Genomic DNA, 57,671 nt, shown 5'->3' on the forward strand with positions numbered 1-57,671 from the left:
ACAAACTCTGGGTTATATTTATAAAATGTATTGTATAATTCTTCTCCAGATAGGTTGAACATATATTGTATTCTTTTTTGATCAGCTATTCTAACTCGTTCTTGAACAATTCTGAAATATTTATTGATCTCCAAGGAGTTTTGTAATATGCTATTTAGGTTAGACCTGCTGATTTTTAGGATTGTAGCATCTTCGGTAGCTTGGATATTAAGTTGTGTTTGAGTTTTATTGATGAAACTATCAAAATCCGTTAGCCACCAATCTTCTATACCAAAATTTACTGTTTTTTCTACTCCTTTTTTGTTGATGAAAAATGATCTAAAGCAGCCTTTTGCAATAAAATGGTTGTAATTACAGTGATGTCCCTCTTTTAAAATAAACTGCTTAGGAGCAATATTTTCAATTTCGATAAGGTTTAAGAAATTAGTTATTTCTTTTTCTGACGGATGTACGAATCTCAGGATATGATTTTTTAAAGATGCTGTCATTGTAATGAATAAAGAAATAAACCTATTGTTTAATGGGGGATCTATTTTTTTGCTTTTAAAATTAGAAAATGGTCGTCCATAACATTTCCGGTAATGATTAGATTTTTATAAGGTGCAGCTACGGTGGATCCAGACATTCCCGTTCCGTCATCTGTATATTGTTGTTCAATAGTATAGTCATTCTTTCCGTTGTAAGTGATTTTTATAATTTCTGAAGGAGAGGTTTCTTTTTCACCTTTAGCATAAGATCCAAAACGTAGTAGATTAGGATGCGCTCCTATCCACAGATTTCCTTCAGAATCAATCTCAATATTATCCACTCCTGTATTACAGGGAATATCTTCTATGAATTCTAGCGAACCATCATCATTTTTAGTATAAACTTTAACCAAAAAGGCTCTTGGAGATGCTACATACAATAAGTTACGTTTACGGTCAAAATTAATTCCGTTGGCATAGGCAATTCCGTTTGCAACTTCTATATAATTTTCTCCATCATAGTACAAAACATTAGAAATAGAAAGCCCAAGATACTCCTCTAATACTTTGCCAAATCCATCCGTATATTTATGATCATTTGTAACATAGAACCGGTTTTCATCAATAAGAACTAGATCGTTTGGACTAACTAGAGAAGAATGTTTAAGAGTTTTTTTGTGAATCAGAGTTTTATCCTGCATCGAAAAAACTTCTATAGCATGGCCTTTTGGAGTATGATTAATAGCCATAATTGTATAGGTGCTATCTTTTTTAATCATCGATATACCGTGCGGAGCAAAAGATTTATCAAAAGAAGAGGTGAGATTAGTTACATCAAAATCATTGTCTTTGAGATTCATAAAATATAAAGCTCCCTTTTCTTCCTTAATAGGAGGATAGATTTCTCTATTGGTAGAGGAAATTAGTGCAAAGCCTTCTAATGCATGTACCGTAATATCCTCGGCACCTTTGATAGAAACTTCTTTTAAAACCGTTCCATTAAAATTGTTTTCTATAGTCCTAAAAAAGCCAGTTGATATTAATATATGCGCTACAAAGATTATTAATATTAGTAAAAGAGATAGTGCGATTCTTTTTATCAAAAGTTTCATAGGCTACTAGTCATATTATTTTTTACTGTTACTTGGTACTGGAGGAGGGCCTTCGGGAATAATAGCTTCATAGACTTCATCTCCTTTACGTTCTTTGTATTCTGCTTTTACCTTTTCTAATACTTCTGGGTTTTCATAAAGATCTGTCATGGTCATTGCCATGGCCTTGGATGCATAAAGCATTCCTTTATGACCAATACTCATTCCGCCACAAGCTACTACAGCCCATGAATGCCAAGGAGTGTCTTTTGGGGCGGTTGTAACTCCTAGATTGATATTAGGAACATTCCAGCTTACATCTCCTACATCAGTAGAACCTCCTCCTGGATGTTCTTTAGTCTCTTCAAGAGGGTTAATGGCACTATCCATTCCTACTTGTTCTTTTTTAGTAACCTCTTGAATCTTTTTTCCAAAAGCAATTTCATCACCAGTATAAGTAATAGGCCCAAGAAGTTCTAAATTATTTTGCATTAATTTCCCGCCTTCACGATTTACTAATACTTCATAAATACCTGATATTAAAGAAATTTTGTAGTCTACATTTGCCATAATTGCTGCACCTTCTGCCATTTTTTTTACACGTTCATATACAGGCATCATTCCAGAACGCTTCGTATCACGAACTCGCATCCATAACCTAGAATAATCAGGAACGACATTAACTACTTGTCCTCCATCCTGGATATGATAGTGCATACGAACTGTAGGTTTTACGTGCTCTCTATAATAGTTAATTCCAGTAGTATAAATTTCTAAGGCATCAGAAGCACTTCTACCATTCCATGGATCTGCAGATGCGTGGGCAGCTTGCCCAAAAAATTCAATTTTAAAATCTACTAGCGCTAATGAACTTTGTACATCTGCTTTAGTAGATGCAGAGGGGTGCCAGCTAATATTGGCATCTACATCATTCCATAATCCTTCTCTCACCATCCATATCTTTCCAAAGTATTTTTCTTCACTTGGCGTACCAAAAAATTTCACAGTTCCTTTAATTTTTCCACTTTCTATTAATTCCTTTACAGCAATAGCTGCACCAAGACTTCCTGCTCCAAAAAGGTTATGCCCGCAACCATGTCCTCCAGCTCCTTCTTTAAGTGGAGATTTGGTGGGTTGCGCTTTTTGTGAGATACCTGGTAATGCATCAAATTCTCCTAATACACTTATTACAGGTTTTCCTGATCCATAAGTGGCAACAAAAGCCGTAGGCATTCCAGCTACTCCACGTTCTACGGTAAATCCTTGCTTTTCGGCATAATCGGATAGTAGCTTGGAAGATTGATTTTCTTCGAAAGCGGTTTCTGCTAATGCCCAGATCTCATCACTTATTTTAATAAGCTCTTCTTGATGTTTTTCTATAGATTTTATAATAGCCTTTTTGTTGTCAGGTAGTTTTTTCTGACTATAAATCGGAATGAATAATATGGAGCACAAGAGAAGACTTAAAAAGTTGTTTGGTTTCATAATAGCCTGAATTAAATGAGTTTGCTTAAGATGATTATGCTAAAAATAACATTTTTTAAGTTGATAGTACATTTTAGCATATAGTTATTGGTATTCATTTTAATTAGAAAATATGGTTTTTATGCTAATTACGGTACAACCACATAGAGATGAAAACGCATACTAATTAGCTTCTTACGAATACTCATTTGTTAACATTTGTTAACGTTAATTACAATAGTTTTAACCCGTTATCAAGTAATACTTTGATTATAAAATTGTTATCAATAACTAATAATTACTCCATTAAAATCAATTTAGAACATGAAGATTAAAAGTCTATTTAACGTTTTTTCACTTATCTTAATTATCACATTTGTATCCTGTGAAGGACTTGTAGTTAAGAAAGAATCTAAATCCTTAGATGATGATAAGTTAATTGCGCAGGCAGATATTCCTACTGTAGAAACGAATACTTCAACAATTAAGGAATTAATATCTTATGATATTGCATTTGAAGAATTGAATAAAATAGTACAGTCTTCTGAATATGCCACGAAATTTAACGGAACTAAATCATATACTGTTTTTGCTCCATTAAATGGTGCTTTTAAAAAATTGCCTGAAGGAATAATAGAAAAACTTATCGAAGAAAAAAATGAAGAAAAGCTTTCTGCGATTATGAATTGTCACATCATTTCTGGAACAATAAATGAACAAGATATCATTAAAGCTATTAATGATGGTGGTGGAAGCGTAAAATTAAGAACTCTTGGAGGGACTAGGTTGATAGCGAGTAGAAAAAGAGGGAAGATTTATTTAATAGATAAAAATGGTAATGCTGGTAGGTTAATGAAAACTGATATAGAGGCTTCTAACGGTATGATTCATACATTAGAAACCGTAATGTTACCAAAAAAATAGGAAGAGCATAATTTCAATGTGTTTGTTTAAAACCGGAAAACCTCACAAGAGATAGAGTTGTGAGGTTTTTTTTATATGTCAATTTTAGCTTTTTCTGCCCATTCTATATCTTTTGCTAACTGTTTATTGCTAAATTCTAAATGAATAACTCTTCTTCTTTGATTGTTTGTTGTACGATTAGAACTATGTAACAATAGCGGTTGCATAAGCATAACTCCTCCTCTTGGAACATCACAGATTATTGCTTTTTCAATTTTCCAGTCAATTGTTTCTGGCCTATAAATTCCTTTAGTGTGAGATTTAGGAATCACTTTTAATGCACCGTTGCTTTTGTTCGTATCATCTAAGTGTATTCGGATTGTATATATGTTTTCCAATATCTCTAAAGGTGGCTGTACTCCATATTGTTCTTTCTTTACTGTCCAATTGGTGTATCCATCAACTATAGTTTTCTTATTTACAGAAACTGATAGATCTTGATGATATGAGACAAACCAATTAGAAGAAGGTGGTTTATCGAAATATATAGATTTTACAAGGAAATAATTCTTGCCAAAATAGTCTTCAATTAATTGTTTAAGATTATTGTTAAGTACACTGTTTTTAATTTCTGGAACTTCTTTTAGGAATTTCCGAATTGCAAATAGGTCTTTCGTTTTTCTAAAATTTGTATTGTAAGATTGTAAAGTATCTAGTACTTTGATTAGCTGATTGATTTCCTGATTTGAATATATATCTGGAATGGTTGTAAAACCTTGTTTTCGTAGTTTCGTTTTGTGCATTACTATATATGTGTCATATCAACTACCAATTTATTCTAAATTGTTTTAGTAGTTGTTTTTTTATGAAGCATCACTAAATGGTACTTCGGATAATGAATTTTTAATAAGATAGATAGTATTGTTTCTGAAATCAAAAACCGTATTAAACCTTTTTAGTAATTCATTTCCTAAAATGTGAGTTTTGATTCCTGCTGGATTTTCTCTGTTTAAAAGTTGTGTCGGTAATTTATGTATGTGTTGTCCAGCAATCTTTAGAGTAGGAATCTCAACCACTTTGGTTATGAATATATCTCCAGCACCATTTCTTAACTTATTGGTTTTAATAAGATTTAAATCCTTAGGAAATGATTGTTCACTTAATATAATACTATCTAAGAGTAAGGCTTTTTGATATCCTGTATCGAATAAAAAACGACTGTTATACTTTTTGTTTCTGACGTTAATTTCACCGTTAAGACATAATATAGTTTTTACAACTTCGAGTTTCGTTTTTGTGTATCCTTTTAAATCTGGTAATTCATTATGTACGGTTAAAAGATTTTTATCGTAATCTAAGGATATTATTTTGCCTTTAAACAGATCCCAACCAAAACGGCCATCGGTTCCTTGACCAGAGTGTTTTACAGGATATACTTCTAGATTATCCCATACTAATTCTCCTATTTGCAACGAAGCTGGAGTTCTGAGCTTTACATAGTTTTGTGTTGGAGTTATTTCTTTTTTGTGATCCAATAAATTTGTTTTTTCTTTTATGGCTTCGTGAGTAAGTAAAAGACCTGTCGTCCCCGAATCAAATTTTAGAAATAATGTATCTCTATCGTTTAGGACCGTTTTTATTTTGATATTATTGTATGGAGTTAATTCAAATGAGATTTGTATATTTTTAGTATCTACAGTTTCCGAAGTCTCCTTTTCCGGGTTTTTACAACCATAGAGTATCATGATCAGACTAGTGAATAATAGCAATGATATGGGGGTAGTCTTTTTAGGTTTCATAGAATTGTGTAATGATATTCTTCTTTTTATTTCTCTAAAAAATAAGACAGGATATCTTGGTTTAAGATCTAGCAACTGTTAGTTCCAAATTTATCAATACAAATATGATTAATATTTCTGTGATAAAATAAAGTAACCCTATCATAGTTAAATGTTCGTAGAAGTAACATATATATCCAATAGTAATAAAACAATATACAAGATTAGCAAAAGCTATTATTCTTAGTAAAATATTCCAATTAACAGGTCTTAATAAATAACAAGTTATAGAATATATCGAAAAAATAACAGCAAAGATGGATAAAAAATAGAGTCCTTTTTTAGGCATTCCAATATACTCCTGAAACCTTGTTAATACCACAGCTAAAAAAAATAGAGTAACCAGCGCTCCCAATCCATCAATTAGAAAAAGTCGTTTAGGTTTTTTTCTTAAGTATTCGATGAATGAAGAGGTTTTAAGGGTCACGTTTTTTTATTCTTTTTATTAAGATTTAAGGATTTTTTCAGTAATAAAAGATACTAAATTTTGAGAGAACTTAACCTGTAGATTAGATACCTAACTTTTAGTAACATTAATAGTATATGTTGCTACAATATCACCATTGATTTTTAAATGTGTATCATAAACCCCTTTGTTTTTAAATGTATGTTTAAACGACTGAATATCATCATTTTTTTCTTTGTTGTGGATTTCTAATGTTCTTTCTTCAATACCTACATAGTAGATTAATTCAATGTTTTTATCTAAAACAATTTTATTTGATTTAAAACTAAATGTAATCTCTTGATCTTTAGTTATAGATAAATCCATATTTTGTGGATAGATAGGAGTGATCTTATTTTCAAATGTTTCTCCATAAACTAATGGCGCATTTACAAAACTAACCGCTGTTATGTTTTCATTCAATAACCATTTTTGTTTTATAGGGAAATGATTTTTTCCAAATAGTAGAGGATCTGTTAAAAAATAACCATCATTATATGCTCTTACAAAAGCGTTATATTCATTTAAATAACCACTAGACCAAGTAGCATCGCATAAATACCATTTGTTATTTAGTAGAACAGCATTCCAAGAATGGTTTGCCATTTCTAATGTTTTGATGTTAGATTCCACAGATCTACCATATCCATCCACAATTTCTGCAGTTATATTGGATAAATGACATAATTCTTTAATTAAATACGCATATCCTGTGCACATCGTTTTTTTGCGTTTTAGTAATTTTTTAAAAGCAGTTTTTTTATATTCATGGTTCCACCTCATAAATGAAATAGAATCTTGTTTTAGTTTCTTTCTTTTTTTATTCACTTTAGTAAACTGCGCATTATCACCTTTTATATTTTGACAAATCCACATATAGATAGCTCTAAATTTTTCAACGTCTGTAGGCAGTGAACTAGTAAGCTCATGTGCCAATAGTGGCAGATTCTCTAGAGAAGCTCCTTTGTTTAGTTTAGCAATATTATCTGCTCTAGTGAAATCAATATGTTTAAAGTCCGAGATTTGAGCATTCAAGTAATTACCCAAAAAAATGAATAAAAAAAGATAGAGACTAGTTTTCATAACAATGTAATTTTATTAATTTCTTTTTGAGCTATATACTTTTTTTACTGCTACTTTACCCATTAATACACAACCATCCATTTTTAAATTTACTTTTAGGGCAACATCATTTGCAGATTTTTGATCTCTTATCATTACCTTTTTAGAGGTAAATCCTATATAGCTAAATACTAAGACATCTCCTTTTTTAAGTGCTATTGGAAATTCGAAATTCCCATCAAAGTCAGTAGATGTACCTATGTTTGTTCCTTGTAAAACAATATTGGCGCCGGGTAAAGGAACTCCATTTTCGGAAACGATACCTTTTACAGTAATGTTGTTTTGAGTACTAGCAGCCTGAAGTTCTGAAGGATTATTATCAGAGATTCTTGTTTCATTTTTTAGATCTTGTCCTTGTGTTTTAGTAAATGAAAACAAGGTTAAGAAAGCAAATGCGATACCACTTATGTAACTAATACTTTTTCTCTTTGTGTTATAGTTGTATGTTTTTAGTTGACTACTATTAAATCTACCACAAGTATTTTTTGTAGCATTATTTTTAAAATAATTTATGATTTCTTTAGAAGTCATCTTAGAGAAATCGATGACTTCTCTGGTGCAAGAATTACAGAATCCACCTCTTTTTGTCGAGGAAAAGTCGTTGAAATTTTCAGTACATGGAGTTTTGATGTTTAAGCTAAATTGATTCTTCATAGTATTGTTCTTTATAGTTAATACTTCAAACCTAGGGTATCAATAACTTTTATGAAACGTAGAATTAGTGAAAGTATCTTTATAGTAGCTAAAGTGCTTGTTTTGGTTAGGGAGTATTGTATTGACGATATATGTGATAGGACAAAAGAATAGATATAGACTTCTTTTATAATCTAGATCAATTGCTAATGTAGATCACTATTATCTAGGTAGTTTTTTGTTTTTGATTGATATACTAAAGTTGATAAAGAATATTATTAAGGTGAAAATGCAGAATGCTATTATTAAGAAATAATTAGTGTGTAAAAAAGTATGTAAAGTATAAAGTAATAATATTCCGATCAATTGAAGGGAAGAGAATAGATAATGTGTTTTAGCTTTAATTAATGCAAGTATTCCGTAACCAAGTAATAATAATAACCAGATAACGGGATAGGTTATAAATAACCAATAATTGGGATCCCAACCCCAACCAAGAGTTCTATTATATCCTATTGGGATTCCTTCAAAATAAATTATCGTTATTAAAATAATAACGATAATTAAAAACATTCTTTTTTGGACTAAATCCTTCAATCTTGTTTTATTTTGCTTGCTTTTATTACAATAAATTGTAGGCAGATAATAAACGATACGTTTCGGATAGGGACTTAGCCAAATATAAATATTTTATACTTATGATTTTCGTAAATGCCTACAACAGGACTGCAGTTTTAAAAATATAAGATAAGACATCGTTATACATAGTCTTTATCAGTATTTAATTATTAAAGCCACCCATAATACATATAGACTAATGCAACGGTATCTATAAATCCGTGAACAGCAATATTGAACCATAAATCGCTTTTACGGATATGAAAAATAACAGCCAAAAGCATGCCTGTAATACCTGATAAAATCTGTCCGCTTATTCCTTGATATGCATGTATCCACCCAAAGACAAATCCAAATAGTAGGATGTTAATGACAAGACTAATCTTACTTGATCCAAAAAACTTAGTAAATTGTCTCATTAGGTACCCTCTAAATACAATTTCTTCACCGAACGCTGCCGAAGCCCAAATAAGAGCAAGTAAACTTAGTGAAGCAGGTAAGTTTCCTTTATAGGGTTCGAATACAGAAAAATCTATAGGTTGCCCTGTTAGATAGGTAACGATTGGCATCATTACATAACCATAAAATAGGAAGATGCCTATACCCAAAAGCGGTGCTACGATTAACAGACTCTTTATATTTAAATTTTTACGTTGAAAACCTAAAGAGCTAAAAAGTTCTTTCTTGTATTCTATAGCACTAGCTATTATTAATAACAAAGCGGCTATAATTATGTAAAAATATCCTGATAGATATAAAATATAACAAAGAACTATTGCGATTACTGGTGTTAATTTTGTTGTGAAAAAGCTTTTATTCATTTTTTTATCGTTTTTAATTTTAAACGAAGTAATAACGATAAAGCAATATAAACAGTGATTTACAGCTCGTTTTTACTGAATGGTATCAAAATAATAGCTGAATAATCATTACATTTTATACCTTATTCTTAAACCAGTTCATAAATTCTTGTTTTTTATATCTACTGATATTTATTTGAAAAGCTTTTTCATCAGAAATTGTGGGTTTGAGTAAGACCGATAACTTACCGTTTTCTATAGATTTTATTTGTTCAACAGAACGAGTATGAAGTATGGTTTGTCTATTGGCTCTATAAAAACTTTGTTTGTTAACTTCATTTTCAACTTCGTTAAGGGTAAAATCCGTAATAACAGAGGTGCCATCAGTTTTTGTTACATACACTATTTTGTTTTCACTATATATAAATGCAATTTCAGAATACTTAACCAAGGTGGTTTTACCTCCTTGTTGTACTTTAAGAACACCTTTTATGGTGGTAAGCTTGTGAAGGTTGTAAATATCGGTGGAAAATAAAAGGGCAATTCCTAGAGTGCATATTAGTAGAGAGAGTGAAAGTCCTGTTAGTAAATGATAAATACTGTATGATTCAATTCCATTAATCAAACCGTTTAAACCAAAATAAAAGAAGAAGTATAGTATAGTAATATACCCTAAAGTTGAAAATAAGAATCGTAAAAGTAGTTGTATACTAATGTTTTTAGTGAAGTATTTCTTTTTAAAATATATAAAATTAAAGCGAGCGATAAGAATCATTAGACCTCCACCAATAATAGAAACCACTATTGGAAATAAAGGAAATTCATAATCTTTATTAAATGGAAAATGTTTTGGTTCAAAAAGATGGTTTAATACAATAGAAATTACAGAAAGTATAACACCATTTCTAACCCAGAAATTTGAAAAATTAATGTTTTTTGTAAAAAAAACAACTATTGTTTTTATGAAAGATTTCAATCTGTCGTTCTGATTTTTAAAGCTTATGTATAACGTGTCGACTATGGTTGATACGGAGGTTAAAATTACTGAATTTCCTATTAAGCATTTAGACAAAACTTTTTATTTTGTTTTGTTAGTCCATTCAATGAATTTAGTAAACTGTTTACTCCAATGTGATGTTTGTTCTTTTTCTATTTTCTCTTTATAAGAATGGTCGCAACCAATACAAACTTCAAAAGTTAAATTCTCTTTCCTATTTTCTATGAATTTAATAGGAAGCAAATAAGCAGTTTCAATAGGTGTACTTTCATCTTCAGTTCCAAAAAGGGCATATATTGGAATGTTTAATTGAGTTAAATAATCAATAGGGGCTTTTTCATAAGTGGACCAACGTTTGTTTGTGAATCCAAAATGATCAATTTTGGTAGAGGTTGGATTTTTTACAACTGATTTATACCATTCTAAAATATTTATTATGTTTTGATGAGCTTCCTCATCAGAGAGTTTATCTTTTAATGATTCAATTCTATTGAAAAGAGAAAACTCATAAAAGTTATTTAAAACGTTTCCTGACCAAAAACCTAAATGAGTTATTTTTTCATTTATTGTAGCTAAAGCAGCACCAATTGCTGCACCTTCTGAATGACCGTAAACAATAATTTTATTTGGTTTAGTAAGATGATTTTCAAAAATATGGTTAATTGATAGATCGATCTGTTTTATTCTATAATCAAGATAGTTTTTTTCGTAATAGCTTTCTGGAATAATAATCTCACCGTCTTTATAAAGTCCGTCCATTCCTGGCTTTGGAATAATAGCATATGTATAAGTAGAATCTAAACTTTTATAGTCATCTCCAAACCAACGGGAATATGTAGTTTTATTTGAAGTTATAGAATACGAGAAAATAGGATTTGCATCTGTACCTTGGATAAAGACCACTAAATTGCTTGGTTTTGTTGTAGGATTTTTTAGATAATACGTTATGGTGTCTTTATCATAAATTAATTGCTCTTCAATGAAGTCATATTTTTTTAGTGCCTCGGAGATAGTTGGAGGATTATTTTTTTGAGCTAAACAAATAGAGAAAATGAAAGTAAATGAAGCTGCGAAGAATATTTTCATTGATTCTAGTTTTCTATATGACGTTTTTAAAGTTAAAATGTTACCCAATTTGTTTCATAATAACTGTCAACGGTTTTGTTTAAGAATAGTAGGGCGGAAACAGATGTTATCAATTCGGCGAGATATAAATCGTTTTTTGTTTTACAATTTATAGCTTTTAAAAGCTAAAGCAAAAAATAGCGACATAGCAAAAGAGCGATTCATTTTGTACAAGGAATTAATCGCCCTATTATTTTTATACATTGTTATCTATAGCTCCTTTCTTGCGGTTCAATTATACAACCTATTTCTTTTGCACGGCCATATTAGCTATAATCTGCCATCTGTTTTCCATATTTTGAACAAGTAAGAATGTTACAAGTTGACCACCTTTTTCTGCTTTAAGTTCTGCTCTAACTGTTGCTGAATGTTGGGTAATATTGATGCTATTATAAATTACTTCATATTTCGTCCCGCCGATAACTTTTTTTGTAATTAATGCGATATAACCAGCTGACGGAATTATGGAAGTTTTGTCTGGTGTTGGATACTTGTTAGCAATAACTCTAAACTCTTGGTGTAGGACGTCATTATACATTTCTATATTTCGTTCTTCGCCAGCTTTTATAAAAGCTTTTATCACTTGTTTGATTTCTTTTTCCATTTTCATTGAGTTGTTTGATGTTTGAGATTTACAGATGGTAGAACATAGCGATATGATAGTCAATAGTAATACAGATAATTTTTTCATAATATTCAGTTTTCTAATTATGAAGCAAAATTATTTACTGAATGTTTACTACTGCGTGACTAAAATCACAAAATGAAAATTCTATTTTCTTGCCCGAATTCTGCTTAAGGTTTCTCGCGCTAAACCCAAGTAAGAGGCTAAATAGGTAAGAGGTACCTCTCTTAGAAGTTTGGGTCTTTTGTTTTCTACATACTCGTACCGTTCTTCTGGTTTTAGAGATTGAAGAACGTATGATATTTCATTTTGACCATTTAAAATATGTTCTAAAAGTCTGCGACCCAATCGCTCAAAAGAAATAGATTTTTCATAAAGTTCGAGTAGTTTTATTCTACTTAAATGATATGATTTTGTTTCTGTTAGTGCAATTAAATTCTTTGTCGATGGGGATTGTGTGGTAAGGCTTTTTAGTTCATTAGCAAATTCATTCTCCAAAAAGAAGTTTTGATACATATCTTTTCCGTCAATAAGCTCATAAAGTCCAACTGCTCCGGAAATGATAAAATAAATTCCATGATTATAATTTCCAGATTTAAGTAGAAAATCTTTTTTTGTGAACTCATTGTATTCACAAACTTTAAGAAACTCCGAAAATTCCGCATCGCTCAACTCATTAAATTTATTCAATGTTTGTCGAAGAGAGATTTTATTTTCGGTGTGCATAAAAATTGTTTAGTGCTCAATCAACAATAATAGCTATACTAAGAATACTTATTTGTGATTTTGATCACAATCTATAATGTAACGCCAGAAATTAGACTTAACGTTATAAGTATTTGTCGTAGTCTTTTATTTTTTCTTATTTAATACTTCGTTATATTTTTTTGTGTCAGAAGAATATGAAATCAGATCACCATATATACCGTCAATATATAGCTTTCCACAATTTGTGCATTCCCATAAGGTTTTGAATATGTTTTGTCTTCTTAACTGCATACAAGCTTCTTCTTTTTCTTTTTTAGATTCTCCAGATTTTTCAATTGCAGCATCAATATTATCCCAAAAATCAAACCATTGAGTATCAGAAATCAAATAACCTTTATTTTTAAGATAATCTGTTTGATCAATAATTATATTTTCACAAGAGCACTTTATCTTCATTTTGTTTATTTCGGTTCTCTGATTGGCTAAACGGTTTGTGTATGTTTAGTTCATTTGGTTTAGCTACTAATTTAATAAATAAAACTGGCGATAATTGTTTTGCAAGTGATTTTAGCAGTGGAAACCCGGAGCAATGAACAACTTGCTCATTATTAGCAACTGGATTCGATTCATTTATTTTTCCATAACGGGATAGATATTAGGTTTAGTAATGACAATAAATAGATATCCAATTAATAGACCAATAACAGAAAAAATAATATCATTTATATCATAAACATTATTGCCTCCAAGATTATGTATCTTCATTTCCTGAGTTATAACATAAACTCCTCCAATTATTGGAACAATAGCATATAAAAGATTTCTTTTGATTCGCCTTTTTTCATTCAATACTCGTAGATTTAGGTAAAGGCCTATTCCAGTTAAAATAAGAACTCCGATTACTGCCTCGAAAAAGTTTGGCAATGAAAGCAATGTATTTTTTACCCATTCTGGTGAATTATTCTTTAATATAGAGGGTCTTATTAGTTTGAAAAACACAAACAAAGCGATCAGCGCAAACTGAATTCTTGCTAATTTTAATATATCTCTCATTTTAGCTTGTTGCTAACGTTAAATATATGTGTCTTAACATGACAAAATGTTACCTAACCATTGATAAATCTATACTGATTTTATAACCTTTTTATCTTCTGAACACAATCAAAATATTCCAATTTTGTAATTGGTTAAATCAAATTATATACGATTATAGGAGCAGAAAATACTAATAATCCAATTATTCCATTCATATATGAATCATCTTTTAAAAATTCTTTGAATGTTTTTTTAGATTTCCAGAATCTCGAAATAAACCATCTAAAACTTGCTCCGGGATAGGAGAATATCAAGATAATTATCATTTCAAAAATGGCTTCCATAATGTGCTGTAACGGACTTGTGTATGGAACGTAGTGTGCAAAAAGACACTAACTTTTCGGATTAACACAGAGCCGAATTTTTATATTTTGTTTTTAATTTTTCTCTTTTTAAAAGCCAAATTAAAAATTTGGCGTACTTTCTAAATATAAACTAACCTTTCGGTTTAGCACTTATTAGCTATGTTTTATACACGTTGTTGGCAGTAGTTTTTACGAGAAAGGTTTGTAAACATTTAATATTAAAATTTCAATATGTGCAGCCACTTTATTTTCTCCAATTTTCAATGTAGATGGGTGTCCACAAGAATTTCTTAATTTTAAACAACTTTCTAGTTCGTTTTTAGTGTTTTTTCCAATTATTCCAATTCCCTCAACTACCTGAAGAAAGTCATATTCTTTCATTCTTGTAAGACCATCTATATTACTTGCCGTTTTCCATTTTGGCAACCTTCTTTTTGCTTCAGTATTAAAATCTGAAAGCTCGTTTTTTACTATGAATTCGTAAATTGTAGAAATTGCTCCAATCCAAGAAAACACAACTGCCGATTTTAAAAGTTTATACTCTAACGAAATAATTGCTTCGTTAATGAAATCTTGAACATATTGTGATTTAATTTTTTTGGCTTGTTCAGATAAATTTTTATGATGGATTATTATAGGCGATTTACCAATGATTTTTAGTTCTTCGAGATGTTTTTTTCCTTTTGATGTTAAAGTCCATCCATCTTTCAGTTTTGATGCATAACCTTTAAGTGAAGAAAGAACCATTGAGATATTCCATTTTTCTATTTCTCGTAATCCATTAGCTTTTCCTAGTTCTTTAATTTCTTTGACTGCTTTTGGTGAAGCATCATTAAAATTAAGTAAAATTAGGGTTTTGGTTTTTCTATCAAATTCACCACTTAATAAGTCATTTAAATCAACCAGCATTTAATGTCGCATTAAGTGATTTTTTCAGAGACGCAGAAAGAGCATAAGTGTCTTTTTTTCTTTCGATTATTTTGTGACTACCTGTCAAAGTTTTTAGAGAAACAGATAAATTTTTTCCGTGAGAACTTTTGTAATAATTTGACGCCTTTTTCATTTCAGTTAATATTTCTTTGCGATGGAAAGTATCTTTTCCTTGGACAAAAACTAAATGAGCACTTGCAGCTATTGTTACATCTGTTCCAGTTTTTGCATTTAATTTTGCTGCAATTGAATTAGTTGACATTTGAATAGTTGAACCATTATTTGTTGTTTCAACTTCTGTTACTGAATTACTTTCTTGTTCTGGAATTTGAGGCTCAATATCATCTGGAATTGAACTTTTAAGACTTATGATTTTATCTATTAAATCAGGTAAATCTTTTTTTAAGTAATTTTCGTTCCCTTCATATTCAATTTCAATAGTTCCAATCTTAATCTTAATTTTATGTTCCATATTGTTATTTTTTAAATTACTGCCAACATGCGTGTATAGGTATTGCATATAGTATCGTTTGTAATTACTTGTAAGCGTTTACAAACGTATTATATCTCGTTAACTTTACAGGCATTTTTGTTTTATGGATCTAAAAATAATGTAAAATTCCCCACAAAACAAAACCACATATGAATTCATATGTGGTCTAGGTGCATTGTTATGTAGTATTTCTTACTCCTCATAAATATCAAATTCTGCGGATATGGCTTTCATAAGTTCAGCATCTTCAAAATCACTATCAGACATCTTAGATAGCTTTTCTAAGTATAAATCAAATTGACCATTTTTAAATATTGTAAGCATTTTTCCTCCTTCTTGACAACTTGCAGCGTGCCATATATAAGGAGGTACAGTGATCGTATCTCCTGGTTTTGCAATGATTGTTTCATCATCAAAAATTAATTCTACTTCTCCCTCTAGTATATAAAATACTTCGGTCATAATTTTATGATGATGTCTGGCCAGATAGAATCCTGGTTTTAAGGTATCTTCTACAAAACATAACTCTCCCTGTGTTTTATCAGAAGAAAGCTTAATAAAGCAATGATCCTGAGAGTAATTATAATTATCGCCTTTTCCGTTTCTTATAATTTCTTTTTCTTTCATTTTTATTGTTTTAATATGATTGCATTTGTTATGGGTATTTAAGTTTTAAGAATTTTGATCTAGAATTTTCCATTCTCATTCTTCCATTCTGATTTAGGCGGAATTGTTGTAATTACATCCCAATGTTCTACGATCAACCTATTTTCTAATCTAAATAAATCATAAAATGCAGTAGGATCACCTTTACCAAATTTTCCTTCGCTTACAGCTAGTACAAAGTTTCCTTCACCCACTACCATATGTAATTTTTGATATTCCATAACCAATCCATTCTTAGCAAAATACTTCATAGCTTCTCCAAAACCTTCTAGTCCATCTGCAACAGCAGGATTATGTTGTATATATTCTTTGGGATTAATATAATTAGTGATCTTATCCATTTCACCATTTAGCAGTACTTTTTCAATAAAATCTTTTACTTTGGTTTTGTTCGCTTCGGTTTTATCTAAGTCTTTAATTTTAGTAGCGCCGTCAAATTGTGTATGTCCGCTTGGGTTAGGTTTTTGTACCGCTAATAGGTTATCCCAATGTTCTACAATGAGACCATCTTCAAACTTAAAAACATCAAATCCTGCCTTTGGACCAAAGAAGTCATATTCTGTATGCGTAAATACGTAGTCTCCGTCTTCAAAAGCTCGTATAATATTTGCTTTAAATCCACTTTCTGGCGCGTTTTTCATGACTTCGCCAAAACCTGCCAACCCGTTTCCAACATCTAAGTTGTGTTGAATGTACTTTTGTGGATTTATATATGAAATAGGAGTTTGATCACCGGTATTAAAACTATTTAATAATGCTATTACTTTTTCTTTTTTGGTTACATACGCTGATAAGAACTCATAACGTCCCATAAACATACTAGATTGGTCCATTTTGGACATAAAATCCTTTGCTGTTGAATTAGCCATAAAACCATCTAAAGATGCATCTGATGCTTCTTTTGTTGTCCAATAAATAGCAACTGCTTGCTTACCTTTTTCATTGATGCCTGTAAGTCGTTGTAAAAATCCATCTCTTTTTCCTGTAAAATCGGTTTCTACTTTCTGATTAAGTTGATTAAATTTTTCTACATCTGTATCATGCTTTAGGTCAAATGTCATAACCTCTACGAACTTACTTTTATCTGCATTGAAGGTTTTATCCATTGCATAACGTTCCATTTTCATAGTAGAGCCGTTTATCATTTGTGCATAATCTGCAACAGATGTATCACTCATAAACTTGCTCATTGATGCTGTGGCATTTGCTGTGTTTGTCCAATAAACGATTACTACGTATGTTCCGTTTTTATCAATGGCACTTTGTCTTTTGATAAAACCAGGTTGCTTACTGGTGAAATCTTTTTCTACCTGTGCATCTCTCTTTTTAAAATCTAATGGATCGACATCTCCTTTAATTTCGAAGGTGGTTACTTCCATAATAGTTTTTGCTTCTGTAGCTGCTTTTTTAGTTTCGGCACAATGACTTAGAAATAGAGTCATTAAAACTAGGGTAAGTTTAATTGTGTGTTTCATTTTACAGTGTTTGATAATAATATGAATTGTATTATCAAAATTACTTCAGTATAGAAAAAATAGAGTGGTAGATATTATCCTAAATAGTGTCAAAATAGGAAAATGTTATTGATGTGATTTTCTAAAGACCTCTGGAGAGCTTTTTACGTATTTTTTGAAATATTTAAAAAAATTAGCTGGATCATCAAAACCTGCGGTGTAGGCTATTTCTTTAATTGATGCATTGGTGCCAATAAGTAATCTTTTTATTTGCGTAATGGCGATTTCATCAATGAAGTTTTTGGCCGGTTTATTAACTATTGCTTGTACAATATTGTTCAGTGTTTTAGTAGAACAGCCCATGTTTTGAGCATAAAACATTACTTTTTTATTGGTAAAACAATTCTTTTCTACCATTTCTTGAAGTGATAAGAATTCGGTTAAATATTTTTTCTTGTTTGGTAATTGTCCATGGTTAAACTTGATACGGAATAATTTGGTTATTAGTATATGTAAAGTACTACGAGTAATACTAATAGAGTACTCATCTTTTAATTTATACTCTGATACTATTTGCCCGATTAAAGAGTAGAAATTAGAAAAAACATTTTCTTCGATATCTAATTCAATTTTAGGAAAGCTTATTAATTCATTAAACAATTGAAACGATTTTAAAGCTTCTAATTTGTTGATATGACTCACTATAAATTCTTCTGTAAAGATCAGTAGATATCCTTTTACGTTAGGGCTTTTTGAGAATTTTTGAATTTGATCTTTTCGAACTAATAAAACAGAACCTTTTTGGTATTTGTAATCTACAAAATCAATAGTATGATACCCATTTCCTTCAATAATAAAAATTATGATGTAGAATTTGACAATGTGATTTTTGCAAATATCATGATCTAACTTTCTATTCAGTAGTTCTTCAAGCTGGACTACTTCAAAGTAAGATTTAGGATTTGTCTTATTGTCGAATTTTACATGTTTAATTTTTTCTTTCACTTAATTACAATGCTTATTTATTAGTATTCTTTTTCAAAATAATCCCAAAGTTCATTTCCCAATTTTTCTCCAAACATAGAATTAGTAAATATTACATATCCCCATTTTTTTTCGACATCCATCAAATACCAACAAGTAAATCCGTCATTGGATCCGCCATGAAAGTAAGTGTTGTTATAAGGTGAATCTACTGTAATAAACCCTAGACTATAATATACATTTAATCCAGAGGATAAGGTTGTTACTTTTGAATGATGTTTAAATAATTCTTTATAACTAGTTTCGGATAAGATTTTCTTATTCATAACACCAATCATCCATTTAGAAAAATCAACAGCTTCGGAACGAATAGATGAAGAAGAAACGAATATGCCTTTATCTTTTTTATACCAATACTCACTTTTCCAATCGATCCAATTCTCATCTTTATCATAGGGTTCTGCTTTGTGTTGCAATGCATACTCATCTTCAATGAAAGTAGTATGTTCTAATCCTAGAGGTTTTGCTATTTCTTTCTGGAAATAAGTTTCTAAACCATTCCAATCAGTTCCTAAGATATGTTTTAACACCATTGCTAAATATTGATACCCTTCTCCAGAATATTCGTAATCTGTATCAGGATCAAATTTGATTGTAAGTTTTTTGCCATCTTCATTCTCTCTCCAATTAGGAAATCCAGATCTATGACTCAAGATCATTCTAGCGGTTATTTTTTTATAACGTTCATCATATGCAATATCTTCGTAAGGTAGATATTTATACAGGGGTTTATCCAGATCTAGTTTTCCTTCTTCGACAAACTTCATTACAAATGTTGAAAAAACGGATTTAGACATAGAGGCTCCTTCAAAAATTGTTTTGGTTGTAACTGGTAGTTTTTTTTCGAGATTGGCGTACCCTAGTGTTTTATGATAAACAACGTTACTATTATTTATTACCGCTATGGAAAGTCCAGGAATATGTAAAGAATCCATACGTGTCTTAAGGAACGTATTAATGGAATCAGACGAAATGTCAAAACCTTTTAGGTTTTTGATGTTGTCTTGTGAGTAACAGTTAATTAATGAGGTGATTAATAGTAGTAAGATGGATTGTTTTAGAGAATCTTTTTTCATTGGTTTTAAGTTTCGCGAACTATACTGGATAAGATTTTTTTAGATGTAAGTGTTACAAATTGTCTTTTAGATGATCTTTAATGTAAAGATACGCCTTTTGCGATCTAAAATGTATGTGTAATTATAACGGCTTAGGAATTATGAAAACGCAAGAATATTTTATCAAAAAGATTGATCAACTTAGAGATGAACTTTATTCAGAAATAAATGAGTTCGCTTCTTTGTATCGAAAATACGATGATAAACGTTTAATTTATCCCAAAACAGATTCTGAAATAATGTTTTGTAATGCTACTTCCGAAAAATTCGAAAGCCATAAAATACAAGATGTTTTAATTGATAAAAAAAAGATTTGTATATATCCAAAGTCAGATACCTTTTTACCATATGATTTAATGGATATCATCAATATTTATGATTTAGTAATTTTGAGATCAGTTCTTGAAAAAGATAGACCTAGACAAAGTGTATATTTAGAAATACGACAATTGATATGTAATCAAAAGTTTTCTTTTTATGTCAATAACGAAGAGATTCAGTTTTTTCTTAAATCTTCTGAGGCCTGTGCATTTGATAAAATAAAAAATATAATTATTAATGAGTTTGAAGTTTTTATCTACCCGCAATCAAGTGAATTTGATCCCTTTTCTTTATCTAATGTGATTAGTGAAAATGATCTAAAAGTTTTGAAAACTATTATTGAGAAAGAGCTAAAACAAAACACTTAAAAAACAACTAGTTTTATAAAGATTTTGTTTTAGCTACTTAGTTTAAATTATTTATTAGAGAGGATTGTACTCTTTAGGTTTCCAATTTTTATTTTCCAAATCCAGATACTGATAATGTATGATATCTGTTTTGTCAAATTCTCCATCCTTATTAATATCTTCAATAGTTTTGAAATACAATCTATTTTTGGATACTAATATTTTCCAGTTAACTAATTCTTGATATTCTGGGGTTACCTTAGTGAAGTTTGATCCGTCGATATTGCTGATGTATAAAGATTTCAGATCTTGATAATCTAGAATTTGATCTTGATTAGTGTCTTTATCTATCACCTTGTATAACAAATACTTTAATTTAGTTCGATCGAATATTTCTTTTAGAAAAGTCACTGATTGAATAGTAATAGTCTCTTCTGTTAGTGGAACTAGTTTTTCAGAATCGATATGTTGAAACTTTAAATTTGTTAAGTTTCCAGTAATCTGATATTTAGATTGATTGGATACAGAAAAATTGGTATTCTTATAATCCGAAGATCTGTAAGATGTTTTAGACCAAGATTTGCTAATTTTTAAAAAACCAATCGGGTGTATTAAATAATCTGTACTATCCATCCGAATCGGCAGATCTGCCGCCTCGATTAAGGTAGTATCTTTTTTTAATTCTGTTGTTTCTTTGTTTTTACCGCTGTTATCATATACTATTTTAGGCTTTTTACCATCAGTACAACTTGCTAGTACACAAATTAAAAGTATAAGTATTAAACTATTTTTTATCATTATATTCTAGTAATCAAATTAATTAGATTCGAGCTTAAAGTCTATTTTACTTTTACTCTTATTCCTTCAGAATGGCTGCTAAACTCCGGTGCATACATACTTTGTATTGTAGTGATGCCATTAGAGAAATCTCCTTTGTTATTCACACGTAAATCATATTCAAAGACATAAACTCCTTTTGGTAAATAATCAAAGAAAAAGTTAGTAGAAGCATCTTTAGTGCTTTCATAATAACCTAATCCGTCTTGATAGTTGTATCGGGAAATTACATTAATAGGTTCCAATCCAGAAGCACGCATATCTTTCATGTGTACAAATTCCATAGCGCGATCAGATCGTAACTCGATACGAACTCTAACTAAATCCCCTAATTCTAATTGTGTCTTATCTGTGATTTCTGTAATCTCTTCACCAGTATCCGTATTCTTTTTTAAGAATAATTTTTTCTTCAACTTTAAAGGGGTTTCTGCTGAGGTAATTTTATCCAGATTTTCAAAATATTGCCAGTACAATGCTCCCCAAGCGATCCCTTTTCCTTTTTTAGTGATTTGGGCAGTTGCCATATCTTTCTGTATCTCATTCCCATTCCAGGATGTTTTGAAATATCCTGTTCCTGCTTCTACTTTTACATCTTCCATGGTACTAGGATCAATTTTTTGATTTCCTAATACGATTTCCACCATATCAGTTACAGATAACCAGTCGCTACCTTGTAATAATAATGCATACACTGCCTCTGTAGTAGCTTTGGTAGTTTTCCATTGATTAGTTTGCTTGTTTTTTAGTAACCAAACTTTAAGATTGTCTACAATTTCTGTCTTTTTAGGTTCTTGTTCGATTTCTGCAAAAACTTCAATCATCAAGGCTTGTGTTTCTATAGGAGCCTGATACCAATACCAACTAGCAGTATTAGATTTCCAGTACATTCCTAGTTCTTCGCTAGTGATGCTTTTTTCGTCTAATGATCTAATGATTTTAGTGGCAGTATTGGTGTCGTTATTTCGGTGTAATATTAAAGCCAATAAGCCTTGTGGATATAAACCTCTTTTTAACCAATATTTTTTGGATTGTCCTAAATAATAATCCCAAGCTTCATTAGTATTATTTGCTCTTTTAATATCTGTAAAGAAGCTACGCATATATAGATAATGCATTTGCGTGTAACTAAGATGGTCTTCATTAATATCTATCTTGTTGCGCTTACAATATCTTTTAAGCTCTTCATATTCTTTTATAAATTCTTTATCTAGATAACGAACTGCTTTTTGAAGCATGTTTTGAGTCTTATTATCGTATTTGGTTACACCTAGTTTTTTTAGATGTCCAAATCCTGAAGCAATATGCTGGGTGATATAACGATTTTCTCTTCCTTCTTTGAACCAAGGGAATGCTCCAGAACCATACTGCATTTGCTGTAATTTATTAATAGCACTTTGTAATTCGTTATTCATTTTATTAAGATCAAAAAGCAATGCGATACGTTTCTTTTGTTCCGTTTCGCTTTGAGCATCTCGTAACCAAGGTGTTTCTTCTATGATTAATGATTTTAACTCTTGGTTTTTCTCTAAATTACTAAGCAAAGCATCTGTGTTTTTCCACTGATTAAATACTTCCCGTATTCTAGGATTAGAATTTGCGATATGACTAGCCAGAGAATTAGCATAATACCTAGAGAAAGTTTGTTCCGCACACTCGTAAGGATACTCCATTAAGTAGGGTAGTGCTTGCACAGCATACCAAGCTGGATTAGAAGTCATTTCTAATGTAAGCTTATGATTTTTTAATGTAGTCGATGTGTTTTCTTTTAATTTATCTAGTGTAAATGTCTTTGTTTGATTAGAACGTATCCACATCGGTAATGTTTCTGTTACCAGCATGCGATTTGATAATACAGGTAATACGTTCTGTTCTCCATCAGAGAATTCACCGGCTTTTGCTATGATTTTATATTGAACTGTTTGTACAGTAGAGGGAATCGAAAGTTCCCAAGATACATTAGTGTTCCCAGCTGCTTTTACAGAGAAGTCCTTACGAATATTTGTGTTTTGTAAATCGGTATCAATAGATTTACCGGTTAACGCATCCGTTAATTGCAATTCGATAACACCTGTAAGATCTTTTGAAGAAATATTAGAAACTTTAGAACTCAGAATAATTTGATCACCTTCTCTTAAAAATCGTGGAGGGTTTGGTAAAATCATTAATTCTTTTTGGGTTACGGTCTCTAATAGCTGTGTTCCGGCATTTAGCGTTTTGGTATGGGCTAATAGTTGCAGTTTCCATTTTGTCAATGCTTCTGGAGCAGTAAAGTTAAAACTTATATTACCTTCGGCATCCGTAGTTAATTTAGGAAAGAAAAATGCAGTCTCCTGAAGGTTTTTACGAATCTTAACTCCTTCTAAAGATGGTTCTGTTGTATTATTTTTGTTTTCAACTTTGCTCGAGGAATCTGCTTCATTTTCTTCTTTAAGAGCATTTCCAGCCACTACAACTTCTTCCAGTTCTGCATCATCAGCAGCCATTTCCATAGATGCCATGGGAGCAGATGCTAATTTTCTACTTTTTTTACCTCGTACTCCAGAGGCGAAAGAGTCCATTCGGTAATTGTATGAATTCCCAAAATACAATCCAAACCAATTTAGTTGATCATATCCTTGGTGTTTGAAACCGTTAGTCCATAGTTGTTGATCGTACACATTAAAATTTCCTTGGGCAAAACTTTTGTTGGCATTTCGTTGCGAGTACGAATAGTAATAAGGTCTATTGATTGGATTAAAATACCATTGATGCGGTTTAAACTGATCTAAAGAAGCGTCATACATACTGGCTAGTAGTTCTGCTGTGACTTTATCTCCTTTAGGTCCCTTAATTGTAAAACTCCAAGTTTCTTGCTGTCCTGGTTGTAGCTTATCTCTAAAAGTCTTGGTTTCAATACTAAGTGCTGTTGGTTCATAAGGAACTGCAATCGGTACTGTTCCGCTTTGATACGCATTATAATTGGCAAAACTATACGTGATAGCAAATCCACCTAAATCTTCTTTGTTTACAGGTATTTTAATAGTCTTACTATTGTTAGATAACTTAATCAGTTTAGTTTCAATTACTTTTTGGTTTTTCTCAATGTCTAAAGTAACTGTAATGTCTTCTGAGGCAGAACTTAGTTTTAATACAACATCATCTCCAATAGTATAGGTTTCTTTATCTGTAGTAATCTCGAATAATTTATTGTCGGCAATAGTTTTATCAGATTGATCATAAATATTTATATATTTAACATCCTTTACTTCTTGTCCAAATCGATCTTTAGTTAAAAGTTCAATTACATATTTACCAGTTTGCCATTTTTTAATAGTTTTTAACAATATGTCCTTAGTTCCTTTTGCATTTTCCTTAGTTTCTTTGGTGTCATAGGTTTTTTCTAAAACAAGATTTCCTTTTTCCCAATTCCTATAGTCATCTTCATTTTTATAAGCATCATGCGGGAATAACTTTTTAAAATCTTCTTTAGAGATGTTGCTGTAATCTGCAGCTTTCCAAGGACGAACTCGTAGCGGGCATTCTGGAGCTTGTAGTTTATAAATTTTTAGATTTCCAGAATTTGCTATAAATTCATTATTAAGATTTTGAGTAGTAATATTGAAAATATTATCTTTTTTGTTTTTATCAATTTCTGAAGCAATATTAATAGATGCTGTTAGTGCATGATATCCCACGTTTACATATGTTGTAGTGCTTCTGGTTTCTCCATTTATGTCGGTAACATCTGCTATTACTTTATATGTAAATGTAGGCTGATTGTCTTTAGAAACACTTTTGTCTGGTAAAGCGGTGAATGTGATCGTATATTCACCTGTATCATTGGTTTTGGTTTCTCCATGTGTGATTTCTTGTTCTTCACTATTTCTAGGATACCAATAGCACCAACGAGGATATTGTATTTGTCTGTATACTCGATATACCACTTTAGCATCTGTTATGTTGCTACCTGCATAGGCAATTGCAGTTGCGGTAAGCTTAATACTATCATTAACTTTATAGGTTTCTGTAACCGGATTAAAATTTGTCTCAAACTTAGGACGTTTATATTCTTCTACAGAAATATAGGTACTATTGTAATTATCTGTTTGGATTGTATAATTACCTGTTAATCCAGAAGAAGGCAGAATAAATTCTCCTGCAAATGATCCATATTCATTCGTGGTAAAGTTAAGAAGCTTAACTTCTTGTCCATTTACATCTATAAGTTTGGCAAAGGTTGGCCTATTAGCTACTACTTTAGGGTCTTCTTTCCCTGTAGTAGCCATCATAATTCCTTTAAAATATACAGTTTGTCCAGGTCTGTATATGCTTCGGTCGGTAAAAAGAAAAGTAGAATATCTGGTGCTGTTGTCTGGTTGACTATCACCTCCATATTGATTAAGATATATCCCTTTAAAGTTTACATTATCGGAACCTTTAGTTACAGTTGCTACTACGTTGTAATAATAACCTTCTTGAGAAAAGAACGCTTCTCCTTTTTCATTAGTAGTAAGTGTTTTATTTAAACTATTTCTTCTACTATCCGCAACTAGTTTAATTGTAGCATTAGGAATTGGTATTCCATTATTTCTATCGATAACCTGAAACTTAGTTTCTTTTGTTGTCTTGTTTTCTAAAAGAGTTAGGTTGGTAACTTGTAGATCCGCATAAGAAAATGTTTGATCTATACTTAAATCTTTTGTAATCGATCCTACAATAATATAGGATCCCTGTTCTAATGCGGGAATAGGAATTTCCAGATTATGATTCTGGTAATCGTTTTCATCAATAAGTTTTGATTCCCAAGAATTAACTTCTGATAATTTATTTAGAAACGCTATTTTCTTTTTTGGCTCATATATTTTCTGTAATGATTGTATTTGACTTTGATTAGCTTTTAATACTTTAAAATATAGAAGTTCAAGATTTTTATAGTTTACCAAAAGCCTTGATGGTTTATTGATAGGAATGTAACTTTCTAATTTTACAGAATTGACTTGTGTATCAAGAATTTGTTCTTTTTGATAAGCACAATTAATAGCTCCTCTGGATTTTGGATACTTAGCGATAGCAGCATCACAGACTTTTAATGCTTTTTGAAGCGCCCAACGATGAGTTTCATTTTCTTCTGGGATATAAGTAGCGGCTTGCGCCTGATAAAGAGTAACGATTTCATAATCATATAGGGTGGAGGATGGACTGTTTTTATGTTTTTCTTTTTCAGAGAGTAAAGTAGCTAATAAAAGTTCTTGTTTATTATTAAAGGTTGCATTGTCATGGATAAATTTTAGGCGTTCGATATTTACCTCAATTAATGCATCTGGTTTTTCGTCTCTTTTATGAAAATTGATGAGACTTTGGTATATTTTTAAAGCATGGAACTGCAAGGATAAGGAATCCTTCGTGTCAAGTTTAATTATAGAAAAAGGTTCATGATCGTTTAAATAATCAGGAGAATCAATTTCAAAAGCATATGCTGGTTTAGTAATGCTTGTTTCTGAAGTTTTATAAAAGGCTAAAGCGTTATGCGATAGAAAATCAAAAAGTGTAGGTCGATATATTTTAGAATCTGCATATTCTGATAAAATGTCATTGAATTGTATTAGATCTGTCTGTTGAGCTAATAAGCCATTTTCTAATGATTTCTGATAATACAGATGGATTTCTGCGAACAAAGTTTCTAAATCCCAAGTTCTAAAATCTTCCTTATCTACTTTTTCAGAAGTTTTAGTGCGATTATAAAATTGCCATCTATGTTCTTGGAAATATTGCCAATATAAATTGGCCAAAATACTTTCTAAGATATTTCTACTTGGAAATTTACTGTTAGAAATTTCGCTTTTAAATTCTTTAATAATAGTTAACTGAGCATTTTCTTCTAAAACTAAATTATATTTAGCTTTATAAATTAATGCTTTAGTAATTTGATTCGTGTTGTTTGCTTTTTTTGCCTTGCTATGGATCGTTTCTATAATTTCTAGAGCGGATTTGGGAAGTCCTTGTTGGTCAAATTCTTCTACTTTTTTCCAATCATCTTTATAATTGTAGTCGTTCTGAGCCATCATATAGTTTAGGTTTGTAATAAAGAGTATTAAAACAAGAATGATGTGTTTTTTCATCTGTTTGGTTTTTTTGTGTTTGTTAAAACAATAGTACAAGTCTTATACCATATATCTTAGGTGAAGATTTGTAAATAGTAAATAACTTTATAAAGCTACATAATTGCAACGATAAATTAGGGAAAAGCTTGTTTTGATTAGTGTAGTATTTAATTGAATGAGTGTTTAAAGTTCTATTAAGGAGTTGATTTTAGTGATTTATATTGCGGAAAGAGGCTCATTTTAATTTAAAAATGTTATTAGTTGACATATTTATTTTTTATTGTAGATGTCGATTTTAATACTCGATACTGCATACACTACAATAATTGTAGGGCGTAGATTTAGTAATTTCTGTTTTTATGATTATATTTATAAGTAATAATAAAAAGTTGATTTTTCCCCAAATAAATTAAGTCCATATCCATTTCGAGCCAACTAAACTAGCTATGTTTATATATAGCAGATGGTCATTTATATTTTTACTATAAACCAAATTTTAAATTATGAAGGGCATTATTATTTTTCTATTAGTTATTATAACATTAATTATGGGGTATAATCAGTATCACAAATACCAAAGATTTCATCCTAAAAATGTCAATTATGTGTCTAAAGATGCTGTGGATAATTCGTATTATAACCAAAATGTTGTGATGGATTATTATGAAGCAATTGAGGCGTTAAATGGATTTGTTGTATCCCAATGGTCCGCAAACCGTATAGATGTGAGAAATCCAAAAAAAGATAATGTAGCGACTCAATATGCTGTTAATGAGTATCAAAAAAAATTAGGAAAAGTGAAGTATTATGAAGCTATTTTGCTTCAATCTACAGTATACAAATCTAAAGGATTATCTAATGAAGAGATTCGATTACTAGAGAATAATCAGCAGTCTAGCGAAGATATTTCGAAGCAAAAACAAAAGAATGAATTTTATGATGTATTCGAAAAGGTAATTTTGCAGAAAACACTACAAATTGGAGATCGAGGACCTTTTGTATATGAATTGCAAAAACAACTTACTATAGATGGATATGTTATAGCGGTTGATGGAAATTTTAAAATTGAAACACAAACTGCATTAAAAGATTTTGAATTAAAAAATAACTTATATCCAGATGGGATATTAGATGTTCTAACGCTTCGTGAACTTTTAAAATCTCCAAATGAAAAGACACAACCATTAATTGCTACTCAGTAACCTATTAGATATCTCATTACTTATATAGCAATGAATATCTGTTCATTTATGTTGGTTTGTAAATAGGAATAAACCTTTTACTTATTTTAGGTTTTACTTTCTTTTATAATTAAATGTAGATTGTATCTTTACTTTTTTGAATTAAGAATATAATTATGCGTGTACATTTTATTGCTATAGGAGGTAGTGCTATGCACAATCTAGCTATGGCGTTGCATCAAAAAGGAGATGAGGTAACAGGAAGTGATGATGTGATTTTTGAGCCTTCAAAATCCAGATTGAATAGATTTGGATTATTACCACAAGCTTTTGGTTGGTATCCTGAAAAAATTACTTCTAATATTGATGCGATCATACTTGGAATGCACGCAAAAGAAGATAATCCAGAATTACAAAAAGCGCAAGAATTAGGATTAACAATATATTCATATCCAGAATTTCTGTATGAACAGTCTAAGGGCAAAACACGAGTAGTGATTGGAGGTTCTCATGGTAAAACTACAATTACTTCTATGATTCTTCATGTATTACATTATCATGATAAAGAAGTAGATTATATGGTTGGAGCCCAGTTAGAAGGGTTTGATACGATGGTTCATTTAACAGAAGAAAACGATTTTATGGTTTTAGAAGGTGATGAATATCTTTCTTCACCTATAGATCGAAGGCCTAAATTTCATCTATATAAACCTAATATAGCATTACTTAGTGGTATTGCTTGGGATCATATTAATGTGTTTCCAACATTTGAAAATTATGTAGAACAGTTTCAGATTTTTGTAGATAGTATAGTTCGTGGAGGAAGTATAAACTATAATTCTGAAGACCATGAAGTAGTTAAAGTAGTGGAGAATTCGGAAAACCAAATTCGAAAAATCGCTTACAATACTCCAGAATATAGAGTAGAGGACGGAGAAACTCTTTTACAAACTCCAGAAGGAGAGATGCCTATAGAAGTTTTTGGGGCTCATAATTTGAGTAATTTGGCTGGTGCAAAATGGATTTGTCAACATATGGGTGTTGATGAGGATGAATTCTATGAAGCTATAGCTTCTTTTACAGGAGCTTCTAAACGATTAGAAAAAATTGCAGAAAGTGATACTGCGGTTGCTTATAAAGATTTTGCGCATAGTCCATCTAAAGTAAGTGCAACTACTCAGGCAGTTAAAGAGCAATATAAAGATAGAAAGGTTGTTGCTTGTTTGGAGTTGCATACATATAGTAGTCTTAATGCTGAATTTCTAAAAGAATATGAAGGTGCACTGGATTTTGCAGACGAAGCAGTAGTTTTTTATTCACCTAATGCAGTAAAAATAAAACAACTGGAAGAAGTATCTGCAGATCAAATAGCAAAAGCATTTAATAGAAAAGATCTTATTATTTATACAAATCCCGAAGAGTTTAAAACATACTTGCGTCAGAAAGATTTTACTAATGCTACTCTACTACTGATGAGCAGTGGTAATTATGGAGGATTAGATTTTGATGAGGTCAAAGAGATGATGTAATCTAAAAATGCTTTTTAAATAATCCATTTACAAAATCGGCAACGCTTTTTTGATTGTTTTTAATCAATTCCTGTTTTGCATTTTCGATATCTGCAGGTACTTTGTCCTGACTTAGTTTAAATTTACCTTCCCAGTCTTGTACGTCAATTTCGAAAGTATGTATGTAAGGAATTAAGCGATCCATTCTGGGGTCCTTTATAGATAATTTAAAATTTTGATCAGGGCTTTCTAAAAAGTCGGTCATAATGACCATGGACTTTTTTATCAATTCAGAGTCTTTAATTTCTTTAACCGTACCTATGGCATGCGCAATTATATAATTCCAAGTTGGTAATTGGTTTGTTGTGTATATAGATGGTGATATATATGTCTGAGGCCCCTGAAAAACAGTTGTGATAGGATAATTATCTTTTAATAAACTAACGTGAGGATTATTGGCGTCAATGTGCCCTATCAGTTTATCACCATGAAATATTAGAGGAGCATGTGTAATAAAGGGTTTTGTTTCTTGAGCTGAGACTAATGTGGCAAAAGGGTAGGTAGTTGCTACGCTTTTGATGTTCTCTGAATTATAGTCTTGATGGTGTTTAGGTGGATACACAGACTATACGTTAAATTGTTGTAAATGATGATCTAAATGCTTGTACTGCATTTTTCCCCATTGATCTTTTGTGAATTTCCCAAACATAGGATGTGGATCCCATTCTGAAACGGTCCTTTTTTTAGAGAATTCATTAACAAGTGCTACCAGATTTTTTTTCTCTTGATCAAAAACTTTAGTCTCTACAACTTTTAATTTGGGATGAGTAGGTAAACTCCTTCTCCAAGGTTTGTCGTTATACAAAGATTTTTTAAAGAATAATTTAGCCAGTAAGCTTGGTTTCATTGATGGATAATCCTTTTTAAGAGCTATTTTAAGAGGAAACTGACAATGATAAAACATCTGAGAAATATCCATTTTACCCCAAGAAGGGGTACTCGTGTTAGATAGTCTATGAATACGTTCTTCTATTTCGTTTTTCGTAGTTTCGTCAAAAAGAGATTTCATATCAATTTAGTTTAGTATTCACTACTCAAAAATAATAGAATTATTTTAAAAATAGTATATAAGAATACTAAGCTATTGCTAAATAACTTTTTAATCAATATTTATGAAATAAAAAGAGTTTGGTATTAACCTACTTTTTCAAAAACAAGTTTTAGAATACCTTCCAAATCTCCATTGGCAGAAATATCTTGAGGTGTTCCAAGATTAATCATTAATGGTTGCTCTTTAATTTTTCCCATTAAGAAATATTGAAAAGTAGTACCTGATTTAAATTTAAAACCTGTTAGCTGAGATCCAAAAGAAGTAAAAGTTACTGCTGTTTTGGAAGTATTATCAGCTCCAAATGCATCTATAGTAGCATCAAAAACTGCGGTTAACATATCATCACTGTAATAGTCCCATTTGATAGAGGTTCCATTACAAGCCTGTAGTTCATATTCTGATTGTGCTTGACATCCTCTTGGTACTTGTATGTGGTTTCCTACTAAGTTTAGAAAGCTAATACGTTTTCTGTCTTGTCCATAAAAACTAATAGTAGCCAATAATAATACGAAAGTAAAAATGTTCTTCATAAATAGGTTAATTTGAAGTTGTTAAATTCTTTGTTTTTAGATTATGGGTGGTCAAATATAGTAAAACTTTCATTTTCAAACAAATATATATAAGGTGAATATTTAAATATCGACAAGATATTTCATTTTCATTTGTATTTTTCAGGTAATAATATCTTGTATTTGAGATAAATAGTTTATACTTATGGGTTGAAAGTTATAGGGAATAAAACTGCATAAAAAAATTGTATGAGTGAGCTTAATTCATCATTTTCTATCAGGAAATGGAGTGAAAATGATCGACCAAGAGAGAAATTGTTGGTTAAAGGGAAGAATTCGTTAACTGATTCAGAGTTGATAGCAATTTTGATTGGTTCTGGTAACCGTGACGAAAGTGCGGTAGCATTAAGTAAACGAATTTTGGCAAGTGTTGATCATCAAATTAATTCATTAGGGAAATTATCTATTAAGCAATTGATGGGTTTTAAAGGTATAGGAGAAGCTAAGGCAATATCAATAGTAGCAGGTTTGGAGTTAGGGCGAAGAAGAAAGGAAGAAATTGTTCCAATTATCCCAAAGATTAGCACAAGTAAAGATGTTTTTGATATACTAAGTCCTCTTATAGGAGATTTAGAACATGAAGAGTTTTGGGTATTATACCTCAATAATTCGAATAAAGTATTACAAAAGAAACAAATAAGTGTAGGAGGAAAGACCGGTACATTGGTAGATCCTAGAATTGTATTTAGATATGCCTTAGAGTTTAATGCAACTTCAATAATATTAGCTCATAACCATCCTAGTGGCTCATTAACTCCGAGCCAGTCTGATAAATTATTAACCCAAAAACTAAAACAAGCTGGACTTAGTTTAGATATAAAATTGTTAGACCATTTGATAATAACAGAAAAGGAGTATTTTAGCTTTGCAGATGAAGCAATACTATAATTGAGAATATGTTATTAGTCTATGTCCAAAAAATAACTCCTAGAGTATCTTATACTTTTAAGCATATTTGTAAGCGAATTTTGGGATTGGAAGTAGACTTTACTTCTAAGATAGAATCTTTTATAGCTCATGATGGACCTAAACTTTCCTATGGGAAACAGCCCTTGGGGAAGGAACTTTATTTTCAGAGTGTAGATTTACTTTTCGAACATGGATTTAATGAAGTGGATATTCAGGTGATTCCTTGGGGAGAAACTCAATGTTTCTTTCAGGTTAAACATCCTGATGCTGCATTGCCATTTGATATTTTTGCGGCTAGTTTTTACTTATTAACAAGATACGAGGAATACCTTCCGCACGTAAAAGATGAGCTTGGCCGATTTGCTGCTACAGAAAGTATAGCGTACCAACATGGTTTTTTGCAAGAACCAGTGGTTGATATCTGGGCGTTTGAATTTAAAGATATTCTAAAAGAAAAGTATTCTGATATAGAATTCCGAGAAAAAGAATTTAGAATACATCCTATATTGTATATTAACCAAACTTTTGCTTATTGGCAAAAAGGAATTTTAAGGTCAATTGGTGGAGGTTTACGTGATTTATGGCAATTAAAGATAAGTGATGTTACTGATAGGATTAAAGTGATGTTAGGGGTGAAGAAAGATCCTTACAACACTTTTGATTTTGTAATTAATTTGCAAAAAAATAAAATAAGAGACTGTCTTATGTTTTTTGGTTTAGGCGATTATACCAACCTTGAAAAAAACATTAGTCATAGTAATCCAGAACACCGAAAAGTTGTTAAGCATGTTTCTGATTATGTAAGGGTAGGACTTAAGGTGTCGTATGATGCTATCTCGGATTTAGAAGTATTAAAAGAAGAAAAAACAAGAATAGAGAATATTGTGAATAGACAAATGCTGTATTCTCTATGTTCATTTTATAAAATAAAACTACCAGAAGCATATAGAAATTTTATCGAATTAGAGATAAAAGAAGATTTTTCTATGGGATATCCTGAGCAAGCAGGGTTTAGAGCAGGTACTTGTACTCCTTTTATGTTTTATGATTTAGATTACGAGGTGCAAACTCCATTAGTAATACATTCATTTTGTTGTACTGCTAAAAGTTTTGATATGGCGGAAAATGAGTTTACAGTAAAACAAGAGTTGCTAGATTATATGAATAAAATAAAAAAAGTAAACGGATTATTTATTCCCGTTTTTAGTAATGGCTTGTTTAGTGAACTTAATGAGCAAACCTTCTGGAAATCAATATTTGAGTTTATTTGGAATCAAGATGAAGATAAAAAAGATTGATCATATATTTTTTGACTTAGATCATACGCTGTGGGATTTTGATAAAAACTCTACGTTAGCTTTTGAGATGATGTTTGATAAATTCCAAATATCGGTTCCTGTTAATGATTTTTTGGCTGTCTATCAACCGATAAATTTGCGCTATTGGAAACTCTACAGAGAGGAACAGGTTACAAAAAAAGAACTTAGAAGGGGACGTTTAATAGAGGCTTTTGCAGCTTTTAAGATAAAGTTTCCTTTAGAGATTATTGATGCTTTATCAGATGATTATATTGATTTTTTACCGTTGAATAATTATCTTATTACCGGTGCAAGAGAGTTGTTGACATATCTAATGCCGAAATATCAACTACACATCATTACCAATGGTTTTAGAGAGGTGCAGAATACTAAGCTTTCTAACTCCGAAATCAATCATTATTTTAAAACAGTTACAAATAGTGAAGATGTGGGAGTTAAGAAACCAAATCCAATAATATTTGAACATGCAATTAGGGTTTCTGGCGCGAATATTGTTAATAGTTTAATGATTGGAGATAATTACGAAGCTGATATTGTTGGTGCAGAATCATTGGGAATTAAAGCAATATGTTTTAATTATCATAAAGAAAAGTTACCGAAATCCGCGATACAAGTTTCTGAATTAAATGAAATAAAAAGATATATTTAGTAATAAATATTTGTATATTTTCGTTAATACTAAACAACTCCCCCCAGATGAAAACAAAAAAAGCCAGTTTATTGTTGCTACTTTTTAGTGCAGTTTTAACAACAGTTTCTTGTGTTAAGGAACTAGATTTTGAGCAACTTGAAGATGTTGTTCTGACACCCGTAATTGAAGCAGATTTTATTTATTCGGAATTTGATGTGTCCGATTATATTCCTGATGGACTTCCTCCTGATACTGATTTTACAATTCCTCCAGATGTTCTAAGAGATACTATAAATTACGATTTAGTTGGGACTGATTTTGCAGTAGATAATTTAGATAGAGTGGAGTTAACTATAGAGGTTCGCAATACAATTGAAAGATCTTTTACGCTTCAGTTTCAGTTTTTAACAGAAGGTGAACAACCATTAGGTCAATTATATAGTGTTCCTGTACAAGCTGGTTTAGGCGAAGGTACAGAGCCTGTAGTATCGTTCTCTGTTCCTAATCCTATTGTATTAGATAATGCCACTTTAAATCAATTATCGTCTGCACAAAAAATTGCAACAGAGATTATTGTGCCAACTCTCAATACCGATTTAAGAGGTGTTTTAAATATACGATCTAAAGCTAGTTACTATGTAAATTACGAATTATGAGAATCTTTTTATGCCTTTGCTTAGGTTTATTGGGATACTCAGGATATTCTCAGAACAAAGAAACCTTATATGATTTTACAGATTTGCCGCAATCACTAATGCTTAATCCTGGTGCGGATGTAAATTTTAAATATCATGCTGGAGTACCATTTTTATCACAAATTCATTTCAATATTGGATTTAGAGGAGCCTCTATTTATGATGTTTTTGCAGATGACGGTAGAGATATTAATGATAAGATAGAGAACACTATAAATACATTAACAAGTAAAGATTATTTTACATTTACCCAACAATTAGATGTTATTAATTTTGGTTGGAGAAGTAAGAGTAATAAAGATTTATATTACTCGGCTGGTTTATATCAGGAATTAGACTTGATCGTGTATTTTCCTAAGGATTTTGCGGTGTTAGCGTATCAAGGAAATCAAGATTTTATAAATGTACCGTTTCGATTTTCTAATGTAACCGCTACTGGAGAGTTACTCACAGTATATCATTTTGGTTATAATAAAAAAGTAAATAAAAAACTTACCTTCGGTGCAAGAGCAAAATTGTATTCTAGCATATTTAATTTTAGAAGTACCAAAAATAGAGGGACTTTTACTACTATAGAAACTCCACAAGGAAATAATATATATCAACACGTTATAAGTAACGCTGATGTAAGTGTTCAAACGGCGGGATATGCTTCTTTGAGGGATATCGAATCGGAAGATAACTCGGATGGATCTAAACAAGTGCTTAATAAATTTTTAGGTAGAGCATTTCTTGGAGGTAATCTGGGAGTTGGCATAGATGTTGGATTTACCTATAAGTTAGAAGATCAATGGACGATTACGGGTAGTGCAACGGATTTAGGGATGATTTTTTATACTAAAGATGTTGAAACATATCAGGCGAGAGGTAATTTTGTTTTTGAGGGATTCGAAACTCCAATTACCGATAATAATGGCCAGGATATTTTAGATGAATTAGAAGAGGCGATCCCAATTGATACTTTAAATACTAGTTATGCTGCTTTACGTCCTTTAAAACTTAATGGTTCTATTAAGTATTCTTTTAATAGATATGATGATGGAACTTGTAATTGCTTTATAGAAGGCGAGGATCCTCCTTATCAAGATGCTTTTGGTTTGCAAGTGTTTTCCCAATTTAGACCTAAAAGACCACAATACGCTGCTTCTTTATTTTATTACAAACGTTTATCTAATTTTTTAAAAGCCAAAGTTACTTATACAGTTGACGATTACTCTTATAAAAATGTTGGATTTTTAATGTCTACTCATATTAACAAAATTAATTTCTATATTTCGGCAAATAATCTTTTAGAATATTCTAATCTTGCAGATGCCAGGGGGGCATCTATTCAATTAGGATTTAATGTAATAATGTGATGAATATAATACGTGTTTTATTTTTTGGGCTTTCTTTTTTCTCTACAATTAATTTTTCGGCGCAGAGTACTGTGAATGATTATAAATATGTCGTAGTGCCAGAAGGCTATGTTTTTTTAAGGGAGAATGATGATTATCAATTAAATTCATTAACCAAGTTTTTATTTGAAAAGTATGGATTTACAGCATTTATTAGAGGAGAAGATTTGCCAGAAGATTTAAAAGTGAATGGCTGTAAAGGGCTAAGAGCAGATGTGAGGAAAAATTCAGGATTATTAAAGACAAAACTGATAGTCGATTTAATTGATTGTAATGGGATTGTCGTGTTCAGTACAAAAGAAGGAACTAGTAGAGAGAAAGAGTTTAAAAAATCATACCACGAAGCTCTTAGAGATGCTTTTAAGGATATTGAAGCTCTCAAGTATAAGTATAATGGTAAAAAGGAGAATAATCCTGCTAAAAGCGATATTGTTGTTAAAGATAAATTACCTTCTAAAGATGCAATTGTTAAAAATAGTGAGGAGATAATTAAGAAAGCCGAAAGTAAGGTTTCTAAAGGAGATTTGTCTAAGGCTAAATCTTTGTCATATGTTTATAATGAGAGTATATATGCATTTGATAAAAAAACATATGGTTTTGAATTGTTAAAAAAGAATGCTGATGGATCCGTTTCTATTGGTAAAATATATAAATCTAGTAGAGATAATAATTATATAGTACGAGCAGGAGATTTAAGCGGTGTTGGCTATTTTGATTCGTATGGAAATTTTATTCTTGATCGAGTTAATCCTGCAACTAGTAGGTTGATAACGGACACTTTTGCTCGTCAATAATATTAGTAGTTATATTTTTCTCCCCATCGGGATTTAAGAAAAGATCTAAATGCATTTTCTCGCTGGTTATCTCCAGGTTCATAGAGCTTAGTGTTTTCTATTGACTCAGGAAGAAACTCTTGTTTAATAAAGTTGTTTTCGTGATTGTGCGCGTATTTATAATCTTCTCCATACCCTAATTCTTTCATTAATTTAGTTGGCGCATTTCTTATGTGTAATGGTACGGATAAGTCACCAGTTTGTTTTACTAACTGTTGCGCTTTGTTAATAGCCATATAGGAAGCGTTACTTTTTGCAGAAGTAGCAAGATACACTGCGCATTGACTTAAAATAATTCTTGCTTCGGGATATCCAACTGTAGTTACTGCCTGAAAAGTATTGTTAGCCATTATTAAGGCTGTTGGGTTAGCATTGCCAATATCTTCAGATGCTAATATTATCATTCTACGGGCAAGAAATTTAAGGTCTTCTCCGCCTTCTATCATTCTTGCTAACCAATAAACCGCTGCATTCGGGTCACTACCACGAACAGATTTAATAAAAGCAGAGATGATGTCATAATGTTGTTCTCCTGTTTTGTCATATCTGACAGTATTTTGCTGTACAAGTTTTAAAACAAGATCATTAGTTATTACAATTTTGTCTTGATCTTGACTAGAGACTATAAGCTCAAAAATATTTAATAGTTTTCTTGCATCTCCACCACTTAATCTTAATAAGGCATCTGTTTCGTTTAGTTTTATGTCTTTGGATGAAAGGTGTTCGTCTTGTCGCATAGCTCTCTCTAGCAATGCTTCTAATTCCTCTTTTCCAAAAGCATTAAGAACATACACCTGACAACGAGATAATAATGCTGGAATTACTTCGAAACTAGGATTCTCTGTAGTTGCACCAATTAACGTGATCCAACCTTTTTCTACAGCTCCTAGTAGAGAATCCTGCTGAGATTTGCTAAAACGATGAATCTCATCTATAAATAGTATAGGGTTTTTAGAAGTAAATAATCCGCCACTTTGTTTAGCTTTGTCAATAACTTCTCTTACTTCTTTTACTCCACTATTAATTGCACTTAGTGTATAAAACGGTCTATCCGATTCGTTGGCTATAATATTAGCTAAAGTAGTTTTCCCCACACCAGGAGGGCCCCAAAGAATTAGAGAAGGTATGATTCCTCTTTTTATTTGTTTAGTCAAAGAACCATTGTCTCCAATTAAATGTTCTTGGCTCAAGTATTCCTCTAGAGATTTAGGACGTATTCTTTCAGCTAATGGCTTGTTCATACCTAATAGTATGTTTTTTTTTGATCATTTTTTCACAATCTTTTTGATAAAGCTACTGTTGCCAACATTAATTCTTAACATATATAGGCCAGAGTTTAATGAAGAAGTATTGAGAATGTTATTGTTTAGTTGAGCATCTATTTTTTGTCCATTTAAAGTAAACAACTCAACGTTATAGATAACATTTTTTTTGTTAATTACGTTTAAAACATCATCAATTGGATTCGGGTATACATCAAAATTAACACTAAGATCAAATTCATCTGTTGATAAGGTGGTAAAAAGAGAACAATTCTCAGGAATTGGATTTTGCTCAAGATAGCCAGAAGGGGTTAAATCTTTTCCTGTAAACCCTACATAATCAAAAGTATATCTTTTTCCTCTAAAAATCCAAGAAGCCGCAGCACCAGTATTGGTGTCACCTTGTGATAAAATAATGTCATTTCTATATGGAGATATATATTCCCATACTATTTCTTTTTCAGGATTTATCTCAAATATTTTGGATTTAGTGCCTTCTGTTATTAAAGTATTACCATTATCTAATCGATAAGCTGAAGATATTAACGGAGAAAAGAATTCTTCTGGATTACTTTCGTTAGTATATGACCATTCCGGCTCAGAAGGTAAAAATGATGTATTACTAGTATATGAATAATTTCCGTTTTGGTCTACAGGTGGATTAAGAATGTCTACAGACGAAAAATCTCTTCCTGAACCATTGTTGAAAAGCATAAATTTTCCTGAATCTGTAAGACCATTCGGAACCCAATGCACAGTATGTTGTCCAAATAATTTTTTATCATCAGCAGTTCCTTGATCGTATATTTGTGGATTACCCCATCTATATAAAATATCTCCTCCCATACCACTATTTCCTCCTGAGCTAGTTGCTGCTTCGGCCGTAGTTGTAGAGTGATCAATAACATAAAATTCGCTAAGTCTTGGCGAGCTAAAAAGAATTTGGTCAAGCTCACTGTTGTAATCTATAGAACTTATATGTAGCCAATCTGCATCAGAATTAGAACTTCCAGTAAAATTGATATCAATTAACTCTGGATGATCAGCAAGAACACCAAAGTTGTTTTTTGAAAAATCAAAATCTTGAATAAGATGATCCCATAGTCTCCATTCCCAAACAATTTGTGCACCATCTGTTCCAATTGGCTGGATTTCAATTATTCTTTCATCATAAAGCTCTCCTTCATCTAATGTAGAAGGGTTTCTGCCACTTGCAATTGCTTCTTCTAATGTTTTTCTATAAGCAACCACCATTAAAATGTTGCCATTAGGTAAGGGTAGGTAATCGTGGTGAAAACTAAAGTCAGTATCTGAGTAGGTTAAACCCCATAATAAATTGTTGTCCCAGTCCTTTTTTTCTATTCTACCTGTATTTCCTCTTATATTCAATGTAGATTGGTTATCAACATGGGCACTATATAAATCACCATCTTCTGTTATGTAATCAACACCCCAGGCTTTGAAATTACTACTCCATTCATTAACAATTTCTCCACAATTATTAATTAAAAAAGTTTTACTAGGGATTATAGAAGAATTAGGAGAAAATAATGTATAACCATTTAGCGATTTTTCAGTGTTCGCAATAGCGCCTATAGTATTTTGTGAGTACGAGTATGAGGAAACTAGCAATAAACAAAGAAGAAAATTTCTCATGTTGCAATAGGGTTTTTTATAAGATGTAATATGTGTATTATTTGTCGTAAATATATGTCATAAATTACACATAAATTTAGGTTTAATTAATATTTATAGAATTATCGAAATATAAATGGAAAATCAACAGGTAAAAATGCTTTTTCTGCAATAATTTGAATTTAGAATAAAGAATGATTTTTATTTATTGATAATGACCTTTTTGGTTGTGTTGTTAATTCTTAGTAAATAAATTCCTGAAGTTATTGTCTGTGGGACTATTAACCTCGTTGTTTTAGAAAAAGGCGCATATTGTTTATCCATTAAATAAACTTTCTTACCAGTAATATCAAACAGTTCAAAACTATCTTCAACGAGGGTATTTGAAACAAAGATGTTGCCATTTACTGTGGGGTTCGGAAAGATAATATTATCTGTCAATATAGGGGTTGGACTTAAATCTTTGCCGCTGAAATATGGGACAGCAAAATTATACGTTTCCTTTCCTATTTTTTCTCCAATAAATCTACCAGGTAAATCATCTGCTGGAGGATGAATACCACCCCAAATTCTAGATAATGAACACTGATCAGAAGCATCTCTATAAGTTGCCCATTGTAACTTTATATCTACGGAAGGTCCTTGCTCAAAAACCAGGAATTCATCTTTCTTTGCAATGAATTCACCGTATCCTCCAGGGAAAAACTCATTTCCTGTAAGCAAAGTTAGTGTTTCTGCAGCCGCTCTAGAATAAGTAGAATGACCTGAAACATAACCTGCGAATGGTGGTGTAACAAAAGAAGGGCGTTGATATGGCCAAAAATTTTCTGCTAGTATCCAACCAACACCTGCTTGATCTTCCTCCGGATTACTTATATAATCGGGTCCTTTCCAAGTATATAATTTTATTTTATCCACGTGCTGATCATTTATTCCAGAAAGAGGATCTTCTGAAGTTACTAGTTCAATATAGCCTGGCACTAATGGAATACCTTCCTCTAAATTATAATTTGGTAATGAACTGTCTGAGCTTTGTCCTTTACTAGCCATGTAACGAACTGCTGATATAGGTCTTATATAATCATACCATCCTTTAATGCTCCAAGCAGAAATTGCAGCATCATGCATGGTTCCTCCTAATATAAAATAAGCTTTTACATCCCACTCCAGCGAATTTAATACATTTCCTTCTCCTCCTAATTTTTTTATCAATAAAGGGTTGTCATTTATATAATTTAAAATAGTAAACCAATGTCCTGGAGGAGTTTCTGAGTCAGGGCCATCTGCCCAAAATTCAGCTAATACTCTAGCATAATCTCCTCTGGGAACTATTTGTGATTCATATGGGGCATTGGTATACGGGTTTAAGTTATAACCTTTACTCTGGTCTCCTCCTTCAATATAATTATAGAAAGTATCAAAATCGTTAAATGAAGTTGGAAATGAATTTATTGATTGATTTCCTAAAGAGTTTGGAGAAATATCCAACATCACACCATCTTTTTGATCTAAGTGAGCACCCCAAACGGATACCATAGAGAATCCCCATTTATAGTTTTCACTAGATTCGGTATTCAAGTAGGGTGGAGCTGATGGATCGTGATAAACTGTGTATTGATTTCCTGATCGCTCATATTGAGTTCTATTTTGATCGTTTAAGGCAAAAGGTAATACATTACCCCATTCTGGACTTAAAAAGGTTGGTGTGGTTCCTTCGATTAAATTACCACTTTGATCAATAAATGTATCTAGGCTAAGCGGTTGCCAACGATTGGGATCTTCTAAAACAGGATTTCCTGATATTATTGGGGCTAGAGGTGTGTTTATGGGCGAATAAAATTGATTACCATACTCATTAATTTCATTTGAATTATCTGTATTACCATAGCTTAAAACAATTTCTCCAATATAATTTCCAAGTGCAGCAGCATCTCCATCTTGATAATTGGTGGATGTAATATTAATATCATAACCCAATTGATCCATTAAAAAATCAAATTTCTCTTTTGTAACGGAAGCACTAGGAGAATTTCTAAACCTAGATGTTAACACACGATATACAGCGTAACTTATTGCTTTATTCCTGGAATCTTCAATGTTTTCATTTGGAAAAAACTGATCTAGGGAACTGACGAAATTATGAACAGTATTGCCAATTAAGTAGGGCTTTGCATCTTCATCATAGACAGCCCAGGCGTCATACATTGCAACACTTGTATGAAATAAATTTCTCGCATGAACAGTAGGTCTAGCAAAATCTCCTCTAATAGCCGATAATAAGGTTTCATTCCATAATCTTGCAACCGAAATATCTTCAGGAATGTCACTTCCATTTAAGTTAATTTCTAAAGTAATTTCTCTACTAGAGCATTCATTAGATATTTCTACGACATTAACTGTTGCGGTTGTTTCTAATCCCCAACGAACAGATATAGAGTTCGTTCCTTGCCCATTAAGTAGTTCGCCGCCTTCAATTCCCCAATTAAAAGTAGATTCTGAAGACCCCATAAGAGTATATGTTTGCGTACTTAAAAAACTAGGGTTTGTTTCTCCGGATATATCGCTTGATGTAAGATATTCACAAGAACCGTCAGATGTTGTTGCTAGAGGGTTGTAATTACAAGAATTGGGGTCTGTACAACCTTTTATTTTGATACTTGGACTTATGTTTAGAGTTTGGTAGCCATTACCTTCGGTTGCTTTTATTATTGTATTAATGGTTAAATTTTCATATCTCTCTTCAAGACCAGAAGGCCATTTTATAATTAATTCTAGAATTTCAGTAGATTCATTTAGTCCAAAATGAACTGGTTTAATATTTTGTCCTAAAAACCCAACTCCATTATGGTATCTAATAAATGTATCATTGTTTGTTTTAATGGTGAGAATTGTTCCAAATGCATCTCTATTTGATGTTGTGCCTTCTAACGAAATTTTAAACCAATTGAGCGGATTTTCTTGATCAAAATTTAAAATTTTATTTTCATAAAAGAAAGGGGCTGCATCTGTATTGGTAACTAAAATATCTAGATCACCATCATTATCATAATCAAAATCTAATCCTTCTGTGGAATAACCTATATCACGCAGACCTACTTGTCTTGTAAAATCTCTGAACTCTTCTCTTCCTTCGCTTAAAGTATTCTCAAAGTATACATTAAATTCTCTTTGATATCCAGGATAATTATAGCCATTAACAATAAATAAATCTTCATCACCATCTAGATCAAAATCAGCAAATTTGTTACCCCAAGACCATCCAGTCCCAGTAATCCCATAGGAATCCGATGTGTTGTTAAATGTGTTATCCCCATTATTGGTTAATAAAACGTTTTTTGATATGGCAGTAATTAAGAAGTCGAAATCCCCATTATTGTTTATATCCCCAATACAAATCCCCATATCATCTAAAGAACTTGCTAAACCATATGTTTGCGCAGCGCCAACAAATGAGGTTCCTCCTTGATTTATCAAAAGAGTATTAGGTTTGATCAAATCGTTCGCAATATATAAATCCATCCATCCATCTTCATTGAAATCAAATGGAAAAGCAGTGTAACTTGGAGAAGAGCTTAAATTATCTTCTGGCGCAATCATTGTTTGTGTTACATTAGTAAATGTTCCATCTCCATTGTTTTTAAATAATTTATTTCCAGAGCATAACCTCCAGTCGCTTATAAATAAATCTAAAAAACTATCGTTGTCAAAATCAAACCAAGCAGCATTTGTATTACCGCAAGAATCATTCATTTCAAAACCAGCCATTTCGGTTACATCTGTAAAAGTTCCGTCTCCATTATTATGAAATAGTTGAATTCTATTTAATTGAGTAAAAAAAATATCTGGGTAACCATCATTATCATAATCTCCCCAATATGCTCCAAATTTATCTCCTGTAAGACCGTCAAATTCTGGAGTTTCTTGACTTATAGGAATAAAACCTACTAAACCAGATTCTATTGTTACATCATCAAAGGTTCCATCATTATTATTTCTAAATAGTTTGCTTTTACTGTTTTCGTTATTAGGGTCATCTTTTTCAAGGGCAACCACAAAAATATCTAAATCATTGTCTTGGTCATAATCAGCTACAGAAACACCATTGTTACGTCTTAAATTATCCAATCCAGATATAGTTTCTATTCTTTCAAAAATTTGGGCAAATCCCGAAACAGGAATAAGGATAAAAGTTATTATGGAAACTATAAAAAAATCTTTTACGGGGTATTTATAATTCATGTTTTTTAATCTTGTTATGTTTTGAATATAGCCTAGCCTTTCCTTTAAAAAAGATTGTCAGTTTTTTATATTAATTTTAAGAGTATAGGTTGTTGGAAAACTGTTTAAGAGATTTTATTTATAATTAAAAAAAACATAAACGGTTATGTTGCAATATACTAACAAAAAAAGAACAAACCCAATAGACGTTTAGTTTTCATTGATGATGTATAATGTGCCTGAGTTTTATAAAGCAGTCTTGTTAGCTTATTTGGTAATATTTAAGCTGTAACTTAGGTAATTAAAATTCTGAGTTTCTGACAATTTAGCATATTTTGATGTTTTGGATACTTTTTTGTCAATTAGTGTATTATGAATAAAGAGAATCATTTTAAGTTTGCTACTGGCGTTGTGGGATATCCAATATTATTTGTTTTAATAATATGGTTAGTATTTTGGTTTGAAGTAAGATTTGGTTTCGATTTTAATAATTTTGGTATTTATCCCAGGGATTTAAAAGGCTTAAGAGGTATTGTTTTTTCTCCATTTATTCATGGAGATTTATCACATTTATGGCATAATACGTTACCGTTGCTAATATTATCTATGGGACTTTTCTTTTTTTATTCTAATAATGCTTGGAGAGTACTGTTTCTTGGTGTAATCTTCACTGGTTGTCTGACTTGGTTGTTAGGAAGACAGGCAAATCATATAGGCGTTAGTGGGGTGATTTATATGCTTTTTGGTTTTCTTTTTTTTAAAGGAATATTAGCGAAACATTTTAGGTTAATTGCATTATCTTTTATTGTTGTTTTTATTTATGGTAGTATGATATGGTATATTTTACCGGTGGATCCAAAAATATCCTGGGAAGGTCATTTGTCTGGTTTACTAGTAGGCTCTATATTGGCTTTTTTGATTAAAAGAGGCGTGGCAAAACCAAAGAAATACTCTTGGGAATTACCAGATTATAATCCTGAGGATGATGAATTTTTAAGACATTTTGATGAAAATGGAAACTTTATAGAAAAGCCTTCTGAAGAAGAATTAGAAGGAGATATAGAAGTTATTTATGATTATAAACCTAATGATGAATAACACATACGTGATATGATATGATTTTTTGTATTGTATGGTTATAATCTTTGTCTTATAGATTCATATAAAAAAACACCACAAGCTACAGAGACATTCAATGAACCTATTTCACCATACATAGGTAATTTTGCCATATAATCTGCTATTTTTAAAACAGAATTTGATATTCCTTTACCTTCACTACCCATTACTATAGCGGTAGGAATTGATAAGTTGATATCGTAAATTTTATCAGAAGCTTTTTCTGTTGCTGCTACTATTTGAATGCCTGAAGCCTGTAGAAAAAACATAGCATCTTTAATATGATCTACTTTACAAATTGGAATTTTAAAAATAGCGCCAGCCGAAGTTTTAACTGTATCGGCGCTAACCGGGGCACCACCTTTTTTTTGAATAATAATACCATGTACTCCCGTACATTCTGCAGTCCTTATGATTGCTCCAAAATTTCTAACATCAGATAGTTGGTCGAGAATCAGGAAGAGGGGAGTTTCTCCAGATTCAATAACTTTAAGTGTTAGGTTTTCTAAATCATGAAATTCAATAGGAGCAATATATGCTACAACGCCTTGATGATTTTTTCGAGTTAATCTATTTAATTTTTCAATAGGTACGAGAGAAAAATTGATTCTCTGTTTTTTCAAAAGACCCATTAGATCTTTAGCTAATTCTCCTTGTAGCCCTTTTTGAATAAAAAGTTTATCTATTGTTTTGCCAGAGTTAATAGCTTCTATAATGGCTCTTATACCAAAGATTAAAGATTCATTTTTCATATCTTACAAAGATAGTTATATAAAGAAACATCCCGATGAAATTTCATCGGGATGTTAACACTAATTATTTTATTACTTATTGTATTATTACAAGAAGTCGTATAATATATATTTAGTTTCTTGTTGCAACAAAAGCAGCTGGAGACCAACCACCAATTCCAACACTTGCTCTAGCTGTGATGTTAAGCGTTCCTGTACAAGAGAATAAGAATCCTGTCGCTCTTGTTTCGATGAAACCTTGTCCGTAAGGACATCCAAAATTATCACAATGCCAAGCTTCTTGTCTGTCAATAGTAGCTATACCTGTATTAGGGTCTACATTGATAACAACATTATAGTCTTGCTCACCAGTTGCTGGGTTCACGTGCTCAAATGGGTTTACCATAATTAACTGGTTGTCTTCTGGACCAGCAATCATTTCGAATTGACCGTCAGAACCTCCAGCTTCGTAACCCCATACATCATTTGTGATAGTATATGTTCCTACAGCATCTGCAGTTACAAAAGGACAAGAAATGAATGTTGTGTATGTTAATGCTTGAGCTAATCCAGGATTACTAATGTCTCCTAAAAATTGTAACTCATCTTCACCATCAAAAACAACACCGTCGTTATCTGTGATTTTTACAAAAAAGTCAAATTGATCACCAGGACCTAAATCTGGAACTGTAATACCTAAAGCAGTAGCTAGGTCAGCGGCTGAAACTGAAAGATCCGAAGGGAAATCAGTGATAGTTCTTAGAGGAAAAAAATCTCCTCCGTTTCTATTTACTCTGATTTCATAGGATGCTATGTTATCAAAAGGAGCAACCAATTGAGCTTCAAATGCAGAACCTTCAATATTTGTAACATCAATTACTGGAGAATCAATGCTTTCAAAATATACCCAAGGGGCATCAACGGTATCAGTTATTCTATTCTTCTCATCGTCTTCACAAGAGAAAAATACCGTAGTAGTAAGAACTACTAAAAATATTTTAAAGAAATTTTTCATTTTATAAGAATTTTTAATTTTTTATTAGTCAACAAATCCTTCTGGATTTGTGTCCCAGAAAACAGGGATAGCCTGATTAGCTTTTTGCTCTACATTGTTGTTTCTGTCAACTAATGAACTAGGATATAAGAAAGATCTTATAAATACACCTGGGTTAGCTAACAAAGATGGCTGTAGGTTTTCTGGTTTTCCAGTTCTTCTATACGTATTATACGCTTCAATACCATTACCAAACAAGGCAATAAAGTATTCCGTAACAATGATTTCTAATCTTGCATCATCATCAGCAGCAGCGTCATAATTCGCTAGTACTTCGTCAATGTAATCTGTAACATCAGCTGGTGTCGGAGCAACCGAAGCATCAGTAAGATCAGCTCTAAAGTTCATTACTTTATCAAATGACTTAGCCATACCATCAGCAAGATATGTTCTAGCATCACCTGTAGTTCCTAATTCTAAAGCAGACTCAGCTAACATGAAATCAACATAAGAACTTAGCATAATTGGAGATATACCAGCTCCTTGTGCACCAACAGTTCTATCGTTTGTTCCATCAAAGCTACTATCGTCAAATCTAGCTCCAATAGGATACACTCCCCAGTCACATCTATCATTTTCATCTGGTGGAATACCATCATTATCGTGATGATCTCTACCGTTGTAACCAGAAGCAGCAACACAGAAAACTTCTCCAGCAGGATAATGTGCAGGAGCACTTTCTACGATACAAGGCAATGCATTTGGATCTGTAGAAGCATTTCCTCTATTTCTATAGAAGTAATATCTGATTCTTGGATCAGCAATGGATTTATCATTTAATAATAAGTCCATATAAGAGTTAGATTGATAGTCAGCAACACCGTTATCAAAATTTCTTGCGAAAATAGGATGTCTACTATCTGGGTTAGCATCAACAGCAGAATATTTAAATTCGAAGTCTTGATCAGAAGAAACTATATAATCACCACTAGCAATAATACTGTTAATTCCAGCTGTAGAAGCTGCAGCATTTACTAAACGTGTTTGTAAGTATAACTTCAACTTTAAAGTATTTGCAAAACGAATCCATAGAGATTTGTCCCCATTATAGTAAAGATCAACTGCAGGCTCAAAACTTGGTGTTAAGTTAAGATTAGCAATTGCCTCATCAAGTAAAGTAAACATTTGATCATAAATTACTTGACCACTTTCTAAATTTGGATTTTCATTTTCTAATCCTAAAACTGCTTCACTATAAGGAATATCACCTAAGTAATCTACTAAAGTTGAGATTGCATAAGCTTCAATTATTTGTCCCATACCTATGTGCGTATAAAGACCACTTTCTTCAGCTAACGGTTGCATAGCTCTCATATCAGCCAAAATACCTGCGTATGCAGTAGTATATGGTCCGTCTAACTGTCCCGGTCCATAACCATTATCATATGTAGGGCCAAATTGGTGAAGTATTCGTGTAACTTCCATTCCTTCTTCTGTAATCCCTTCAAAGAAAGTGGATCCACTTATTTGAATAGCATTAAGAAAAAAGTCAATATCTGCCTGATCTGGTCTAAGTACGTTTGGACTTTCCAGAATCTCTAGTTCGGTTGTTTCACAAGAATTAAATCCCAAAGCTACAGCCAGAAGGAATAAAATTTTGTATATATTATTTTTCATATTTATCATTTTTGTATTAAATAAAATTAGAACGTAGCTCTAAAACTAAGACCATATCTTCTAGAACTAGGACCTGTTATAAAGTCAATACCTTGTCCATTTCCTACTCCTGTACTTAGAGTGTTAGTGTCAAAATTCACGTCATCTGGAAAGTTAAACGCTTTATACCATAAGTTAGATCCAAGTAAAGTTACAGACAAAGATCCGAAAGGAGTTTTGCTTAAGAATTCCTTCTTAAAATCATAACTTAAACTAACTTCATTTAATCTTAACGTAGTTCCATCATATATTTGAGATTCGTTTGGTCCAAATCCAAAGTTACTGAAGAAAACATTAGTCGCCGTAATTGGAATATTGTTTGGAGTTCCGTCTTGTAATACACCTGGTAATATGTAAGCTCCTCTACGATCAATTGGGTTGTCAGAATCTACAACTCCTCTACCTACTAGAGTAGAAGCTGTTTGAGAAAAGATGTCTCCACCATGTCTATATTGAAAGTCAAAAGAAAATTTAAATCCTTTATAAGAGAAAGTATTTTTTATTGTACCAGTCCAATCTGGATTAGGATCTCCAATAATTTCGATATCAGTAGTAGCTAAGTATAAACCATCACTTCCTACGATAGGATTACCGTCAGCGTCTCTTTGAAGAGCTGTACCTTGAAGGATACCAAATGCTTCTCCTGCAATAGCATAGTTAGCTGGTCTACCTCCAATTGATGCAGTAAGTGCAATTTGATCAGTTGGTATTTCAGTTACTACATTTTCGTCAGCATAGAAATTACCATTAATTAACCATTTAAAGTTCTCATTTTTCCAAGGAGTAATATCAAAATCAACCTCGATTCCTTCATTTTCAGACTGACCAAGATTCACTGTCTTAGATGTAAATCCAGAAGCAGGATCTAAGGCTTGGTTAGTGATTAGGTCTTCAGTAGTTCTTTTAAATAAACTAACGTTTAACCCTACTCTATTATTGATAAAACGTGTTTCAATACCAACTTCAAATTCTTGGAATCTTTCTGGCTTTAAGTCAGCATTTCCTAATACATTAGAAACTGAGTTACTAGAAATTACATTTCCTTGACTATCAACAAAAGCTCTAGAATTAAGTCCTAAAGTATTTCTAGTACTAAATGCGCCTGGAGCACCAGCAGATTCTCCATATGCAACTCTAGCTTTTAAATAGTTAAACATATCTCCTTGTAATCCAGGAATAGCATCTGTTGCAATTAAAGAAATACTAGCTCCAGGATAGAAAATAGAATTGTTATTTTGTTCTAGTGTAGAGAACCAGTCATTTCTGATTACACCGTTAAAGAATAGGTAACTCTTATAATCAAGACTTACGTCAGCATAAACACCAATTGTATTATCTTCAAACTCAAATCCAAGTTGACCTAAATCAATATCATTAGTTGATTGATTTACGAAGTTATAGTGTTCTAAAACTCCAAAGGCTAACTGTTGTGTACTTAAAGTACCTTCTTGTTGATATGTGTTTCTTCTTGTATTAAGACCAGCGATAAATGTTAAACCTAAGTTTTCATTTAATTGCTCATAACCGTTAAGGATTAAACTGTTATCAAAAACAGTATTTCTAACCTGAATAGTTCTGTAGAATCCAGTTACATCACCATCAACACCACCTTTATTTTGACCGTTGGTGTTAAATTCAGTAAATGTATTTAAACCTGCTCTATATGTTAGAGAGTAGTTGTCATTAAAACCATAAGTAAGACTAGCAGATCCAAAAATATTGTCAGTTTCCTGTGTTACTTTAGCATTTGCAATTGTCCATAATGGATTCTGAATATCATTACCAGATCTATAGTATACACTTCTTCCATCCTGTGATTGGAAAGGTAATCCAAATAAATCAACACTTCTAGGTGTATATAAAATATCTCCAAAAACAGAACTACCGTTACCAATAGTACCACTACCAGCAGAAGCTGCAATTGGTGGTGTTTTTAAACGAGAGTTTGTGTAATTTGCAGTTCCTTGAAAAGTAAGTTTATTACTCAATTTTGCTTTTCCACCAAAACCAACATTATTTCTTGTTAGTTGGTTTCCAGGAGTAAAACTGTCTTGGTCAAAATAACTATAGTTTGCACTAAAAGAAGCATTTTCGTTACCTCCACTTAATCCAATAGAAGTATTTGAGATAAAACCAGTCTTGAAAAATTGATCAACACTATCGTAAGGTCTGTATGCATATTCAGATGCAGCGATATCTTCAAACCCAGTTACTAAAGTTTGATCAGCAAGCTGTGATAATGGATTTGCAACAAAGCTATTTCCAGGTGCACCGCTTCTGTATAAAGAGTTAGAGCTTATATCTCTATTAAAACTTGGTCCCCAGTTACTAAAGAAGAAACCAAAGTTTTGATGGAAACCACCACCATATTCATCCTGATAATCTGGTAATACAGCCTCCTCAGCAAATAATGATTGTGAAAAAGTAACCTCAAATTTCTTATTAGATGATTTAGCAGATCCAGTTTTTGTAGTTATAAGGATTACCCCGTTTCTACCTTCTTGTCCATAAAGTACAGAAGCACTAAGACCTTTAAGAACGTTTACACTTTCAATGTTATTTGGATCTATATCCAAAAATCTACTTGATTCAGTAACATTATTAAAGAATGCATTCTGTTGGTTGGTGTTATTAGCAAATGGCACACCATCAACAATGAATAATGGCTGGTTACTTCCGGAAATCGTAGATAGACCACGAATAATAATATTTGTACCAGAACCTGCTGTACCATTAGTTGAAGTAATGTTTAAACCAGCTGCTTCACCAGATAGAATTCTACCAAGGTCAGCACTTGATTGTTCTTGAATATCATCTGAAGCTACAGTAGATATAGCATAACCTAATGATTTTCTTTCTCTTTTGATACCTTGAGCTGTTACTACAACTTCTTCTAAAGTCGCAGCATCCTCACTCAGCTGAACGCTGATGGCATCGCTGTCTCCAACAACAACTTCTTTTGTTGTAAATCCAAGGTAGCTAAATGAAAGTACTGCTCCTCTGTTTACTTGAATGGTATAATTACCATCAAAATCAGATTGCGTACCCTTACTAGTACCCTTTACAACGATATTTACCCCTGGCAGAGGTAACCCACTATTGTCGGTTACATTACCTGAGATCGTTTTTTCTTGTGCAAACGTTAGTTGCACTACAAACGCCAGCAATAGCGTTAGAATTCCTCTAAACTTTGTTCTCATTTTATAATTTATTTGAATTAGCCAATGCCAAAAATCATAATAATATCTTAATTAAACAACTTTTATTTAGTTAAAAATTAAATTATTGTTCACGTCTGGTTAATATAATGTGAAATCCTACTATAACGTTGTAGTGTGTTGTTTTTACTTTTTTATCAAGAGTTTTACATGTTATTTTAGTGTGGTGATTTTGGTATTAAAAACAGAGTGCATGTTTTTTTTTGAAAGATTGTAAGGCTTTTGTTTTGAGAGTATTATGTGTTGTTTTTTGTTTTGGTTTTGGGATAATGAATTTATTGCTTTTTTTGTTTCGGAGCCCTTTAGTGCTCTGAGGTAGATTGAGTTTTGGTGTAAACCGAAAAATGTACGATCTAAGGGGTAAATAAGTTTTTTTTGATTATTGATTTTTGTGTTTTTTTTATGGAAGGAGGGTGTTAAAATGATGCATTTAGGCTTATATGGACCTTTGTGTTGGAGAATTTGAAGTTGGAATCACTGCTTTTTCCGTTTGCGAAAATTATTTTAAATAAGCCAGTTTGTGTGTTTAAACCAAGGCCTATCCCAAAACTTGTAAGGTTGTCTGATATTTTGTTGGTTTCGTTCTCAAAATAAGAATAATCTATAATAGAATGAATATATAAGTTGGGGGATAGTATGTATTGGTACTCGGTGTTTAGAGCATTAAAAAGGGAGGCGTTGATGCTATTTTCTTCGAATCCTCGAATTGAATTAATACCTCCAAATCTAAAAAGTTCATTTGTAAATAAATTGTCAGAAAAAATAGCTGAAGCGGTGTTTTTTATTAATATAGAGTTTCTTTGGTTTAATTCAAAAATTGAACCAAGGCTAAGAGTTCCTTTTGTTTGATTTAAATTAGTGTTGTCAGTTTTTCTTGATCCAAATTCAATTTCAATATGATAAAAATTTTTGATTGGAAATAAACTTTTGTTTTGTCTTCTAGAGTGGTTAAAGCCGACTCCGAAAAATGATGAGTTGTAATCGTTGATATTAAGTGATGGTAAGGGGTTGTCAAGGAGGTTGTTTGAAGAAACTGAGGAATATCCTAGCCATATTTTATTTTTATCACTGATTAGGTAGTTCAGATTGATGTTTTGTTCGGTTATCAAAAAGCTGGAATCTTTTTTAAATATTTCTAGGCCTGCCTCAATTCCAATTGGTGTTTTAAGAATGTAGGGTAGTGTAATGTTAGCTTGAAACCTTTGTTGTTCATTCCCGTCACTTTTGTAGATTAGATTTAGTCTTTCTCCAAAATTTAAATTGTTGATAAGATTTAGGTTTAGGTATCCATTGAGTTCTAGGTTTCCGGATTCAGTATCCGTTGAGAATCCAAGAAAACCATCAAAATTGTTTGCTGACTTCTTTTCTAAGTACAAGTATACTTTTGTTGAGTCTTTTTCAAATAGAACTTCTGGTGCTTTAATATTTTTGGCAAAACCTAGGTTGTCAATGGTTAGGGATTTTTTTAAAACATCATTCTTTTTAAAAATTGCTCCTTTGCGTATTCTGCTATTGTGTTTTAAGTAAGAAAAAGGGAATTTAGTGTATCCTTTGACTATTATGTCATCTATTTTTCTAGTGTCACTTTTTGAACTTATTAGTTTTGCGGATATCTCTTCTTTTTTATGTTTTGTAATTTCTGTTAGTGATAAGCTGCTAAATGTATTTCCTTGATCTACGAGGAAGTTTGTTAGGAATTGAATTGTTTTTTCTGTGTCTTTTAATGGTATCGAGAAGTGTTTTTCTGTAATTTCTGAAGATATTTGTTCTAAAATATTACGGGGTATAGATTCTTTGTTGTATTCGATTTTTATTGTCTTGTATTTTTTGTTTAATTCGAAAACACCTCTAAATGTGGAGTCAGATGTTTTTTTTAGATCTAGTAGTTGAGAGTCTAAATATCCTGATTCTAATAGTCTCTTTTGAGTTTTTGTTATCTCCGCTTTTAAATCTAGAAAGTTTTTAAAGGATTTGGTGTATTGGGTGCTATCTATTTTTTGTGTTTCTAGAGAGTCTTTTCCTATAATGCTTAGGTTTAGAGTTGGATTTTGTGCGCTACAAAACGAATGTATAATTATAATAAGGACGAGGATGTATAGCGAATGAGTTTTCAATTTTCTTTTTAATATCGCTAAAATAACGGAAAATACAGGGATTTCTTACGGTTAGACAATATCATTTTAAATCTATTTGAAAATTAATGCATTAGGATTTGAATTGATAAAAAATATTTCTACCTTTGCAGCCCTCATAAAAGAGGTAATTAAAAATATTTTAATAATAGTGTAAAGCAAATTATGCCAACAATTTCACAATTAGTAAGAAAAGGTAGAGCCAAAATAACTAAGAAGAGTAAATCGGCTGCTTTGGATTCGTGCCCGCAACGCCGTGGTGTTTGTACGCGTGTTTATACTACTACACCAAAAAAACCAAATTCAGCTATGCGTAAAGTAGCTCGTGTTAGGTTAACTAATGGTAAGGAAGTAAACGCATACATCGGAGGTGAAGGTCACAATCTACAGGAGCACTCGATAGTATTAGTTAGAGGTGGAAGGGTAAAAGATTTACCAGGAGTTAGATATCACATTGTACGTGGAGCTTTGGACACCGCAGGTGTAGAAGGAAGAACGCAACGTAGATCTAAGTATGGTGCAAAACGCCCTAAGAAGTAATTAAAAAACTTTAAGAAGAAGACATGAGAAAAAGAAAGGCTAAAAAAAGACCTATTTTGCCGGATCCACGTTTTAACGATCAATTAGTGACTCGTTTTGTAAACATGATGATGTGGGACGGGAAAAAATCGGTTGCTTTCAAAATTTTCTATGATGCTATTGATATCGTAGAGGAGAAAAAACAGAACGAAGAAAAAACCGCTTTAGAGATGTGGAAAGATGCGTTGTCTAACGTAATGCCACATGTAGAGGTAAGAAGTCGTCGTGTTGGAGGGGCTACCTTCCAAATTCCTAACCCAATTAGACCTGACAGAAAAATATCTACTGCTATGAAGTGGTTGATTCAATTTTCTCGTAAGAGAAATGAAAAGTCTATGGCTCAGAAACTTGCTGCTGAGATAATTGCAGCAGAAAAAGAAGAAGGAGCTGCGGTTAAGAAAAGAGTAGATACTCACAAGATGGCTGAAGCAAATAAAGCATTCTCACACTTTAGATTTTAATCACGAACAGAAATGGCTAGAGATTTAAAATATACAAGAAATATAGGAATTGCTGCGCACATTGACGCAGGAAAAACTACGACTACCGAACGTATTTTGTATTATACTGGGGTGAGTCATAAGATTGGTGAGGTGCACGATGGAGCTGCAACAATGGACTGGATGGAGCAAGAGCAGGAAAGGGGTATTACTATTACTTCTGCTGCAACCACTTGTGAGTGGAAGTTCCCTACAGAAAATGGTCAGGCAGTTTCTGATACTAAAGGATATCACTTTAATATTATTGATACTCCAGGACACGTTGATTTTACGGTAGAAGTAAATCGCTCATTACGTGTACTTGATGGGTTAGTGTTTTTGTTTAGTGCTGTTGATGGTGTAGAGCCTCAATCAGAAACTAACTGGAGACTGGCTGATAATTACAAAGTACCTCGTATTGGGTTTGTAAATAAAATGGACCGTCAAGGATCTAACTTTATGGCTGTTTGTCAGCAAGTTAAAGATATGTTGGGGTCTAATGCTGTGCCGATTGTAATGAATATTGGTGATGAAGCAGATTTTAAAGGTATTGTAGATTTAGTAAAGAACCGTGCTATTGTTTGGCATGATGAAACACAAGGATCTACTTTTGATGTCATAGATATTCCTGAAGAATTAAAAGAAGAAGCTGCTGAATTAAGAGGTAAGCTTATAGAAGAGGTTGCGGCTTATGATGAAAATCTTCTTGAAAAATTCATGGAGGATGAAGATTCTATAACAGAGGAAGAAGTACATGCTGCTCTTAGGGCTGCTGTAATGGATATGTCTATCATTCCTATGATTTGTGGATCTGCATTTAAGAATAAAGGAGTTCAATTCTTATTAGATGCAGTATGTCGTTACTTACCTTCTCCAACAGATAAAGAAGGTATTGTAGGGATTAACCCTAACACGGATCAAGAAGAAACACGTAAACCTGATGTAAAGGAGCCTTTTGCGGCATTAGCTTTTAAAATTGCTACAGATCCTTTTGTGGGTCGTTTGGCATTTTTCCGAGCGTATTCTGGTCGTTTAGATGCAGGTTCGTATATATTGAATAATCGTTCTGGTAAGAAAGAGCGTATTTCACGTATTTATCAAATGCATTCTAATAAGCAGAATGCTATAGATTTTATTGAAGCAGGTGATATTGGTGCTGCTGTAGGATTTAAGGATATCAAGACTGGTGATACCATGACTGATGAAAAGAATCCTATTGTTCTGGAATCTATGGATTTCCCAGATCCGGTAATTGGTATTGCAGTAGAGCCTAAGACAAAAGCTGATGTAGATAAATTAGGTATGTCTTTAGCAAAACTTGCTGAAGAAGATCCTACATTTACAGTGAGAACAGATGAGGCTTCAGGACAGACAATTATTTCTGGAATGGGTGAGCTTCACTTGGATATTATTGTTGATCGTTTAAAGCGTGAATTTAAAGTAGAGGTTAATCAAGGTCAACCACAGGTTGAGTATAAGGAAGCTATTACTCAGGCTGCAGATCACAGAGAGGTTTATAAAAAACAGTCTGGTGGTCGTGGTAAATTTGCAGATATTGTATTTACAATTGAACCAGCAGGCGAGGGTGAAGTAGGTCTTCAGTTTGAATCAACAATTAAAGGTGGTAACGTTCCTAAAGAATTTATACCGTCAATTGAGAAAGGATTTAAAATGGCTATGGCTAATGGTCCTTTGGCTGGGTACGAAGTTGATGCAATGAAAGTAACGTTGAAAGACGGTTCTTATCATGATGTGGATTCTGATCAATTATCATTTGAATTGGCGGCTAAGTTAGGATTTAAAAATTCTGCAAAAGCTGCAAAAGCGGTGATAATGGAGCCTATTATGAAATTAGAAGTTATTACTCCAGAAGAAAATATGGGTGATATCGTAGGTGACCTTAACAGACGTA

At 31.9% G+C, this 57,671-nt stretch carries 48 protein-coding genes (2 of these 48 running past the window's edge); 14 read left to right on the plus strand and 34 right to left on the minus strand.

What is annotated here, in order from left to right:
• The 3 genes in view from NMK29_RS01885 to NMK29_RS01895 are tightly spaced (at most 41 nt apart) and all read right to left on the minus strand, a layout consistent with a single transcriptional unit that may run on beyond the window.
• Nucleotides 1–488, minus strand: the 5' portion of a protein-coding gene (locus NMK29_RS01885; protein WP_108802941.1) for a Crp/Fnr family transcriptional regulator. 88 nt of this gene lie to the left of the window's left edge; only the first 488 of its 576 coding nucleotides appear in the window; its start codon is at nt 486–488; the stop codon falls past the left edge of the window.
• 41 nt (nt 489–529) lie between these two features.
• Nucleotides 530–1,579 (minus strand): SMP-30/gluconolactonase/LRE family protein, encoded by a 1,050-nt coding sequence (locus NMK29_RS01890; RefSeq protein WP_108802942.1) that lies wholly within the window; start codon nt 1,577–1,579, stop codon nt 530–532.
• A gap of 15 nt (nt 1,580–1,594) precedes the next feature.
• Nucleotides 1,595–3,043, minus strand: a complete 1,449-nt coding sequence (locus tag NMK29_RS01895) for an amidohydrolase (RefSeq protein ID WP_108802943.1) — start codon at nt 3,041–3,043, stop codon at nt 1,595–1,597.
• Between the two features lie 303 nt (nt 3,044–3,346).
• Between NMK29_RS01895 and NMK29_RS01900 the strand changes: the two genes are divergently transcribed.
• A complete protein-coding gene (locus NMK29_RS01900) occupies nt 3,347–3,946 on the plus strand; it encodes a fasciclin domain-containing protein (protein ID WP_108802944.1) in 600 nt (199 codons plus the stop codon).
• 71 nt (nt 3,947–4,017) lie between these two features.
• On the opposite strand, the gene NMK29_RS01905 is transcribed toward NMK29_RS01900, so the two are convergent.
• The 18 genes from NMK29_RS01905 to NMK29_RS01990 all read right to left on the minus strand — a co-directional run bounded on the left by NMK29_RS01905 (nt 4,018) and on the right by NMK29_RS01990 (nt 19,899).
• A complete protein-coding gene (locus NMK29_RS01905) occupies nt 4,018–4,728 on the minus strand; it encodes a phytanoyl-CoA dioxygenase family protein (RefSeq protein WP_108802945.1) in 711 nt (236 codons plus the stop codon).
• A gap of 60 nt (nt 4,729–4,788) precedes the next feature.
• Nucleotides 4,789–5,724, minus strand: a complete 936-nt coding sequence (locus NMK29_RS01910) for a hypothetical protein (protein ID WP_159092178.1) — start codon at nt 5,722–5,724, stop codon at nt 4,789–4,791.
• A 556-nt stretch (nt 5,725–6,280) separates the two neighbouring features.
• On the minus strand, nt 6,281–7,291 hold the full coding sequence (locus NMK29_RS01915) for a transglutaminase domain-containing protein (RefSeq protein WP_108802948.1): 1,011 nt from the start codon (nt 7,289–7,291) through the stop codon (nt 6,281–6,283).
• 15 nt (nt 7,292–7,306) lie between these two features.
• Nucleotides 7,307–7,984 carry a carboxypeptidase-like regulatory domain-containing protein gene (locus NMK29_RS01920; protein WP_108802949.1) on the minus strand — a complete coding sequence of 226 codons (678 nt, stop codon included), beginning with the start codon at nt 7,982–7,984 and terminating at the stop codon, nt 7,307–7,309.
• 767 nt (nt 7,985–8,751) lie between these two features.
• Nucleotides 8,752–9,402 (minus strand): CPBP family intramembrane glutamic endopeptidase, encoded by a 651-nt coding sequence (locus NMK29_RS01925; protein ID WP_108802950.1) that lies wholly within the window; start codon nt 9,400–9,402, stop codon nt 8,752–8,754.
• A gap of 115 nt (nt 9,403–9,517) precedes the next feature.
• On the minus strand, nt 9,518–10,357 hold the full coding sequence (locus NMK29_RS01930) for a LytTR family DNA-binding domain-containing protein (RefSeq protein WP_108802951.1): 840 nt from the start codon (nt 10,355–10,357) through the stop codon (nt 9,518–9,520).
• Nucleotides 10,358–10,459: 102 nt separating this feature from the next.
• Complete coding sequence (locus NMK29_RS01935) at nt 10,460–11,464, minus strand: hypothetical protein (RefSeq protein ID WP_108802952.1); 1,005 nt, start codon at nt 11,462–11,464, stop codon at nt 10,460–10,462.
• A 283-nt stretch (nt 11,465–11,747) separates the two neighbouring features.
• On the minus strand, nt 11,748–12,107 hold the full coding sequence (locus NMK29_RS01940; protein WP_159092179.1) for a nuclear transport factor 2 family protein: 360 nt from the start codon (nt 12,105–12,107) through the stop codon (nt 11,748–11,750).
• A 168-nt stretch (nt 12,108–12,275) separates the two neighbouring features.
• Nucleotides 12,276–12,854: a Crp/Fnr family transcriptional regulator gene (locus NMK29_RS01945; protein ID WP_108802954.1), complete on the minus strand. Its 579-nt coding sequence runs from the start codon at nt 12,852–12,854 to the stop codon at nt 12,276–12,278.
• 126 nt (nt 12,855–12,980) lie between these two features.
• The gene (locus NMK29_RS01950) at nt 12,981–13,292 is read right to left on the minus strand and encodes a hypothetical protein (protein ID WP_108802955.1); all 312 of its coding nucleotides are present in this window, start codon (nt 13,290–13,292) and stop codon (nt 12,981–12,983) included.
• 174 nt (nt 13,293–13,466) lie between these two features.
• Nucleotides 13,467–13,889: a hypothetical protein gene (locus tag NMK29_RS01955; RefSeq protein ID WP_108802956.1), complete on the minus strand. Its 423-nt coding sequence runs from the start codon at nt 13,887–13,889 to the stop codon at nt 13,467–13,469.
• 134 nt (nt 13,890–14,023) lie between these two features.
• Nucleotides 14,024–14,197, minus strand: a complete 174-nt coding sequence (locus tag NMK29_RS01960) for a hypothetical protein (RefSeq protein ID WP_254097127.1) — start codon at nt 14,195–14,197, stop codon at nt 14,024–14,026.
• Between the two features lie 228 nt (nt 14,198–14,425).
• Nucleotides 14,426–15,145 (minus strand): hypothetical protein, encoded by a 720-nt coding sequence (locus tag NMK29_RS01965; RefSeq protein WP_108802958.1) that lies wholly within the window; start codon nt 15,143–15,145, stop codon nt 14,426–14,428.
• Nucleotides 15,135–15,638, minus strand: coding sequence for a hypothetical protein (locus NMK29_RS01970; protein WP_108802959.1), 504 nt, complete (start codon nt 15,636–15,638; stop codon nt 15,135–15,137). The genes NMK29_RS01965 and NMK29_RS01970 overlap by 11 nt, the downstream gene beginning before the upstream one ends.
• A gap of 213 nt (nt 15,639–15,851) precedes the next feature.
• Nucleotides 15,852–16,286 carry a cupin domain-containing protein gene (locus tag NMK29_RS01975; protein ID WP_108802960.1) on the minus strand — a complete coding sequence of 145 codons (435 nt, stop codon included), beginning with the start codon at nt 16,284–16,286 and terminating at the stop codon, nt 15,852–15,854.
• Between the two features lie 59 nt (nt 16,287–16,345).
• Entirely contained in the window at nt 16,346–17,800 is a 1,455-nt protein-coding gene (locus tag NMK29_RS01980) for a hypothetical protein (RefSeq protein WP_234424242.1), read from the minus strand.
• Nucleotides 17,801–17,905: 105 nt separating this feature from the next.
• Nucleotides 17,906–18,784: an AraC family transcriptional regulator gene (locus NMK29_RS01985; protein ID WP_108802961.1), complete on the minus strand. Its 879-nt coding sequence runs from the start codon at nt 18,782–18,784 to the stop codon at nt 17,906–17,908.
• Between the two features lie 20 nt (nt 18,785–18,804).
• Complete coding sequence (locus tag NMK29_RS01990; protein WP_108802962.1) at nt 18,805–19,899, minus strand: serine hydrolase; 1,095 nt, start codon at nt 19,897–19,899, stop codon at nt 18,805–18,807.
• 140 nt (nt 19,900–20,039) lie between these two features.
• Here NMK29_RS01990 and NMK29_RS01995 point away from each other — a divergent pair, with 140 nt between their 5' ends.
• On the plus strand, nt 20,040–20,627 hold the full coding sequence (locus NMK29_RS01995) for a hypothetical protein (RefSeq protein ID WP_159092180.1): 588 nt from the start codon (nt 20,040–20,042) through the stop codon (nt 20,625–20,627).
• Between the two features lie 54 nt (nt 20,628–20,681).
• On the opposite strand, the gene NMK29_RS02000 is transcribed toward NMK29_RS01995, so the two are convergent.
• Nucleotides 20,682–21,404, minus strand: coding sequence for a hypothetical protein (locus NMK29_RS02000; protein ID WP_108802964.1), 723 nt, complete (start codon nt 21,402–21,404; stop codon nt 20,682–20,684).
• Between the two features lie 41 nt (nt 21,405–21,445).
• Nucleotides 21,446–27,541 carry an alpha-2-macroglobulin gene (locus NMK29_RS02005; RefSeq protein ID WP_108802965.1) on the minus strand — a complete coding sequence of 2,032 codons (6,096 nt, stop codon included), beginning with the start codon at nt 27,539–27,541 and terminating at the stop codon, nt 21,446–21,448.
• Nucleotides 27,542–28,026: 485 nt separating this feature from the next.
• Here NMK29_RS02005 and NMK29_RS02010 point away from each other — a divergent pair, with 485 nt between their 5' ends.
• Together NMK29_RS02010 and murC are read left to right on the plus strand one after the other, a co-directional pair.
• Nucleotides 28,027–28,725, plus strand: a complete 699-nt coding sequence (locus NMK29_RS02010; protein WP_108802966.1) for a peptidoglycan-binding protein — start codon at nt 28,027–28,029, stop codon at nt 28,723–28,725.
• 155 nt (nt 28,726–28,880) lie between these two features.
• Nucleotides 28,881–30,233 (plus strand): UDP-N-acetylmuramate--L-alanine ligase, encoded by a 1,353-nt coding sequence (gene murC / locus NMK29_RS02015; protein ID WP_108802967.1) that lies wholly within the window; start codon nt 28,881–28,883, stop codon nt 30,231–30,233.
• Nucleotide 30,234: 1 nt separating this feature from the next.
• Here the strand turns inward: murC and NMK29_RS02020 are convergent, their stop codons facing one another.
• From NMK29_RS02020 to NMK29_RS02030, 3 genes are all read right to left on the minus strand, one after another.
• Complete coding sequence (locus tag NMK29_RS02020; RefSeq protein WP_108802968.1) at nt 30,235–30,834, minus strand: FMN-binding negative transcriptional regulator; 600 nt, start codon at nt 30,832–30,834, stop codon at nt 30,235–30,237.
• Nucleotides 30,835–30,837: 3 nt separating this feature from the next.
• Entirely contained in the window at nt 30,838–31,281 is a 444-nt protein-coding gene (locus NMK29_RS02025; RefSeq protein WP_108802969.1) for a DUF1569 domain-containing protein, read from the minus strand.
• Nucleotides 31,282–31,406: 125 nt separating this feature from the next.
• The gene (locus NMK29_RS02030; protein WP_027392568.1) at nt 31,407–31,853 is read right to left on the minus strand and encodes a hypothetical protein; all 447 of its coding nucleotides are present in this window, start codon (nt 31,851–31,853) and stop codon (nt 31,407–31,409) included.
• 228 nt (nt 31,854–32,081) lie between these two features.
• On the opposite strand from NMK29_RS02030, the gene radC reads away from it, so the two are divergent.
• The 6 genes from radC to NMK29_RS02060 are packed head-to-tail and all read left to right on the plus strand — an operon-like array spanning nt 32,082 to nt 37,637.
• A complete protein-coding gene (radC, locus tag NMK29_RS02035) occupies nt 32,082–32,780 on the plus strand; it encodes a DNA repair protein RadC (RefSeq protein ID WP_108802970.1) in 699 nt (232 codons plus the stop codon).
• A gap of 8 nt (nt 32,781–32,788) precedes the next feature.
• On the plus strand, nt 32,789–34,099 hold the full coding sequence (locus tag NMK29_RS02040; RefSeq protein ID WP_108802971.1) for a polysaccharide deacetylase family protein: 1,311 nt from the start codon (nt 32,789–32,791) through the stop codon (nt 34,097–34,099).
• Complete coding sequence (locus NMK29_RS02045) at nt 34,080–34,769, plus strand: YjjG family noncanonical pyrimidine nucleotidase (protein ID WP_108802972.1); 690 nt, start codon at nt 34,080–34,082, stop codon at nt 34,767–34,769. Before NMK29_RS02040 ends, NMK29_RS02045 begins: the two co-directional genes overlap by 20 nt.
• 47 nt (nt 34,770–34,816) lie before the next feature.
• Entirely contained in the window at nt 34,817–35,407 is a 591-nt protein-coding gene (locus NMK29_RS02050; protein WP_108802973.1) for a hypothetical protein, read from the plus strand.
• Complete coding sequence (locus NMK29_RS02055; protein ID WP_159092181.1) at nt 35,404–36,804, plus strand: DUF5723 family protein; 1,401 nt, start codon at nt 35,404–35,406, stop codon at nt 36,802–36,804. Before NMK29_RS02050 ends, NMK29_RS02055 begins: the two co-directional genes overlap by 4 nt.
• On the plus strand, nt 36,804–37,637 hold the full coding sequence (locus NMK29_RS02060; RefSeq protein ID WP_108802975.1) for a hypothetical protein: 834 nt from the start codon (nt 36,804–36,806) through the stop codon (nt 37,635–37,637). Before NMK29_RS02055 ends, NMK29_RS02060 begins: the two co-directional genes overlap by 1 nt.
• Nucleotides 37,638–37,639: 2 nt before the next feature.
• Here the strand turns inward: NMK29_RS02060 and NMK29_RS02065 are convergent, their stop codons facing one another.
• From NMK29_RS02065 to NMK29_RS02075, 3 genes are all read right to left on the minus strand, one after another.
• Nucleotides 37,640–38,917, minus strand: coding sequence for a replication-associated recombination protein A (locus NMK29_RS02065; RefSeq protein WP_108802976.1), 1,278 nt, complete (start codon nt 38,915–38,917; stop codon nt 37,640–37,642).
• Between the two features lie 24 nt (nt 38,918–38,941).
• On the minus strand, nt 38,942–40,594 hold the full coding sequence (locus tag NMK29_RS02070) for an aryl-sulfate sulfotransferase (RefSeq protein ID WP_108802977.1): 1,653 nt from the start codon (nt 40,592–40,594) through the stop codon (nt 38,942–38,944).
• Between the two features lie 180 nt (nt 40,595–40,774).
• Entirely contained in the window at nt 40,775–44,812 is a 4,038-nt protein-coding gene (locus NMK29_RS02075; protein WP_108802978.1) for an FG-GAP-like repeat-containing protein, read from the minus strand.
• Between the two features lie 351 nt (nt 44,813–45,163).
• Between NMK29_RS02075 and NMK29_RS02080 the strand changes: the two genes are divergently transcribed.
• Nucleotides 45,164–45,889 (plus strand): rhomboid family intramembrane serine protease, encoded by a 726-nt coding sequence (locus tag NMK29_RS02080; RefSeq protein WP_108802979.1) that lies wholly within the window; start codon nt 45,164–45,166, stop codon nt 45,887–45,889.
• Nucleotides 45,890–45,927: 38 nt separating this feature from the next.
• Here the strand turns inward: NMK29_RS02080 and rlmB are convergent, their stop codons facing one another.
• The 5 genes from rlmB to NMK29_RS02105 all read right to left on the minus strand — a co-directional run bounded on the left by rlmB (nt 45,928) and on the right by NMK29_RS02105 (nt 54,683).
• Nucleotides 45,928–46,662, minus strand: a complete 735-nt coding sequence (rlmB, locus tag NMK29_RS02085) for a 23S rRNA (guanosine(2251)-2'-O)-methyltransferase RlmB (RefSeq protein WP_108802980.1) — start codon at nt 46,660–46,662, stop codon at nt 45,928–45,930.
• 112 nt (nt 46,663–46,774) lie between these two features.
• Nucleotides 46,775–47,656, minus strand: coding sequence for a hypothetical protein (locus NMK29_RS02090; RefSeq protein WP_108802981.1), 882 nt, complete (start codon nt 47,654–47,656; stop codon nt 46,775–46,777).
• A gap of 24 nt (nt 47,657–47,680) precedes the next feature.
• A complete protein-coding gene (locus NMK29_RS02095; protein WP_159092182.1) occupies nt 47,681–49,312 on the minus strand; it encodes a SusD/RagB family nutrient-binding outer membrane lipoprotein in 1,632 nt (543 codons plus the stop codon).
• A 26-nt stretch (nt 49,313–49,338) separates the two neighbouring features.
• Nucleotides 49,339–52,551 carry a SusC/RagA family TonB-linked outer membrane protein gene (locus tag NMK29_RS02100; RefSeq protein ID WP_108802983.1) on the minus strand — a complete coding sequence of 1,071 codons (3,213 nt, stop codon included), beginning with the start codon at nt 52,549–52,551 and terminating at the stop codon, nt 49,339–49,341.
• Between the two features lie 434 nt (nt 52,552–52,985).
• The gene (locus NMK29_RS02105; RefSeq protein ID WP_108802984.1) at nt 52,986–54,683 is read right to left on the minus strand and encodes a ShlB/FhaC/HecB family hemolysin secretion/activation protein; all 1,698 of its coding nucleotides are present in this window, start codon (nt 54,681–54,683) and stop codon (nt 52,986–52,988) included.
• A 183-nt stretch (nt 54,684–54,866) separates the two neighbouring features.
• On the opposite strand from NMK29_RS02105, the gene rpsL reads away from it, so the two are divergent.
• The 3 genes in view from rpsL to fusA are tightly spaced (at most 23 nt apart) and all read left to right on the plus strand, a layout consistent with a single transcriptional unit that may run on beyond the window.
• A complete protein-coding gene (gene rpsL / locus NMK29_RS02110; RefSeq protein ID WP_024770883.1) occupies nt 54,867–55,241 on the plus strand; it encodes a 30S ribosomal protein S12 in 375 nt (124 codons plus the stop codon).
• 23 nt (nt 55,242–55,264) lie between these two features.
• Nucleotides 55,265–55,741 carry a 30S ribosomal protein S7 gene (gene rpsG / locus NMK29_RS02115; protein ID WP_027392555.1) on the plus strand — a complete coding sequence of 159 codons (477 nt, stop codon included), beginning with the start codon at nt 55,265–55,267 and terminating at the stop codon, nt 55,739–55,741.
• Nucleotides 55,742–55,753: 12 nt separating this feature from the next.
• Nucleotides 55,754–57,671, plus strand: partial view of an elongation factor G gene (gene fusA, locus NMK29_RS02120; RefSeq protein ID WP_108802985.1) — the 5' portion only. 209 nt of this gene lie beyond the right edge of the window; only the first 1,918 of its 2,127 coding nucleotides appear in the window; it begins with the start codon at nt 55,754–55,756; its stop codon lies off the right edge, out of view.

This window comes from Aquimarina sp. Aq107, assembly GCF_943733665.1.
Classification (GTDB): Bacteria; Bacteroidota; Bacteroidia; order Flavobacteriales; family Flavobacteriaceae; genus Aquimarina.

Excerpts from the sequence above, each read along its gene's own strand:
- NMK29_RS02005 (WP_108802965.1), bottom strand. The coding sequence starts at position 27,541 with ATGAAAAAACACATCATTCTTGTTTTAATACTCTTTATTACAAACCTA.
- NMK29_RS01920 (WP_108802949.1), bottom strand. The coding sequence starts at position 7,984 with ATGAAGAATCAATTTAGCTTAAACATCAAAACTCCATGTACTGAAAAT.
- NMK29_RS02080 (WP_108802979.1), top strand. The coding sequence starts at position 45,164 with ATGAATAAAGAGAATCATTTTAAGTTTGCTACTGGCGTTGTGGGATAT.
- NMK29_RS02060 (WP_108802975.1), top strand. The coding sequence starts at position 36,804 with ATGAATATAATACGTGTTTTATTTTTTGGGCTTTCTTTTTTCTCTACA.
- NMK29_RS02065 (WP_108802976.1), bottom strand. The coding sequence starts at position 38,917 with ATGAACAAGCCATTAGCTGAAAGAATACGTCCTAAATCTCTAGAGGAA.
- NMK29_RS01940 (WP_159092179.1), bottom strand. The coding sequence starts at position 12,107 with ATGGAAAAAGAAATCAAACAAGTGATAAAAGCTTTTATAAAAGCTGGC.
- NMK29_RS01935 (WP_108802952.1), bottom strand. The coding sequence starts at position 11,464 with ATGAAAATATTCTTCGCAGCTTCATTTACTTTCATTTTCTCTATTTGT.
- NMK29_RS01965 (WP_108802958.1), bottom strand. The coding sequence starts at position 15,145 with ATGCTGGTTGATTTAAATGACTTATTAAGTGGTGAATTTGATAGAAAA.
- radC (WP_108802970.1), top strand. The coding sequence starts at position 32,082 with ATGAGTGAGCTTAATTCATCATTTTCTATCAGGAAATGGAGTGAAAAT.
- NMK29_RS01905 (WP_108802945.1), bottom strand. The coding sequence starts at position 4,728 with ATGCACAAAACGAAACTACGAAAACAAGGTTTTACAACCATTCCAGAT.
- NMK29_RS02010 (WP_108802966.1), top strand. The coding sequence starts at position 28,027 with ATGAAGGGCATTATTATTTTTCTATTAGTTATTATAACATTAATTATG.
- NMK29_RS01970 (WP_108802959.1), bottom strand. The coding sequence starts at position 15,638 with ATGGAACATAAAATTAAGATTAAGATTGGAACTATTGAAATTGAATAT.
- NMK29_RS02070 (WP_108802977.1), bottom strand. The coding sequence starts at position 40,594 with ATGAGAAATTTTCTTCTTTGTTTATTGCTAGTTTCCTCATACTCGTAC.
- NMK29_RS01945 (WP_108802954.1), bottom strand. The coding sequence starts at position 12,854 with ATGCACACCGAAAATAAAATCTCTCTTCGACAAACATTGAATAAATTT.
- NMK29_RS01950 (WP_108802955.1), bottom strand. The coding sequence starts at position 13,292 with ATGAAGATAAAGTGCTCTTGTGAAAATATAATTATTGATCAAACAGAT.
- murC (WP_108802967.1), top strand. The coding sequence starts at position 28,881 with ATGCGTGTACATTTTATTGCTATAGGAGGTAGTGCTATGCACAATCTA.
- NMK29_RS02000 (WP_108802964.1), bottom strand. The coding sequence starts at position 21,404 with ATGATAAAAAATAGTTTAATACTTATACTTTTAATTTGTGTACTAGCA.
- NMK29_RS02025 (WP_108802969.1), bottom strand. The coding sequence starts at position 31,281 with ATGAAATCTCTTTTTGACGAAACTACGAAAAACGAAATAGAAGAACGT.
- NMK29_RS02090 (WP_108802981.1), bottom strand. The coding sequence starts at position 47,656 with ATGAAAAATTTCTTTAAAATATTTTTAGTAGTTCTTACTACTACGGTA.
- NMK29_RS01900 (WP_108802944.1), top strand. The coding sequence starts at position 3,347 with ATGAAGATTAAAAGTCTATTTAACGTTTTTTCACTTATCTTAATTATC.
- NMK29_RS01990 (WP_108802962.1), bottom strand. The coding sequence starts at position 19,899 with ATGAAAAAAGATTCTCTAAAACAATCCATCTTACTACTATTAATCACC.
- NMK29_RS01975 (WP_108802960.1), bottom strand. The coding sequence starts at position 16,286 with ATGAAAGAAAAAGAAATTATAAGAAACGGAAAAGGCGATAATTATAAT.
- NMK29_RS02075 (WP_108802978.1), bottom strand. The coding sequence starts at position 44,812 with ATGAATTATAAATACCCCGTAAAAGATTTTTTTATAGTTTCCATAATA.
- NMK29_RS02030 (WP_027392568.1), bottom strand. The coding sequence starts at position 31,853 with ATGAAGAACATTTTTACTTTCGTATTATTATTGGCTACTATTAGTTTT.
- NMK29_RS01895 (WP_108802943.1), bottom strand. The coding sequence starts at position 3,043 with ATGAAACCAAACAACTTTTTAAGTCTTCTCTTGTGCTCCATATTATTC.
- rlmB (WP_108802980.1), bottom strand. The coding sequence starts at position 46,662 with ATGAAAAATGAATCTTTAATCTTTGGTATAAGAGCCATTATAGAAGCT.
- rpsL (WP_024770883.1), top strand. The coding sequence starts at position 54,867 with ATGCCAACAATTTCACAATTAGTAAGAAAAGGTAGAGCCAAAATAACT.
- NMK29_RS02100 (WP_108802983.1), bottom strand. The coding sequence starts at position 52,551 with ATGAGAACAAAGTTTAGAGGAATTCTAACGCTATTGCTGGCGTTTGTA.
- NMK29_RS01955 (WP_108802956.1), bottom strand. The coding sequence starts at position 13,889 with ATGAGAGATATATTAAAATTAGCAAGAATTCAGTTTGCGCTGATCGCT.
- NMK29_RS01980 (WP_234424242.1), bottom strand. The coding sequence starts at position 17,800 with ATGAAACACACAATTAAACTTACCCTAGTTTTAATGACTCTATTTCTA.
- rpsG (WP_027392555.1), top strand. The coding sequence starts at position 55,265 with ATGAGAAAAAGAAAGGCTAAAAAAAGACCTATTTTGCCGGATCCACGT.
- NMK29_RS01910 (WP_159092178.1), bottom strand. The coding sequence starts at position 5,724 with ATGAAACCTAAAAAGACTACCCCCATATCATTGCTATTATTCACTAGT.
- NMK29_RS01995 (WP_159092180.1), top strand. The coding sequence starts at position 20,040 with ATGAAAACGCAAGAATATTTTATCAAAAAGATTGATCAACTTAGAGAT.
- NMK29_RS01925 (WP_108802950.1), bottom strand. The coding sequence starts at position 9,402 with ATGAATAAAAGCTTTTTCACAACAAAATTAACACCAGTAATCGCAATA.
- NMK29_RS01915 (WP_108802948.1), bottom strand. The coding sequence starts at position 7,291 with ATGAAAACTAGTCTCTATCTTTTTTTATTCATTTTTTTGGGTAATTAC.
- NMK29_RS01960 (WP_254097127.1), bottom strand. The coding sequence starts at position 14,197 with ATGATAATTATCTTGATATTCTCCTATCCCGGAGCAAGTTTTAGATGG.
- NMK29_RS02045 (WP_108802972.1), top strand. The coding sequence starts at position 34,080 with ATGAAGATAAAAAAGATTGATCATATATTTTTTGACTTAGATCATACG.
- NMK29_RS02040 (WP_108802971.1), top strand. The coding sequence starts at position 32,789 with ATGTTATTAGTCTATGTCCAAAAAATAACTCCTAGAGTATCTTATACT.
- NMK29_RS02095 (WP_159092182.1), bottom strand. The coding sequence starts at position 49,312 with ATGAAAAATAATATATACAAAATTTTATTCCTTCTGGCTGTAGCTTTG.
- NMK29_RS01890 (WP_108802942.1), bottom strand. The coding sequence starts at position 1,579 with ATGAAACTTTTGATAAAAAGAATCGCACTATCTCTTTTACTAATATTA.
- NMK29_RS02055 (WP_159092181.1), top strand. The coding sequence starts at position 35,404 with ATGAGAATCTTTTTATGCCTTTGCTTAGGTTTATTGGGATACTCAGGA.
- NMK29_RS02050 (WP_108802973.1), top strand. The coding sequence starts at position 34,817 with ATGAAAACAAAAAAAGCCAGTTTATTGTTGCTACTTTTTAGTGCAGTT.